Consider the following 44,661-nt stretch of genomic DNA (forward strand, 5'->3'; position numbering starts at 1 on the left):
TCACTGACCTCGGGGAGCGCCTGCGGCCCAGGACAGGATCGACATCCACAGTGCCGCGTAGTGCTCCCACTCCACGAACTCCGGCGGGGCCCAGTGCGGGGCGAGGTCGGAGGTGAAGGCCACCGAGCGGCCCCGGCCGTACTCCCCCACCACCAGCAGCGGGTCGTCACCGCTGCGCGCGACCACGGTGGAGCCCTGCTTGGGGAAGGTCCGGTTGTAGCCCAGCAGCATCGGCCACTCGGCCGGCGTGCCGCCCAGCACCGGGTGGGCCGGGTCGCACACGTCGACCTTCAGCCCGTCGGAGATCTCGACCCGGTCGTCGGTGGGCATCAGCTCCACCGGCAGCACGTCGGCCAGCGGGCTCATCCCGTAGCGCGCCTTGCCGTCGATCCCGGTGAACGACAGGTACCCCCCGATCATCACCAGCCCACCGCCACGGCCCACGTAGTCCGCGACCAGACCGAGCTTGTTCGGCGACTTCTCCGAACGCAGGAACGTCTCATCCGGCAACAGGAACGAGTTCGACCCGATGTCGGAGATGACCACGACGTCGAACGCATCCAGCGCCTCCGCCGTCCTGGGGAACAACGAGGAGATCTCATGACCGCGCACGTAGGTCAGCTCGTGACCCGCCGCCCGCACGCAGTCCAGGAAGACCCCCGCGCCCTCCTCGTACTCGGTGTTGTGGAACTGGTCGAAACCCTTCATGTGGATCGTGTGCTTGATCCAGGACTCACCTGCGACCAGGACGCGCAGCGGGGGCGTGCTCAGGGTGTCGGGCACCTGCCCCTCCTCTCGGCTTGGAGTTGACTTAAACGATTCTTGTTGCGGGCTGATGACGTCCGCCTCAGCGGGTCACGCGTCGGCCGGTGGCCGCCTCATAAGCTCACTCCCGAGAGCACGAGCAGCCGCGATTCGGTGTAGTCCTCCATCGCGGCCCGCACTCCTTCGCGTCCGATACCGGACTCCTTGACCCCTCCGTACGGCATCTGCTCGGCCCGGAAGGTCGGGATGTCGCCGACGATGACGCCTCCGACCTCCAGCTCCCGATGTGCGCGGAACGCCGTCTGGATGTCGTGGGTGAAGATCCCGGCCTGCAGGCCGAAGCGCGAGTCGTCCAGTGCCCGCAGGCCCTCGTCCACGCCGTCCACCGCCGCGACGGTGAGCACCGGACCGAACGCCTCGTCCTGGCAGACCTGCGCGTCGGCCGGGGCGTCGACCAGCACGGTGGGAGAGACCAGCGCGTCGGTGACCGTCCCGCCGGTCAGAACCCGGGCCCCGCCCGCGACGGCGGCGGTGACCCACTCCCCGATCCGCTGTGCAGCTGCTCGGTTGATCAACGGCCCGACGGTGGTCGCCGGCGACCAGGGGTCACCCACGACGAGCTGCTCGACCTCCTCCACCAGCACCGGCAGGAACCGTTCGTACACCGTCCTGTCGACGAGGACGCGCTGCACCGAGATGCAGGACTGGCCGCCCTGGGCGTTTGCGCCGGTCGCGATCCGCCGGGCCGCCTGCCGCAGGTCGGCATCCGAACTCCAGTCCGGACAGATCAGCACCCCGGCGTTGCCGCCGAGCTCCAGAGTGACGTGCTTGCGGGGCACCGCGTTCCGGATGGCCCAGCCGACCGGTCCGGACCCGGTGAAGGACACCACGGGCATCCGCGGGTCGGCGACGAGACCGGCAGCGACCTCGTCGTCGACCGTGAGCACCGAGAACGCGCCCGCCGGTAGCCCGCAGTCGGTCAGGATCTCGCCCAGCAACAGGGCGCTGAGCGGCGTCTTCGGCGCGGGTTTGAGCACGATGGGCGCGCCCACCGCCAGGGCGGGCGCGATCTTGTGGGCGGCCAGGTTCACCGGGAAGTTGAAGGGTGTGATGCCCAGGACCGGACCCCGGGGGAACCGGCGCTGCAGGGCCAGGCGCCCGTCTCCGCCCGGCTCGCTGTCCAGTCGCTGGAGCTCACCCGACCACCGCACCGCCTCCTCCGCCCCCCACCGGAAGGTCAGGGCGGCGCGCTGCACCTCGGCTCGCGACCATGTGATCGGCTTGCCGCTCTCCCTGGTGATCGTGGCGGCGACCTCGTCCATGCGCTCGAGCAGACCCGTGGCCGCCTGTCGGAGAGCGTCCGCGCGGCGGTGGGCGGGAACCGCGAGCAGGCTGCCGGCCGCCTCGTGGGCCAGCTGCAGCGCCTGCTCCACGTGCTCGGGGTCGGCGAGGGCGACCTCGGCCACGAGCTCGTCCGTCCAGGGGTCCCGGACCGGCAACGTTGCGGAACCGGACACCGGCTGCCCGGCGATCCAGGCCCCCGCCCGCCGGACGGTCGTGGTGCCGGTCATGGTGCCGCCCACCCGGCGTCACGGGTGCTGGCGAGGGCGGCGAGGGCGGTGGTGTCCTGTGGTCGGCTGAAGCGGACGAAGACGTCGTTCACGGGGCTTCCGATCAAGCGTGGGAGGGGGCGGGACGAGGACTCTGCGGGTGCGCTACGCGCTGCCACCCGGCTTCTCCTCGAGGACCATCGTCTTGTTCTCCAGGTAGGGCAGCAGCCCTGCGACGCCGCCTTCACGGCCGATGCCGGACTGTTTGAACCCGCCGAAGCCGATGCCGAAGTCTGCGCGGTTGTCGTTGTGGCCGACGGTGCCCGCCCGGAGCTGCCGCCCGACCGCCAGCGCCTTGTCCACGTCTCGGGTGAACACCGAGGCGTTGAGGCCGTAGATGGAGTCGTTGGCGATGCGGATGGCATCCTGCTCGTCCTTCGCAGGAATCACCGTCAGCACGGGACCGAAGATCTCCTCCTGCGCGATCCGCCACGAGTTGTCCACGTTCCCGAAGACGGTCGGTTGGACGAACCATCCGCGGTCGAGGCCGGCCGGTCGTCCACCTCCGGCCGCGAGCTTCGCTCCCTCGCTGAGCCCGATCTCGACGTAACCCTCGACGCGTTCCCGCTGCCGTTCCGTGGCCAGCGGACCCATCTGCACGGCCGGATCGAAGGGGTCCCCGACCCTCACCTGCGAGAACGCTTCGGCGAGACCCTCCACCATCTCGTCATGCCGATGGCGGGGCACGATGATCCGGGTCAGGGAGCCGCAGATCTGGCCGGTGAGGAAACACTCCGCCCCGGCCAGGACCCGGGCGGCCTCGGCGATGTCGGCATCGTCCAGGACTACGGCCGCGGACTTGCCGCCGAGCTCGAGCGTGAAACGGCCGACCCGCTCGGTCATGATGCCGGCGATGGCCTTGCCCGCGGCGGTCGATCCGGTGAACGTGATCTTGTCCACCCGAGGGTCTCGGACGAGGGTCTCGGAGACCTCACGATCGGCGGTGACCACGTTCAGCACGCCCGCGGGCAGCCCGACCTGCTCAGCGATCTCGGCCATGATCAGCGCTGCGCCCGGCGCCTCGGGGGAGGCCTTGAGGACCACGGTGCAGCCGGCCAGCAGGGCGGGGGCGAGCTTGTAGGCGATCAGCGTCATCGGCACGTTCCACGGGATGATCGCGCCCACGACGCCGACCGGCTCCCGCACGATCATCCCGTATCCGCCACCGCCGGACGGGGTGGCGGGCTCCTCGAAGGGGAACGACGCCGCGAGCTCGGCGTAGTAGGAGTACGCGCCGGTGACCTCCCCCATCACCGCGCGTGCCGCGCCGGCGAGGATCCCCGACTCTCGCGGCCAGATCTGCGCGACGTCCTCGACGCGGTCCTCGACCGCGGAGCTGATCGCCCGGAGGTACTCGGCGCGCTGCCCGTGCGTCATGCGCGGCCAGGGGCCGTCGTCGAACGCCGCCCGTGCCGCACCGACCGCGGCGGCGATGTCGGCGTTCCGCGCCTCCGCGACGCTGAAGTACACCTGCTCGGTGGCGGAGTCGACGACGTCGATCGTGTCCGAGGACGTCGGGGCGACCCATCGGCCACCGATGTAGAACTCGTCCGGCCGGTGGAGGGGTACAGCCCCGGCGGTCGTGATGTCCACTCGCTATCTCTTTCCTTCTCCGTCGGTGCCCGTCGTGGACGCCGTCAGGTGCGGGGTACGGGTCAGGATCCGGACTCGGTCGGGGGGACGTAGAACGACACCTTGCGGATGGTCTCGATCGTCCGCCAGGTGTCCGTGTCCCCGGCGAACAGGCGGACGACGTCGCCCGGCCCGATCATGATCGTCTCTCCGGTGCGGTGGAAGGTGACCTCCGCCTTACCCTCGAGCACCACAAAGATCTCGTCGGCCGTGACGCCCTCGTACTCCCCGACCTCGGCTCCCCAGACGTCCACGGCAGTGTCCGCGGTGAGGCCGCCCAGGTTGCGGGCGCCGGTGCGCAATGTCGGCGTCTTCGGCTTCCAGTCGAGCTCGGCCGAGAAGGCGTTTCCCAGAAGCTGGCTCACAGTTCTCCTCACAGATGTACAGGCTCTCGTTCCGAGAGGTCAGTGGTCGGCGTGCGCGCCGCGGGCCGCCGTGAACAGGCGCCGGGGGTTGGCGGTGAGCAGGCTCGCGGTCACCTCGCCCGGGACGCCGTGGCGTTCCAGCCGGGGCAGGAAGTAACGAGGCACGTAGCCGAAGCCGTTGCCGCCGTTGCGGGTCCACATCGCCTTCGACGCCATGTCGTGGCTGAGCAGGAGCCGCTCGGCATAGCCCGCTCGGACCAGGGCGGCGACGGCGGCCGCGGTCTGCTCCGGCGCCGGACACTGCCCCTCGCCCGGGTAGAAGAACGGCATGCCGATCATGTCGAACTCCAGCCAGACGCCGCGCTCAGCGACCGCCCGCTGGTAGTCCCGGTCCTCCCCGGAGGGGTCCATGTGGCACAGGACGACGGACTCGGGGCGGGCCCCCTCCTCCTCGAGCACGATGTCGAGGACTTCGTGGGCGCGCCGCTGCCAGCCCGGCAGGTGGACGAACAGCGGGACGCCGAGCTCCCGCTGGGCGCGGGCGGCCGCACGCAGGTGCGTCCGTTCGGCCTCGGTGAACTGCGGGGAGACCCCGATCTCGCCGATGATCCCGGGCCGGATGCCCGTGTCCCCGACACCGTCCGCGAACTCGGCGAGGATCTCCGCCACCAGGTCGTCCACGGTGGTCTCGGCGCGGCGGGCGGAATGGAAGATGTGCACGTACCAGCCAGAGCCCATGACGACGTTGAGCCCGGTCCGGTCTGCGATGTCCCGGAGCGCGGCGGGGGAACGACCCACGTCCCCGTTCGTGCAGTCGACGACGGTGCGGCCCCCCGCCTCGACGAAGTTCGCCAGCTCCGCGACCGTGGCGTCCGGGTCGTCCTGCCGGGTGTTGTCCAGGCAGCAGCGGGGGTCCTCCCGCAGCAGCCACTGCATCGACGGGCCCACCGGGGCGTGGAACACCGCGCGCTCCGCCGGGTCCTCGGGTTCGGCGCGGCGGCGACCGGACCAGTCGCTGAGCAGGTGCTCGTGGGTGAGCGTCATCCCGAGGGCGTCCACCGGAACCGGGCCGCGCACAGTAGTGACCAGCACGGTCGGGTCATCCATCGGGTCAACCTCTTCGTTCGCATGGGGTCCCGGTGCCCCCGCCCGGGAAGGTGCGGGCGGGGGCACCGGGTGGACGATGTCAGGCCGAGACGGCCATCTCCGAGGAGACGGTGCGCATCTGACCGACGTGGTCGATGTAGTAGGACTCGGGGACCTCCTTCTCGCTGTTCGCGATCAGCTCGGTGAAGTCCCACTTCTTGAGCAGCTTGCCGTTACGGAAGACCGGCTGCAGCACGTTCTCCGACTCGGGGATCGAGCCCTTCAGCACCGTCGTGTACTCGCCGTTCTCGTGCTTGAGCGCGAGCCGGCCCTTCTTCGACACCTTGAACGAGGCGCCCGTCGGCGACTTGGCGATGTCCCGCCACTCGCCGTCGACGCAGACCGCGGACGCCTTCTGGCCGAAGTTCATCGTGTCGCGGTTCCAGTGCTGCAGCAACCCGCCGCCCATGCCGAACACGGCGTTCTCGGCGGAGAACCCGCGGCGCTCGAGCTCCATGTAGACCTGCGGCAGCGAGTGGTAGTTCACCCCGTCGCCCTGCACCACCCGGACGAACGGGGGCAGCACCTTGAAGCCCTTGGAGTTCACGGTGTAGCCGAAGATGTCCATCAGCCAGCCGGTGGTGTCGGCGGTGACCTGGACGATGTCGCCCGAGTCGGGACGGATCCCGACGAGGCCCGGGAAGTTCTGGATCTGCTCCTTGAGCTCGCCGCCGATGATGTTCTTGACGCAGTTCTCGTGGTCGTAGGTGTCGGTGAGCAGCAGCGCGCAGCCCTCGGGAGCCATGGTCTCCAGCATGTTGCGCATCGCCGCGGCCTCGCCGTCGCGGCCCCAGGCGCAGAACCCGGCGTGCTCGGAGTTCGGGCCGGAGTTCGAGACCTTTCCCGCGTTGTAGAAGCGCTTCGCGGCAAGGATGCCCGGCACCGTGTCGGACTGGTCGAAGTTGACCAGGTGCGCCAGACCGCCCAGTGCGGCGGACTGCTGGGAGCTGACGCCGCGGGCGCCGTAGTCGTGCAGCATGTTCCGCAGCCCGGCCGACGAGTCGGCGGTGCGGTCCAGCGCCTCCTTGATGACCATCTTGGACAGCCAGCTGACCGTACCGATGGTGCACGGGTACCAGACCGCGCGCAGCAGCGCGGTCTCGAAGAAGCTGGTGGCCCAGTAGTACTTCGGGTCGGTGTTGATCACCTGGACGAGCACGTTCCGTGCCGGGAGCACGGTGCCCTCGGGGACCGCCTCGATCTCGACGGGCAGGTAGCCGCCGTGGTCGTTGAGGATGCCCATCCAGTTCTCGCGGTTGAAGTGCATGCCCTGCTCGCGTGCCACGAACTCGGCCTCGTCGATGTCCTCGAGCGTGATCGGCTTCATCAGCCTCTCGCGCAGGTAGACCTGGAGACCGACGAACATCGTCACCGGGAACAGCCCGCCGCGGGACTCGATGTAGCTGGACACGTACTCCGTGCCCTTCGGGTACAGCGGGTAGTGGCAGTGCTTGTAGTTGTCTACGTCGAGGATCAGGTTGTCGAGATAGCCCATCGATCCGCCTTCGTGAGAGTCGTTTCTACTGGAGGACTTCGTGCGCGTTTTTGGGCCGGTTTCGCACCGGCCGGCCGTGAGCGTCGCTCAGATCGGACGCCCCGTTCACACCCCGGAGAGCCTGGCTCACCGAGCCCGTCGAAGCTAGGGGTCGCAACCGGAGTAACACGATCGTAACGTTTCCACTCTGGCCGCATATAGCTGACCTGGGGCGATTCCGGCACGCCGCGACACCGGACGGCCTTTCGGGTAACCCGGCGACCGCCCGTCGCGCGGTGCTGTCGGACCTACCCGCGACCAGCACTGGCCGGGGACCCGGGCCGCCGAGCCACCCACCAGCCACGCGACGACCGAGAGGGTGGGATGGACTCGATTCTTCAGTGGGCACAGCTCGCCCCGTCCAGGACGCGCGGACTCGTTGGGCGAGTACTCCAGCACCTGGACGGCGTCCGGCACCCGGTTGCGCGCGCCGGCGTGACCGGTCCGGAGTCGTTGAGCGCACAGGACACCGTGCTCGCCGACACCCGGGGCATGCTGGGCCACGTCCTTCATAGTCGGCGGCTCGCGCCTGCGGTCGGACTGCGTCACGTCGCGCTGCCTCCGACCCGTTTCACCGAGGCCTGCACGCGTGCCGCTCAGGACGGTATCGAGGTCTACAGGACGGCGTAGTGCGACCACCCGACGAACTCCGGCAGCGCCCGCTGCGGAGCGAGGGCGGAGGGCGAAGGAGGCTACGCGATCGACGTCCGCGGTGGTCGCCGAGTGCGACCGTCCCGATCGGCTTCGCGGTCGACGGGTCGAGCACGTCCAGGGGGCCGAGCTCAACGGCGCGATCCACTCGCCAGCGGGGCGAAGAAACGATCCGACTTCACCTTTACCTCCCTTCCACCGCCGAAAACTGCACTCAAGGCGACCATGAAGCGGGTGTACGGCTTCTGTCGGCCAGGCATTGATTAGAAACGATTCTAAGATTCTGGGTACCGTAGGTTACCCCGCCCTGACAGGTCAAGCAACGGGCACGGGCAAATCCTTCGTCCGGGAGTCGCGCCCGCGCGGAGAGAGGAACCTCGATGACAGCGACCCGGACGAAGCGGACGCCCCGATCAAAGCCGTGCCTCGACGCGGCCTCAACCACCTTGTGTGCCACAGCCCGGCCCCATTGCCGACGCGCACAACCGCCGAGCGCGATGTCGGACCCAGCCCGCTGGGGCGGGAGGCGGTGCTGTCGTTCCGCGCACGACGAGCTGCGGACCGAGGGCTGTGTCGTTGGGTTCGCGCTCGGCGAGGTTGAGCCGCTCGAGCGGCACCCGATACCGCAACAGCGGTGTGATCAGTCCGGTGGTCGTTCGACGCGGCGCCGGTCATGGCTGTCGCGGGCCTGCTGCTGGCGTTCGCGTCGCCAGGTCGACGGTGCATGACGTGGTCGACGCGGGCTTGCGGGGCGAGGACGAGCGCGGCGAGGAGGCGGCGGGTCTCGTTGCCGACAGCGGGATCAGCCGACGATGGCCGCTCGTGGGCCCCCCTTTTCGCCTCGCGTCCGTGTTCGGTGGCGCGGGTGACGGCGAGGCGCGCGGTGCACGCCGACGGCACGGGCGGCTTCGCCGGCGCCTGTCCGTGGATCGTCACGACGACCGGGGTGGGTCAACCACTTCTACGTCTACGCCGCCGGCGCAGACTTCGGCACGTTCTTCGTCAAGTTCTGCTCCTACTTCCCCTACAACGCCAGGCGGCCTTCCCCTACAACGCCAGGCGGCGAAGGCGGGCCTGGGGTTCACCGCCCTGCACAACGGCTTCGCCCCCTGCGCCGACGCGGAGGCGGTGCAAGCGATCTGCGATCGGCTCGGGGCCAAGCAGATCGACACGCTGCTGCGCACGTGGCCGGCGCGCCTGCCGCACCCGTTCACCGGCGCGCACCGGGCTGCCGGCCACCGCTATGACCTTCCGGTGCTGCAGGCGGAGTTCTCCCTGACCCAGGTACTGGATCGGCCCATCTGTGGCCGGGTGTTCCTCGAGCAGGTCATCCGGGACAGCCTCAACGTCGGACGCCCCGACCAGGTCGGCCCGGTCTTCGACCGGCGCATCCACCGCGGCCGCCGCCAGCACACCCCGGGCCGGTTCCGCACTCACGTGCGGCCCCTCCGCCCACCGGCGCCAGCTCGGCGTCCAACGGCTCAGCCATAACCCGATCCGCGCCGCCGAGGCCTTCACCGCCGTCCACCAGCCGATCCGCACCCGCGACGGGCACCGCATCGCCGGACTGCGCCTGAGTGATCACCGCTCGCCGAGCTGCTCGGCCTCGCCCCCACCGGGCCATCGGCCGGGCAGGTCGGCTACGACCTGCGCCGACTTCGCACCCACGGCCTCATCGCGGGCCCCGGCAGCCACCGCTACCGGGTCACCGACACCGGGCCGGCCCACGCCGAACTGATCACCGACATCCACACCCGCCTCCCCGAGCCCGGGCCGGTCCAGCTCACCGACCCGACCCCGACCCACCCGCACCCAGCGCCCTGCGCGCCGCCGCCCGCAGCTACCAGCACGCCTCGACCACTTCACCCAGCAGGCCCGCTTCGCCGCATGACACCCAGACCTTGACTCGATCACGCCGACTTCGTCGGTCCTGGCCGAGCTAGGCGCCACACTCGGTTAGCGCGAGTCCGCACGTATGGATCGATGACTCGTCCTCCGCCCGCTCATGGCGCAATAATGAGGGCTCACTGTTTCAGGCAGTCGTCGAGAATTCGGTGAAATCGCTCACTGTCGGCATGAACAGCGAAACGTGCGTTACCCACCGTTCCGCTGCCCTCGTGCAGGTAATCAATGGTTGTCCGACCGTAATTCTGGGGGCTCACCGTTTCGACGTCGACTATGACCTCCGTCAGCTCGAGAACGGCCGGGTCAATAGCGTAAGCAACGCAGAGCGCGTCGTGGAGAGGGGCAGAAAGAAGAGCCCCTATACCGTAAGGTTCGGTTACCTGGTAGCTGTGGATGTAGTACTCCGTGACAGCCGAGACGAGTTGAGCGGCGCTGGTCTGAAGCTCTTGGTAGCGCCGCAGGTCGTCACGACTCACGAGCACCTCGTGCGTAGCGTCGAGAGGCGCGACGGTGAGGCGCTCGATGCCGGCTCTAAAGACGACATCGGCCGCCACGGGGTCGGCGTGGATGTTGAACTCCGCTGCCGGTGTCCGGTTTCCGGACTTCTTCCATGCGCCGCCCATGAGGATGACCTCGTCGACCGAGTCGAGGATGTCGGGTGCCACCGTCAACGCGGCTGCGAGGTTGGTCAGCGGGGCGACCTGGATCAGGGTGATCGGATCAGTCGCGCGGCGCAACGTTTCGATCAGCCATTCCACGCCACGCCAGCTGTGTGGTGTGAGCCCCGCCACCCCGACCGGCAGCGTGTCCTGGTGGAACATTCCTTCCGCCGGGTTGGGTGCGGACGGGTAAGGACTCGGTGCGAAGCGGCGGGCCAGGCCGGCGTGGACCTCGACCTCGCTCTTGCCGATCGCGTGCAGGACACGCAGCGTGTTGTCGGTGGCTTGATCCAGCGTCAGGTTCCCGACCACCGTCGTGCACCCGACCAGTTCGATATCCGGGTGCAGGGCGGCCATCGTGAGCGCGACTGCGTCGTCGTTGCCGGTATCGACGTCCAGGATCACTCGCCGGGGCATCTGCTGTCCGCCTCTCGCATCGGGGCCGACCAGGCCGGGGGCGCCGGCCGGCGCTCGCAGCGGGATGACCACGTCATGAGCCCGACTCTGACCAGATGGACACCTTCCGAAGCCGCTCGATGGTCCGCCACGTATTACGCTGGCCCTTATTGAGGCGGACGACGTCGCCGGGCCCGATCTGGATCGTTTCCTTTGTGTCGTCGAACGTGACCTCGGCACGTCCTTCCAGGACCACGAAGACCTCGTCGTCGGTCACGCCCCTGATGAGTCCTGGCTCCGCCTCCCACACGCCGATCTCCGCCCCCTCGACAGTGCCGATATGGTAAGTACCGGTCGGCACCGTGACGCTGGGGTCCTCCAGTGATTCGTACCCTTCAGGCTGGAGCTGGTAGCGGAACACGTTTCCGAGATGCTGCGTCATTCTATGTACTTCCTTTCGCGGTATTCGCACTTCTTTGGTGCAGTCCCGAACGCCCATCCGGGGCCGGGACCACCGACCCAGGCTCATGGCTCATCGCGGGTGGCTTCGCCCAGTTCTGCTACGGGCTGACCGATGCGTCGGTCGAGGCTTCCCCGGAGCGCAGGGCGCCGCGCTTGATCTTGCCGGTCGCGGTCTCCGGGACGTCGTCGAGGATGTGGCTCCGCCGGGGGTACTCGTACGCCGCGAGTCGCCCTCGTGCGACGCCTTGTCGCTCACTTGTGGACATCGACGACGACACGCCCGTGTACCCGGCCTGCCACGACATCCTGCGACACGCTCGCCGCGTCCTCGAGCCCCACGACCGAAGTGATCGAGTCGAGCAGCTCGTGGTCCACGTTCGCCAGCCGGTCCCATGCTCGCCGCCGTCGGTACTCGGAGGCGTAGACGGAGTCGATACCGACCAACGAGATCCCTCGCAGGATGAACGGCAGCACCGTCGACGGGAGATCGATCCCTTGTGCGAGACCGACCGCGGCGACCACGCCTCCGTAGCGGGTGGCGGCCAGAGCCGAGGCGAGGGTCGTACTGCCGACGGAGTCGAGCACCGCGCTCCAAGTGGGAGTCGCCAACCCGTCGCCGGCCTCGGCCGGCAGTCGGCCGATGATCTCGCGCGCCCCCAGCCGGAGCAGCGAATCCCGCAGCTGGTCTGCCCGTCCGGTGGAGGCCACGACATCGAAGCCGGCCTGGGCCAGCACGGCGATGGCGATCGTTCCGACACCGCCACCCGCGCCGGTGACCAGAACCGGCCCGTTCGAGGGCCTCACACCAGCCTCGAGGATCGCCTCGACGGCCAGCCCGGCGGTGTACCCCGCAGTCCCGATCGCGGCGGCGCGCCGCTGATCGAGCCGCGAAGGTAGTGCCCGCAGGAAGGCCCCCGGAACGCGTGTCCGCTGCGTCAGCCCCCCGTCACGATCGGTCCCGAGACCGAAGCCATTCGCGACCACCTCATCGCCGACCGCGAACAGCGGATTCGAAGAATGGGTCACCGTTCCCACGAAGTCGATACCGGGAACGATGGGAAGGTGCTGCGGGATAGGCGAGCCCGCCTCCATCACCTTTCCATCCTTGAAATTGAGATCCGAGTAGGAGACGTCGACCTCGACATCACCCCAGGGCAGGTCGTCGTCGGTCAGCTTGTCGACCGAGACCCGGGTCGAGTCGCCGACCGGATGGATCCGTACCGCTAGGAACTCGCGCCCATCACTGCTGCTCACTTCTTATCCAGATCACCGAACGCACTCGCGTCGACCAGTCGCCGCCTCATCGACTGCACCAATGGGCCCTCCGCCTCGCTCGCGCGAAACACGGCGATCCACTCCGGGTCACGGATGAACTCGCCCCACTTGCGCTCCATGTCTGCGGCATCTGCGAACCGGAGCGTGTAGACGACCTCGTTGAACGAGTGATCGCCCACCGAGGTGACGCCGATCTGAACGAGGTCCATCTGGTGTTTGTCGAACAGGCGGAATGTGTGCTCCTTGAATCTCGTGATGAGCGCCTCAAGGCGGCCGGGCGTGGCGACGTACTCTCGGACCTCGTACAGCATTCTCTATCCTTCTCTATCGATTGCACTGTGATTCGACCGCCACCGGAACTCGCACCGGCACGTGCGGCAGCGACCGCCGCGTTCGTTCCCGTGCCACCGCCGTAGCGCTCCGCGCCGGCGCCGACGACGGCTCTGTCCCGGCCCGGGAAGTTCGTCGGTCGAGACGACGACGTCGACATTGACCGCGCCGACGACGAGCACCCGGGCAGTCATGTTCCCTCCGCCGGAGGGCACACCGATTCGCGCAGCTGCACGGTCGCCGGCAGCACACCGAGTGCTTCGGACTCGTCGTTCTCGAGCAGATCGAACAGTGCCGACGCCGCGCGGGACCCCATCTCGTGCGCGGGCTGGCGAACGGTGGTCAGCCTGGGCGTGAGCAGCGCGGAGACGGGGAGATCGTCGAACCCGACGATGCTCACGTCCTCGGGGACCCGCAGACCGACTCGTCTGCAGTACTCCATGGCGCCGATCGCCATGAGGTCGTTCGTGCAGAGCAGTACCGTCGGCCGTGGGCGGGACGCCAGCGCTTTCGCCGCAAGTTTCTCGCCCGTGGCCTGTCGGTAGTCGCCGGGGAAGACCGGCACCGAATCTGGGTCGAGTCCTGCTCCCGCAAACGCCTCTCGGTAGCCCGCGAGCCGCTGCTGGGACGTCCAGAGCGACGGTGGACCGCCAATCACGGCCACCCGCCGGTGCCCCTGCTCCAGGGCGTGCGCGGCAACCTCGCGAGCTCCCTTCCGGGAGTCGCAGACCACCGCAGGCAGATCCATACCGGAGAGCTGCTCATCGACCAGCACGACGGGGCCGGAGCGAGCCAGCCGGTAGAGCGACGCCGGCATCGACCCGGTCCCCGACAAGTAGACGACGCCGTCGATCCGCTGGCTCCGCAGGAGCTCCGCCTGCTTCTCCTCGGGCTGTTGCGTCGCATCGGGCACGACCAGCACGACGAGTACGTTGCGCTCTGACGCCACCTTCTGTACGCCTTCGGCGACCATCGCGAAGAACGGATTGGTCAGCTCCGGCACCACCATCCCGATCGTCGAGGTGCTGCGCAGCTTGAGGTTGCGGGCGGACTCGTTCGGCGTGTACTCCAGGACTCGAACCGCATCGAGCACCCGACTGCGCCGCTCGGGCGCAACTGGACCCGAGTCGTTGAGCACGTAGCTGACCGTGCTCACCGACACACCCGCATGCTGGGCGACATCCTTCATGGTGGGCCGCTTACGCGCACGGTCGGACCGCGTCATGACCACGCCCTCCGGCACCATGTCACGTGCGCGCACTCATACGAATCGGCCCTTTGGGTAGGGGGGACGGGTTCGACTGTGGCGATCTCTCGAGGCTTCCCAGCTGATCATTATGTCCGACTCCGGCGGGTTGCCGTGTCGCCGGGCGGCCGGGCCGGGCTCGACTCCCGGGTTCGTGGTCCTCCCCGACCGGCCCGTGTCGACCCAGCACCTGCCCTATGGCCTGCGGCCTCGATCAGTGAGTATCGAACGCCGGGGCCAGCCGGCGGGCCTGCGCTACTCATCAGCCACTCTGCCTTTCTCTGGCTCTCCACAGGCAACCATAAACGATTCTGTCCGGTGTGGAGACGGCCGGCTGAGTGATCCTGGTCAGGGGGTGTCGACGCAAGTGAGCGACAGCAGGCGACGGCCGATCGAATATGCCTCTCTCAGGTCGGTGCCGACGTAGTTTGCCGACGCCAGCTGGGCGACGGCCGGGCTCGGGTTCACCCCGACGGCGCGCGGCAGCCAGGCGAACAGGTCGAGATCCGACGACGAGTCGCCGTAGGCGACACACGCCTGCGCCGTCAGGTGATGTCGGGTCAGAGCATCCTGGGTGATCTTGACCTTCGCCTCCGGTGACAGGGTGGCCCCATCCGGCAGCGGCCGGCCGACCTCGACATCCGAGCCGTAGGTCTCATGTGCGCCCCAACGCTGCAGCCTGCGGGCAAAGAAGGCCGGGGACTGCGTGATGACGATCGCGATCTCACCTCGGGCGCGGATATCGGTGAACACGTCGGCGACGCCTGTCATCCAGCAGGCGCCCTCGAACGCAGCGTCGAGATCAGCTTCGGTCGCCTCGGCGCAAATATCGAGCAGAATCTCCCAGAATGCTCGGTCCGAGATGGAGCCGGCGAGCCACCGAGACTCGATGTCCTGACCGACGGTGAGCTTCCCGAAGTGTCGGGCTAGCTCGATCGTTGCGGCACCTCGGAGGAGGGTTCCGTCCATGTCGAAGACATGCAGACGTCGACCATGGTCCGACATGTCGGCACCTGGGCTCTGCGGCATGAGCTCTCTTTTCAGGGAAGGCCACACGGGACGATGCCCGCGGGACGCGTACAAGGGTTATCGGGCCAGGCGTCACTCGGTAGGGACGAATCACCGAACGTCGGGGCCGTGGGAACGAAGACCCTTCCGGATCAGGACAACGTCTCGAGGGGGACGACACCCGGCGCCGGGAAGGCGCGATCCAGGACCTCGAGTTCCTCGTCGGTGAGCTCGAGGTCCAGTGCTGCCGCGTTCTCCTTGACATGGGCGAGCCGGACGGCCTTCGGAACGGCGACGACGCCCCCGCTACGGATCGACCAGGCCAGCGCGACCTGCGCCGAGGTGGCTCCACGCTCCGCCGCCACGCGGCGGAGGTCGGGATGATCGAGCAACGCGCCCTTCTCGATGGGCGAGTAGGCCATGATCGCGGCGCCCACGCGCTCACACCAGGGGAACAGATTCGCCTCCGGACCGCGACGGGTGAGGTTGTAGAGGATCTGATTGCAGGCGGGGACGGCGCCCTCCGGCAAGTCCTCCAGGTCGTGCAGGTCGAAGTTGCTGACCCCCCAGGCCCGGATCGAACCCTCCTCGCGCAGCTTCTCGAGCCCGGCCACCGTTTCCACGAGGGGAACCTCCCGGCGCCAGTGCAGCAGGTAGAGATCCAGCCGATCGGTCCCCAGGCGCGTGAGGCTCGCATGGCATGCGGCGACCGTGCCCTCGGTGGTCGCATTCTGCGGGAGCACCTTGCTGACCAGAAAGACCTCGTCGCGACGGCCGCGCACCGCCTGACCGACGACCTCTTCTGCGGCCCCGTCGGCGTAGAGCTCGGCCGTGTCGATCACGGTCATCCCGAGGTCGATACCGGTCCGCAAGGCGGTGATCTCAGCCGAGCGGTCCGCACCCATACGCCAGGTGCCCTGGCCGATCGGTGGAACATCCGCTCCGGCCAGCCGAACTGTATTCAGGGTCATATCAGACGGTCCAATATCGTAGCTTCCTTAACCGAGAACATCGCAACCACGACAACGTCCTCCGCGGGTCTTCGTCCGAATGGGAGTCGGAGGTCGCTCGCAGCTCTACCGACCCGGCCATCCCCGGGCACGCCCCGGCGCGCGGGACCGTGATGGAGCGGTCGGCCGCGCACCTGGTGGGCGGGCTGGGTCGCACGGGGGCGGGACCGACCCAGGGGAGCACGGGTCGGTCCCGCAGGGGCCGGCCTCAGTGCACGCCGGCGACCCCCTGTACGACGCCCGAGTAGTAGCTCTCCGGAGTCGGCCGCTCGCTCCGCTCGATGAGCTCGGTGAAGTCCCACTCGCGCAGAATCTTGCCGTCGCGGAAGACCGGCACGAGCTGGTTCTCCTCCGCCGGGATGGAGTCGCGGCGGACGGTGGAGTACGTGCCGTCGGCGTAGCGGAGGGCGAGCCGGCCCCCCTTCGACCGCTTCATCGCGCTGCCGGTCGGGGCCTTCACGGTCTCTCGCCACTCGCCGTTGATGCGCATAGCGCTGGCCTTGAACCCGAAGTTGAGCGTGTCCCGGTTGACCTGCTGCAGCAGGCCGCCACCCATCCCGCAGAGCACGTTGTCCGCGGCCAGGCCCCGCGCCTCCAGTTCGGCGTAGAGCGCGGCGTAGGTGTCGAGGGTGAGCCCGTCGCCCTGGATCACCCGGATGTTCGGGGGCAGGACCTTGAACCCCTTGCCGTTGGTCTCGTACCCGAAGCTGTCCATCAGCGACTCGACGGTGTCGACCGGCACCTTGACCGTATGGCCCGAGTCGCACCGCACCGCGACGAGGCCCTGGAACTGGCTGATCTCGTCGTGCATCTCCTTGCCGAGGATCTCCTTGACCGCCCGGTCGTGGTCGAACGTGTCGACCAGAAGGCCGGCCACGACGACCCCGGGGAACTTCAGAAGCCTGCGGAACGTGTCCGCCTCGCCGTCCCGGCCGGCGGCCGCCACGTTGGCATGCTCCTGGAAGACGGCGCTGCCGTTCGGGGCTGCCGCGTTGTACCACTGCCGGGCGGCGATGTACGCGGGAACCGTGTCGGTCTGGTCGAAGTTGACCAGGTGCGCCATTCCGCCGAGACCGGCCGACTCCAGCGAGCTGACGCCGCGGTTGCCGTAGTCGTGCAGGTACATGCGGATTGCCTCGGGGTGATCGGAGGTGCGCTCCAGGAACCCCTTCACCAGCTGCTTGGCCGTCCAGCTCAGGGTGCCGACGGTGGTCGGGTACCAGACGGCCCGGAGCAGGGCGGTCTCGACGAAGCTGGTGATCCACGGATAACGCGGATCGGTGTTGATCAGCTGCACCAGGACGTTGCCGGTCGGGACAACGGTGCCCTCCGGGACCGCCTCGATCTCGATCGGGAGGTAGCCGTCGTGGTCGTTGACCAGGTCGACCCAGATCTGTCGGTTGAACGGAATGCCCATCGGCCGGTGCACGGCCTCGGCCTCGTTGATGTCGTCGATGGTGATCTGCCGAGTGAGGTACTCGCGCAGGAAGGCCTGGAGCCCGACGAACAGTGTCGCGGGGAAGCGGCCGCCACGTGATTCGACGTAGCTGGAGACGTACTCGGTGCCGTCGGGGTACATCCCGTAGTGGGCGTTCTTGTAACTATCGACGTTCACGATGATGTTGCGCCACAGGGACGATTCGCCCATGTCAACTCTCCTGATCGTATGCCTGCAGGTAGGGGGCCTGGTCAGCGGCGAACCGGACCAAGCCGAGGACTGTGCTCGTTGACTCACCCCGCCCGCGCCGCCTCCGGTGGTCATGAAGCGGATGGTGGTAAGCCGCTCAACTGGTGGTAAGCGGCCCACCCCTGTGGTCGTCGGGGCCATGGAGGCGGTCGCTCGATCCGAGCAGGCCGGCCTCGATGAAGGAATCAGGTTCCGTTCACCACGTGGTCAGGGAAGCGAAGGCGTTCCTGGATCGGAGGCTGAGGCAGCTCACGCACATCTCAACCATCGACGCGCTCGGAGATGATCCGGTACCAACGCCGCGCCGCTACCGCACCCGCACTGAAGTAGTACTCGAGGTGCGGGTGACCGACGTGGAAGTACTTTTCAGCCACCAGATCCGGGAGCTGCTCGACGAGCTCCGGATCGTCAACCTGATGGGCTGTCCCTTCGAGCTGGACCGCACGCACGTTGGAAATCTCGTCCCTTCGTCGATCACCGCGGACACCCGGCCACCCGCATCGATGACCTCCATGTGGCGGGCGTCAGGGGTCGTGCTCCGTCCCGGATCACCAAGGGTCGGCTCGAGAGGCACGTAGACGGTCTCGTCTACGACGAACAACGCCGGCGAGACATTGATCGCCCCGTTTGGAAGGGCAGACGCGAGCCCAAGCCGCAGAGCCCTTCCACGAAGGGCCGGCGCTTGACGCCTTCGAGGGGAGCAAGCTCCCCGAGGGAGGTAGCCATGTGGTCGTCCTCTCCGTCCAGGGCAGCGAGTGCTGGCACGCCGAATGACATGTCGCCGTCTGACCCAGACGGCGGACGCCGTCCGCATGTCGATCTCCACTGCGCCCCGGGCTTGAACAGCCGAGTGCTCGCCGACCGCGGTCTAGAGCGAGTGGTCGAGGCGATGTCGCGTTCTGTGGTCCCGTCCCGAAGCCGCCCGGCAAGCGAGCGGCGGGAATCGTTTCTACTCCTCGGACACAGATTTACCTCCGTAGCGTCGGGCACTGCGGGGTGACGATAGCGACGTAGGCTGCATCACAGCAAGACTCAGAACGTTTCCATCGTGTTAGATGCCGAACCTATAGCCCTCCCCCACCACCGGAGACGCCGTGATCGACAGCTCAGTCCTGAACCGGTCGGGCGCCGGCGGCGGGCGTCTGACGAGCACACAGCTCGGCGTTGCCAGCCGCGGGCTGTGGGTTCGCGAACCCCGGCCGTGCGCCGCGGCCGAACCGCGCGTAGCCCTAGCTGCAGGTGTTCACATGCGCAGACCTGGAGGTTGACGGCACGGTCAGGCGGACGCAGGCCGCCGCGGGACGGTAGTGGGCAACGGCCGCACCGCCCAGGCGTCAGCGACACGTACGGCACAAGCTCCCCCGGATCGACGATGGCGCGGCATCCAGTCCGGGCCGGCGCCCGGCCCGATCCCGACACAAAGGAGAACCCAGATGGCTTCAGCGGTAGCCGGCCAGGCCGTGCAGGTGAACACGGTTCGAGGCCCCGTATCGGTTGACGCGCTGGGTATGACCTTGACCCACGAGCACCTCATCTTCGACTTCACGAAGCGGTTCACGCCGCCCGAGGGCGCCGCTGAACGCAAGCTGTATGGCACCCCCGTGGGTCCGTCGATGAACTGGCTACTTGCCGACCGTCCGTTCTGCTGCTTCGACAACGGGTGCCAGGACGACCCGCTCGCCACAGCCGCCGAACTCGGGAACTTCAGCGAGGCAGGCGGACGGACAGTCATTGATTGCACAAACGGAGACTTCGGGCGGGACCCTTTAGCGCTCAGAGAGATCTCCGACAGGTCAGGAATCAACGTCGTGATGGGCTCCGGCTGGTATGTCCACGGGTTTCACGACAGCAGGACCGCCTCCGCCAGCGCCGACCAGCTCACCGAGGAGCTCCTGGCCGAGTTCACCGACGGCGTCGGCGACACGGGACTTGCGCCCGGAGTCATCGGGGAGATCGGGGTCTCGCCTGACTTCACTGACGCGGAGAAGCTCCGGCTGCGCGCTGCATCTCGTGCCCAACGCCAGCTCGGAGTTCCGCTCATGATCCACCTGCCGGGCTGGCAACGTCGAGCCTTCGAGGTACTCGACATCGTGCTGGGCGAGGAGGGAGTTACCCCTGCGGCGGTCGTCATGTGCCACATGGATCCGTCTGGCCATGACGTGGAGTACCAGCGCGCCGTTGCCGATCATGGCGTCTGGCTCGAGTTCGACATGATCGGGATGCCGTTCTATTACCCTGGGGAAGGTCAGTCTCCCGCCCCTGAACAGACCGCAGCCGCGGTCGCCGGCCTCATTCGGGACGGGTACTCCGAACAAATACTATTGAGCCACGATGTGGCCGCCAAGAGCATGTTGACCCGCAATGGCGGGAACGGATTCGGCTACATCCCAAAGCTTTTCTTGCCTCGCCTGGAACGTCATGGAGTGACGCCCGACGTGGCGGCAGAGCTGATGACCGCGAACCCCGGACGCCTATTTACGGCCTCGCGCACCTAGTAGGGCTTTGTTAGGTCGGGTCTGGGTAGGGGCGTTTGCAGGTGTGGCAGGCGCCGGTCCAGAGGCCGAGGAGGGTCTGGAGTTCGCGGAGGACGGCGTAGAGGGTCAGGCCGGCGCAGGGGCTTTTGGGTCGTAGCGCAGGGATGTGCAGAACGCCTGGGCCAGGGCGGTGAGGGTGACGTGGCGGTGCCAGCCGAGGTAGCTACGGCCTTCGAAGTGGTCGAGGCCGAGGCCGTCTTTGAGTTCGCGGTAGTCGTGCTCGATGCGCCAGCGGATCTTCGCGAGCCGGACCAGCTCTCGTAGTGGGGTGTCGGTGGGCAGGGTGGAGAGCCAGTAGTCGGTGGGCTCGGCCTTGCCGGGCGGCCATTCGGCGATCAGCCAGCACTCGGGCAGGGTGCCGTCGGTGGCTCGGGGGATATCGCGGTTGGCCGGGCGGACTCGCAGGGCGAGGAAGCGGGAGGTCATCGCCGCGGTCGGGTTCCCGGCAGTCTTGCGGGTGCCGTGGCGCCAGGTGACCCGGCGCAGCGCGCGCCGGCCCGCGGCGAGGGCGAGCGCGGCGAGGGTGGATGGGGCGTCGGGGTAGCGCGGGACCGGTGGTCTGCCGCGACCGGTGTAGGGCGGGGTCACTGGCTCGACATCGGCGGAATGGACGCTGGTCGTGGCCTTGACCGCCAGGACGTAAGGCATGCCGCGTCGCTCGAGTGCGAGGCGGAACTCGGTGCAGTCGCCGTAGCCGGCATCCGCGACCACGGGCCGCGGGTCCAGGCCCCAGGCGCCCGCCTGCTCATCACCGGTGATCTCGTCGAGCATGTCCAGGGCTTGACGCCACTTCTCCCGGTGCCGCACCTCATTCGGGATCTTGCTGCGGGCGCGACGTGCTCGGATCTCGCCCGCGGCCTCGGGGTCGTCGGTGTGATCGATCGCGAGGTCGTCCCAGGAGCGCGGCAGGTACAGCCGCCAGTCGATCGCGGCGGAGGCCCAGTCGGTGACCGCGTGCACGCTGACCCCGACCTGGCAGTTCCCGACCTTGCCCAGCGACCCGGAGTACATCCGCGCCACCCCGGGCGAGTCCACGCCGTCCTTCGGGAAACCGGTGTCGTCGATGACGAACGCGCGTGGGTCGATGAACTCGCCCGCCCACCGCGCCAGCCGACCCCGAACCTCGACGTAGTCCCAGGTCGAGGACGTGACGAACTGCTGCAGCTGCTGATGATCGACACCGAGGCGGTCGGCCATCGGCTGCATCGACTTGCGTTTGCCGTCCAGCAACAACCCGCGCACATACAGCTCGCCCTTGGCTCGCTGATCCGACCGGGCCAGACCACCGAGCATCCCGGCCGCGAACGCCTCCAGCCGCGGGCGGACCTGCGCCATCTCCTCCGGAGTCACGACCCGAACGAGATCACAGGCAGCGCCGGATCAGTGGGAACGACACACCTAACAAAGCCCTACTAGGTCAGTGGCTTGTCACGCAGCCTTGGCCGGGTAATCGGTCCAGGACAGACCCCCGTCAGGGGTCCCGTACGCGGGGGTCCGGGGGTGTCGGGTCAGTGGCGTCGGCGGGTGTTGAGCCGGGCGGCCTGGCGGGTCAGGTGGTCGCGCTCGGCGAGGTTGGGGGCCTTGTGGGCCGCCTCGGTGTACAGCCGTGCCGCCGTCGCCAGGTCGCCGGCGCGCTCGTGGAGGTACGCCGTGACCGCCGCGTGGCGGGGCAGTGAGTCGTCCAGCGCCGCGAGCGCCGCCAGCCCGGCGCGCGGTCCGTCGGCCTCACCGACGGCCACCGCGCGGTTGAGCCGGACGACCGGGCTGTCGGTCAGGCGCGCGAGCTCGTCGTACCACTCGACGATCTGCACCCAGTCGGTCTGCTCGGCGGTGGGCGCGTCGGCGTGCAGTGCCGCGATGGCGGCCTGGGCCTGGAACTCGCCCAGCCGGTCACGGGCGAGGGCCGCCTGCAGGATCGCGACGCCCTCGGTGATCGACTCGGTGTCCCATCGGCCGCGGTCCTGCTCGGCCAGCGGCACCAGACTGCCGTCGGGCGCGGTCCGGGTGGCGCGGCGGGCGTGGTGGAGCAGCATGAGGGCGAGCAGCCCCGCCACCTCGGGGTGGTCGATCACGGCCGCGAGCTGCCGGGTGAGCCGGATGGCCTCGGCGGCGAGGTCGACGTCGCCGGAGTAGCCCTCGTTGAAGACCAGGTAGAGGACGCGCAGCACGGTGGCGACGTCGCCGGGCCGGTCCAACCGCACGCCGGCCACGGTGCGCTTGGCCCGGCTGATGCGCTGCGCCATGGTCGCCTCGGGCACCAGGTAGGCCCGGGCGATCTGGCGGGTGGTCAGCCCGCCGACGGCGCGCAGGGTGAGCGCGACCGCGGACGACGGCGTCAGCGACGGGTGGGCGCACAGGAAGTAGAGCAGGAGCGTGTCGTCCACCGCGGGCGCGGGCCCGGGCGCCGGTTCCGCGTCGAGGTGGTCCTCACGCCGGCGGCGGGCGGTGTCCGCCCGGGCCGCGTCGAGGAACCGGCGCCAGGCCACGGTGACCAGCCAGCCCTTCGCATCCCGCGGCGGGTCGGCCGGCCAGACGCGGACCGCCTCGACCAGCGCGTCCTGCACGGCGTCCTCGGCCGCGGCGAAGTCGGCCCCGCGGCGGACCAGGATCGCCAGCACGCGCGGTGTGAGGCTGCGGAGCAGGACCTCGTCGACCTGAGAGGTCACTGCGCGATGGTCGGCGGCGCGGCCAGGAACGGGCGCAGCTCGAGCCATTCGTGGATCGGCTTCCCGCCCGCCCCGGGGGCGGCCGACAGTTCCCCGGCCAGCTCCAGGGCGCGCTCGTAGCTGTCGACGTCGATCACCATCCAGCCGGCGATGAGGTCCTTGGTCTCGGCGAACGGGCCGTCGGTGACCGGCGGGCGCCCCTCGCCGTCGTAGCGGACGAACGTCCCCTCGGGGGCGAGCGCCTGAGCGTCGACGAACTCGCCGGTCCCCTCCAGCCGGGCCGCGAAGTCGTTCATGTACTGCACGTGCGCCGAGATCTCCTGCGGCGTCCACCGGTCCATGGGCACGTCGTTGACCGAAGCCGGAGCGCCGCGGTAGTGCTTGAGCAGCAAGTACTTGGCCATCGTGTTTCTCCTCGGTGCTGGTGCCACCCATTGTGGTCACCTCCACCACGGGGACGGAGCCAGTCACGAGCTCTCGACACCACCGCCGAAACCAAACAACCGAAAGCCGAGCTCGCGACCGCGGCCCGCGCGGGGTGGGCTGCTCAGCAGCACGAGCCTGTCCTCGCGCGCGACCGCTGAACACAGTCTGTGCGATCACCCGAGGACGGGAAGAGCGAACCGCACCCAGCGCGGTGCGCCGAAGGGGACCGCGGCACGCGACGCGGCGAGCCGAGGTACGTCGAACCTGCCCTGGAGGCCTGGGCCCGGGGATGCCCGAACCCGACTCGGTTACCGCACCCGCCCAGGGGTACCTGCAGCCGTCTGCTTCGGCGATGGGCTTGGAGGAGTGCCGGGATGGCTGCCGGGGAAACGGGTTTCAGCGACGTCGTCTATGACTTGGTCTCAGTGGAGTACCACGCCCTCAAGGGCGGGTACGTCTATGGGCAGTATGCCCGCGACGCCGAGGACGAGGGGCACGAGGAAATTGCGGAGTTCTTCCGCCAGGTGATGAGGGAGGACTCGGCGCGGGCCGAGAAGTGTCATCGCTTCCTTGTCCAGCTCTCCGGCACGAGGGCGGAATGAACCGCGTCAGCTCATCCCGTCTCGCGCCGGCGCCGCTCACTGCCACGGTGGGCGGGTCGTGGCCGCGGGGGAAAGGGATCCCGGGACGGTGTCGCGAACCAACGGCGCCCTCGAGGTGATCGCCCTCGGCCAGATCGCGCGGGATCTCGCCGTCCTGGTCGACGACCTGCCCGGGCCGCACGGGACGACGCCCGTGCGCGAGCGGCGAGAACTGCTGGGCGGAAAGGGGGCCAACCAGGCCATCGCGATGGCCCAGCTGGGGCTACGGCCCGGGCTGGTCGGCGTGACGGGGGATGATGCGGTCGCCGACCGGCTGCTCGAGCAGCTGGCGGGCGACGGTGTGGACCCGACATGGGTGGTCCGCCGGCCCGGTACGGCCACCGGCCTTGTCGTCGACGTGGTGGACCGGTGTGGAGGTTGGCACTACCTGGAGGACCTACCGCCCGAGGTGCTGCTCTGCGTCACCGACCTCGCGGACGCTGCGAGCGCGCTGGCCGAAGCGGAGACGGTCGTGATCCAGCTGCAGCAGCCGACCGAGGTTGCCCTGACGGCGGCCCGGATGGCGCGTAGAGGTGTGGCCAGGGTCGTGCTGGACGGCGCGCCGCAGGACGGCGCGCACCGCGCGCCGCTGCTGGCCGAGGCCGATGTACTGCGCGCGGATCACCACGAGGCCGAGCTGCTGATCGGCCGTCCCCTCGACGGCGTGGGAGACACCGTGCGCGCTGCGAAGGAGTTGCTGAAATGCGGCCCCGGCCTGGTGGTGCTCGATGCCGGCCAGGACGGCAACGTGCTGGCCTGGGACGGCGGCGAGGTCGTCGTGCCGCTGGCCGACGTCGTCGTGGTGGACACCACCGGCGCCGGTGACGCATTCGTCGCGGGCCTGGTCGCCGGGCTCGCGCGCGGCGCCGGGCCGGAGCGGGCCGGCCGGCTGGCCACCGCGGCCGCAGCGTTGACGGTCGGTCGGCTCGGCGGCCGCCCGCACCTGACCGTCCTCGGGCTGGTCGAGCAGATGGCCCGCCTGGACGGACGCGGCTGGGAAACGTGAACAGAAGTCTCAGGACCCGGCGATCACCGGCGCGGGGAGCTGCTAAGACCTGGTCTCAAAACTCGGCGTGTCGCTAGGTGGACCAACGGCCCGCCCCTGGCTCCGCACCGCCCGCCTGTGGGCCCGGCCTGACGGACCGCGAGGTCTGTCAGAGAGACTGGGGGCCAGTGCCCGCCCTCTCGACCTGGAGCCTTTGATGCCGCAGGGGACCGTCCGTTGGTTCGACGCCGAACGGGGTTTCGGCTTCCTCGCGCCCGAGGACGGCTCGCCGGACGTGTTCGTGCACGCCTCCGAGATCGTCGGGGACGGCGGCGCGAAAGTGCTCCGCGAGGGTCAGGCCGTCGTGTTCGAGGTCGGCGAGAACGACCGCGGGCCCCAGGCGCTGCGCGTTCGCGTCACCGCCGATGCGGCCACCGGCAGCGCCGTGGGCCTGCTCGGCACCGTCAACTGGTACGAGCCGGGCAAGGGGTACGGCTTCGTGTCGCCGGACGGCGGCGGCGCCGACATCTTCGTGCACAGCTCCGCCATCGTGACCGGCGGCGTGGTCACCGAGGGGCAGCGGGTGGCCTTCCTGATCGTCGAAGGCGAGCGCGGCCCGCAGGCCGGGCACGTGATCCCGCTGGGAGCGGGGGCCGGCCCACCCGCTGCGGCTGGCATCGCGGACGGTGCCGACGGCACGGTGGCCTGGTACGACGAGGACAAGGGCTTCGGCTTCATCAACCCCGACTCCGGCGCCGGGGACGTCTTCGTTCACGCCCGGGCCCTGGCCGAGGGGCTGACGTGGCTCGCGGAGGGCGACCGCGTCGCCTACGAGGTGGCTAGTGGAGACAAGGGCCCGCAGGCCCGCGACGTGCACCTGGTCCGGGGCGCCGAGCCCCAGACGGCGCCGCGGCGGTCGGCACCTGCCGCGGCCGCAGGGCCGGCGGCGCGGGGCGTGCCCGTACGAGGCGGCGAGGGCGTCGTCGCGCGCTACGACGGCGACCGCGGCTTCGGCTTCATCACCCCGGACGCAGGCGGCGACGATCTCTTCGCCCACGTGTCCGTGATCATGGGGTCGGAGCCGCTGCAGAAGGGTGACCGGGTCCGGTACGCGGTGCGTCAGAGCGACCGGGGCCCGCAGGCCGACCGCATCGAACGCCTCTGAAGAGGCGGCCCCACCGATGGCTGATCACTTCCCGACGAGAGTGCTCGTTCCTCCCCGTCGATGGTGCCGTCAGCAACGCGGCTGCAGCCTCCTCCAGGAGATCGATCTCCCTCGTGGTGACGGGGGTCCCGTGCCGACCCGAGGACCTGCTCCGCGCTCAGAAGCTCACCAGTCACCCCCACCCAACGACACAGAGCTACCGATGTATCCCAAACGAGTGAATGGATGCGTTAGACCTGATCGCAGAGCTCGATCTTTATGAGCCGGCGGACGTTGATCACGGTGCAGGCCAGCGTGAGTAGCGCCAGCGTGGTGTGCAGCTTGTCCGGTCGGCATCGTGGCCCGGCCCGCCCGGCCGTGGTGGCCGCGCACGGTCGGGTTCGTGTCCAGCAGCGGCTCAAACAGCATGCTGTCGTGGGTGTTTGCCGCCGATAACATGACGTGCAGCGGTAGCCCGTTCGCGTCGCACAGAACGTGGTACTTGGAGCCGGCTGTTACTGGGCATTCCCGGGCCGCGCGGGCTGGAGTACGTCGGCAAGGTCGGCACCGGTTTCACCCGGGAGATGCTCGGCGACCTGCTCGCCAAGCTGCGCCCGCTGACTGCGGAGTGCAGGAGAATCACCGCGGGCGCCACCCCACCACGAGCCTTTCTCCCTGCAGTGCATCGTCCGGGTCCGACCACGTCGGCTGCCCGACGCACACCACACGAGGGAGCAATGCGGGAAGATAGGCGGGCTGGTTTCGGGCGGGCCACTTGCCGATCTCCAAGACAGTTCCTCGTCGACCGATGAGCTCCGTGTGGCGGCTGTGGCTCAGTGTTGGTCGTAGTGGTCCTCGTGGGCGGCGTGCCGCTGCCCGTCATGCAGGTAGTCGACGTGGTCGCCGTGCGGCACCGAGGTGTGTTCGCAGCCGTGACCGTGCTGGTGTTCGTGGCTCTCCACAGGCGTGTGCGTGGAGACCTCGCACTCGCGCCACTGCCCCTCCTGCTGACGGTGCACGTGACCGTCATGGGCGTAGTCGACGTGATCACCGTGCTGGAACGAGACGTGTCCGCAGGCGTCGCCGTGCTCGTGGCCGTGATCGCTGTGGGTCTGCTGAGCGGTAGTCATCGGGTACTCCAGAGATGCGGGCGTCGTGTGCGCGGATCGGTGCCTCTGGGAGGACGCCGGCCATGACGTGCCAGGAAAGAACGCCACCGATGTCGTGGCGGCACCGGATTGGCCGGACGCCGGATGCGGCCGGTCCTTCGTGTCGGTCACCTGCGTCGGACGCCGGATCAAGTGCCGGCGCGGTTCCCCGGGAGTGTCCAGGCCGACCGCGACGATGACCACGTGGTCCTTCGGGCCATGGATCGGGTAGGCGAACGGCCCCGGGGTGGCGTAGTCCGCCTCGTGTTCCGCGGTTCTGCTGGTCGAGGACGCGTCGCCACTGGCTGTGGCCGACCTCCGGGCCCGGCTGGATCATTTCCCTTTCTGCCGGTGCGCCAGGCCGCACCGCCGTCGGCCCGGTCGCGGGTGCGCGCTCACTCATCCTCGCCTAGCGTGTGCCACCTTCGGTGGCGCTCGCCGTGACCTGCTGTGACTCCTGGTCGCTGGCCCGGAGCTCGATCCGCCGGGGCTTGGCCTTCTCCGAGACCGGGATGGTCAGGCACAGCTCGCCGCGCGCGTAGTCCGCGGTCATATTGTCCAGGTCCAGGCTGTCGCCGAGGAACACCTGCCGGGTGAAGATCCCGTAGGGGCGCTCGTCGACGATCACCTCGTCGCCCTCCTGGTGGGCGGGACGCCGTTGCGCGCGGATCGTGACGACGTTGCGCTCGACGGTGATGTCGACGTCCTCAGGATTGACCCCCGGCAGATCGAAGTAGGCGAGGACCTGATCACCCCGACGGAAGGCCGCCATCGGGATCGGCCGGGGTCCCTGCCTCTCCCCCATCATCTGCTGCGCCAACCGCTCGAAACCCGCAAGCGGATCGAACCTCATCAATGACATCGGTGTCCTCCTCCACGCACTGCTCGCTCACCGCCGGCTTGGTCGCTGTTGTGGTCTGCCTGCGCACCGGTTCCCAGTGACGCCCGCAGGTTGCCGGGATCCGTCGAGATCCCCGCCGGACCCGCCCACCGATATGTGTTGGCGTCCTGGCCGTTGCAGGCCCGCCAGCCACGCAGATGCGATTGTTCAGAAGGGTCCTTCTCCAAGCCTGGTCCCCGGGGCGTGAGACGGGACCGCACGACCCGACCTGTCAGGACCACCGACCCCGTGTGGCGGGCTCGCGCTCGTGGCCGGGATCAGCCACGTGGGCCCCGAGTGCATACCGAGCTGCCTCCCGCGGTGTTGGTCCTCGGCTCGCTCACCGTGATGGCGGTGGGCCCGCGCCCGCGGCGCTGCGGCAGCTCGACGGGCGAACCGATCCGAGCACCTGCACGTCGCCCCGTCGACCGGATACGCGGCACGTGGGTCATCCGCCGCGAATGCGGCCAGGACAAGCCGGTATTCACCCCGGCCGGCGGCTGGTCGAGCGCACTGCGCGCTCATCGATGAACCGTACCCGTGCCGGTCCGCGAAGGTTTCGCCTCGGCGTGGGCAGATCAAGGTGCCGGTGTGCGGATGCGTCGTTGTTGGCGGGTTGCGAGTCCTCCGCGCGCGATTCTTCGGGTGATGGTGTTGATCGCGGCCCAGCGGATCATCGCCTCGGTCGAGCTCGGCGCCCACCGTGTCGGCCTCACGACCCGCATCGTCCAGCGCGAGCGACCACCGCACCGACGCCAACCGTCGTTCCGTTAACCGCGCCGCGGTCCGTCGATGAGATCATCAGCCGTCTACCCTGGCTGGCGAGGAGGCGGCGTGCGAGCAAACGCGTCGGCGCTGGCAGCCGGGAGGCGTCATTCGGTCGGTCGCCGCCGGGACGGGACTGTTGTCGCCGTGGGGAACGATGCAGCTGGCGAGTGCCGCGTCGGGCAGTGGGAAGACGTCGTCGCCGTGGCAGCGGGCAATGTCCATACCGCGGCCAACACGGGACGGTCTCACACGGTCGGACTCCGCTCCGACGGTACCGTCCTGGCGACCGGGTGGAATGGCGACGGCCAATGCGATGTAGCCGCGTGGCGAGATGTCACAGCCGTGGCCGCTGGCTGGCGCCGCACGCTCGGACTCCTTGCCAACGGCACCGTGCTGACAGCCGGTCGAAACTCAGAAGGACAGTGCGACCTGCAGTCCTGGCGCGAGATAGTGGCCCTCACTTGTGGCGACTGGCATTCAGTGGGAGTCCGGGCGGACGGTTCAGCACTGGCCGCGGGCAACAACCGCCGGGGGCAGTGCGCCGTCGACGACTGGCGCGGCCTCAGCGCCGTCGCGGCCGGGTGTCTGCACACCGTCGCCCTCAGGGGCGACGGGCGGATCCTCGCGGCCGGAGACAACAGCTGTGGGCAGTGCGACGTCGGTGAGTGGGAAGACGCGGTGGTGCTGGCCGCGGGCAGCTACCACACTGTCGCAGTCACGGCGTCCGGACGGGTCCTCGCGGCCGGAGACAACAGCTGTGGGCAGTGCGCGGTCGGCGATTGGCAGGACGTCGTCGCGGTGGCGGCGGGTTCCACTCACACCCTCGGCCTGCGCGCCGATGGTACGGTCCTCAGCGCAGGAAACAATGCCGACTATCAGTGCGACGTCGGCTCCTGGTCGGGAATCGGGATTCCGAGCGTCAGAGCCTGAGCAGCGCGTTCCGTCGTGGTCGGTCGCTTCTGGGCCATTGTCCTCGCCCTCGCCGTCAATCGCGCACACGTCAATTGCGCGTCTGAGTAAGTGAGCCTTTCCCGGTAGCGCCTTGAAGGTCGTGAGCAGGGCGTTGCCGCGTTTCGCAAAGGGCGTGGGTGGCGGAGTGCAGCAGGTTGCGGGTGCGCTGGTCCTCGGCGAGGCCGCGGTGGTTCTTGTGCGGGCAGACCAGAACACCGGATTCGGGACTGTCAGCAAGATCGTGTGTCAGGCGGAAAGGGCTGCGGCGAAGTCGGGCGGGGCTGCCACGACGATCAGCTCGGCGGGGTCAGGGCCCGGGTTGTCGAGGCTGACGCGCTCGCCGATGCCGATGTGGGTCACGCTTCCAGGGCCCAGGTCGTGGTCGTTGCCGTCGTGATGCAGCTGGACCTGCCCCTGCAGTGGGACCAGCACGACGTGGGAGGGCCCATGGTCGTGTTCGGGCAGGCGACCGCCGGCGGGCAGAGTCACATGCAGAACACCGACGGGGGTCCCGTTGTCCGCGCCGAGAAGGGGCCGCACCGTCGGCCCATCGGGTATGGGGGCCCGGCGGGCGGGTGCGGTGGCAACGTCGACGATGTTCATGACGGCCTCTCAGTGGTCGGGACTCGGCGTGAGGTGGGCCAGGCACGCGGTGGTCTCGGCGAAGGGCTCCAGCGCGGTGACCATGACCGGCGCGCGGAGTTCGGTCAGCGCGCCCTGCATCAGACCCAGGTGCAGGGGGCAAACGAGGTCGCGATGCGGTTCAGCGAGTTCGAGGAACGGACAATGCCGCAGCCGGACCCGGTCGGGCGGGCCGTGTTTGTCGGCGACGGGTTCGGGTGCGAAGTCCAGGTCGTCGAGCATCGCCGTCAGCCGGTCGACCGCTTCGTCGCGGGTGATCTCGTGGAACGGCGCGGGCCGGGGGACCAGGTGCGCGCCCCACGTCCGACCGGCGGCGGTCGCGGCGGCGGCCGGGTCGTCGCTCGTGACGGACAGGTGACTGAGCAGGATCTCGGCGAGCACCCGGTAGCGGCGTGCGCCGCCGCGCGCCAGTCCGGGCCGCGCCCGGTAGCCGACTCGTGGGCGTCCCGGGCCCGAGGGCGTGTCTGGTACCCGCTCGACGATGCCGTCGCCGACCAGGGCCTCGAGGTGGAAGCGGGCCGTGTTGGGGTGGACACCGAGGTGGTCGGCGATCTCGGCCACACCCACCGGTTCCGCGGCTTGTTGGATCGCGTCGAGCACCCGCTCGCGACGCTCACTCATCGTCCTGGCCTTCCATCGGGTGCGGTGGCAGGCCGGCCACCAGCGGGCTGTCGGCTGGTATCGCCCCGAGTTTGGCCGCGCCGCCCGGGCTGCCCAGCGTGGCATCGAGACCGGGCAAGGTTTCGGTGAAGAAGCGGGCGTTGTCCTCGATGTGGACGGCCCACCTCTCCGGCACGTCGTCCTCGTAGTAGATCGCCTCGACCGGGCAGACCGGCTCGCAGGCGCCGCAGTCGACGCACTCGTCGGGGTGGATGTACAGCGAGCGACCACCCTCGTAGATGCAGTCGACCGGGCATTCCTCCACACAGGCCCGGTCCTTGACATCCACACAGGGCAACGCGATCACGTAGGTCACAGGCTCCTCCTCGCGGTGCGGCCCAGCGTAACCAGTTAACACGATAAGTACTTGTGAAAATAGAGGGAATCTGCTGGACTCCGTGTGGCACCAGTGGGTGCCGCGATAGGCGGGAGGACATGTCGTGACGTCGCAGATCTACATCCAGGGCACCGCCACCGACCCCACCCAACAGGCGCAGCACATGCTGCGGGACCGCGGCGACGAGCTGCTCGCCGAGCTCGCGGCGAAGGTCGCGCTGGCCACCGAGCTGCAGCTCCGGTTGGTCGACCGGGAGGAGGCGCGGGAGACGCTGATCGATTTCTGCACCCACCGGGTGGTCCGCCACCTCCTGGCGACCGACCGGGTGCTCTACTCGGTCGCGGCCGGAGCGGCAGAGACCCGGCTGCTGGTGCGCGCGCTGCGGGCCCAGCACGACCTCGTCGCGGCCCGGATCGCCGACCTGAAGCGGGCGGACAGCTCCGCCGAAATCGCAGCCTCGGCGCACGCACTCGTCGGGTTGCTCGAGGTCTGCCACCACGTCGAGCAGGAGGTGCTGCTCCCCGCGTTGGCGGTATTGCCGGGGGTGGATCTTTCAGCGCTGGTCGACGACGTCGAGACCCTGCTCGCCGGCGGCGCACTGGACACCCCCGAGGTGCTCGACGTTCGTGAGATCCCACACGGCCGCCGGCACCCGCGCATCTTCGGCATCTACGCGCGGCTGGCGCCCGGGGAATCCTTCGTCCTGGTCAACAACCACGACCCGAAGCCGCTGCGACGCGAGTTCCAGGCCACCTATCCCGACCAGTTCGGGTGGGACTATCTCGAGGCGGGCCCGGACCGGTGGCAGGTTCGGATCGGCCGGCTCCCGGTGGAGGCGTGAGGCCGCGATGACGGTTGGCCAGTCCGAGGAGAGCCACGACGCCCCCCGCGTGCTGTACGACATGCAGCCACTCATCGCCGACAATCGGGCGGCGTCCGCGGGTGTGGTGTGGCGGCTGGCCGGGTCCGGCCGGCAGCTCGACGCCAACGTGCTGAACCTACCCGCCGGGCAGCGCATCGACACCCACACCGAACCGGACCTCGACGTACTGGTAGTGGTGCTCGCCGGCAGCGGAACGCTGACCACCACCGACGGCCTGCTGCCGCTCACCCCGGGCATGCTGGTGTGGCTTCCCCACGGCTCCACCCGAAGCCTGGACGCCGGCGCGCAAGGCCTGTCCTACCTGACGACACACCGACGGCGGCCGGGCATGCAGATCCGCCCCCACCGCCCGCAAGCCCACCGTCCACCCGCGCCAAGCGCGGGAAGCGCGCCGTGAGCGTGGGAGTCGCCGCGCTGGCCCAGGTCGCGATCCCGTTCATCTGGCTGGGCGCGGTGCTGGGCATCTCGTTCCTGGAAGCGCCACTGAAGTTCCGCGCTCCCGGCATCACCGTCGCGCTCGGCCTCGGCATCGGCCGGCTGGTCTTTCGAGCCCTCAACGTGGCGGAGCTCGTCCTCGCCGCGGCGCTCACTGCGGCTGTGCTCACCGGCGCTCGTGACATCGGAGCCGATCTCGCGACACTGGTGCTGATCATGCTGTGGGTGCTGCTGGCCGTCCAGGTCGCAGCGCTCCGTCCCCGACTGAACGCCCGGACCCGCCTCATCCTGGCCGGTGCCACCCCGCCGCGGTCGCACCTGCATCTGGCCTACATCACCCTGGAGGCGGTCAAGGTTGTGCTTCTGCCCCTGCTCGGGGTCCTCCTCGCCCTGCGGGTCGCGGCATGACCGGCGCGGACCGACGACGAGACATCGCCGACCGCGACGACATCACGGCCCTGGTGACCGCGTTCTACCGGCGGGCATTCGCCGACGACGTCCTCGGCCCGATCTTCGTCGACGTCGCCCGGATGGATCTTCCCGTGCACCTGCCGGTGATGTGCGACTTCTGGGAAACCGTGCTCCTGCACGCCGGTCGCTACCGCCGCAACGCGCTGCGCCCCCACCTCGCCCTCAATGCCAAGGTCGAGCTCACCGAGGTCCATTTCGCGCGATGGCTCGACCTGTGGACGGCCACCGTGGATGAGCGGCACCGCGGCGACGTCACGGAACTCGCCAAGGTCCAGGCCGCCCGGATCGCCGGCTCGATCGCCCGCCGGCTGCGGGGGAACAGGCTCGCGAGCCCCTCACCATCCAGGGTCGGCCAGCAGATCAAAGGTAGCCATGACCGGCATCCCGCGCCCGGAGCTGATCACCTCGCGCCCGGATCCGGGACGTCGCTCATCCCAGGGGTCGGTGGCTGAGGTCATCCCCTGCTGGTGGTCACGACCTCTTCTTCTCCGGCACGCGGCCGACCTCGGGTGTCGGCTCTCGCTCCTCCGGCGGGCGGGCGAGCCGGGCGGCGAGGACGCCGCCGATGAAGAGGTCGTAGACCACGATCCCGACTACCCCGCCGATCAGAGGACCGACGATCGGGATCCACCAGTAGTTGTCGAACCACGGCCCGGCGCCGGGGAACGCCAGGTCTCCCCATCCCGCGATCCAGGTGAAGAAGCGGGGCCCGAGGTCGCGGGCCGGGTTGATGGCGTATCCGGCGTTCGTGCCGATGCTGAGCCCGATGGCCGTCACGACCAGGCCGATAAGGAACGGGGCCAGGTTCGAGAGGGGGGCCTGGTTGCGGTTGTCGATCAGCGCCGCGACGAGGCCGACGAGGGCCGCCGTGCCGACGATCTGGTCGAGCAGCGGACCCCACCAGCCACCGTTGAAGTACTCCGCGGGGAAGGTGGCGAAGATCGCGTACGTGGGCACGGACTGGTCGCGGGATGCGATGTTGTTCGCGGCGTTGAAGGCATCGATCGCGGGTGCGTAGAGGGCGTAGACCAGCGCCGCAGCGACGAACGCCCCGAGCAGCTGGGCGACCCAGTAGGGCCCCACCTTGGGCCAGGGGAAACCGCGCCGGGCCGCGAAGGCCAAGGTGACGGCCGGGTTGAGGTGCGCGCCGCTCACCCCGCCCGCGACGTAGACACCGAAGACGACCGCCAGCCCCCAACCGAACGCGATGATCAACCAGTTGCCGGCGTCGAAGGGCGTTTCCTGGCGGCCGGATCCGGGCAGCCCTGCCACCGCCACGGCGACCGAACCGCAACCGAACAGGATGAGGACGAACGTGCCGAGGAACTCGGACAGCAGCTCGCCCCCGAGTCCGGCGCGAAACTGGCCTCCGCCACGCATTGCTGTCATTGCCACGCCTCCTCGCGTAGCCGGCACGCGACACGTTGCAGGGTCCCCCCAGGTGCGCGCTTCAGCAACCCCGATCCCCAACCTGGAGTAGGGGCCAGGCTCCATCGGAGTCACGCCGGTGGTGCTGGGCGGTCAGCGCTGTCACCGCTACCCGACTCGCTCGCGCCCGGTCTCATCTGTCACCGCGGAGTGCCGCAGCCATGAGGAGGATCAGCGGCGGGTACACCCCGAGCACGCACAATCCGCCAGCCAGCAGAGCGGAGTCGTCGAGGATCAGACCAGCGCCCAGCAGGATCATCGACAGCACGAAGAACGACCACGCGAATCGAGCGAGCACCCGCGCTCGCGTGGCGGGAGCCGGGGGCTCACGCAGCAGGCGGGCCAGCTCCGGGTCCTCGACCAGGAGAGCCTGTTCGATGGCGCGGAACACGCGCCGTTCCTTCGGCGTGAGCGACATCGCCGGTCACCAATCCGCCTCGCCCGAGCCGCGAGGGGGCGCGCCACCGGAGGCGGCCGACATCGCCACCTCTACCCACAGATCAGATTTGTCGGTAGCAGCTATCAGCCCAGTGGGCGGTTCAAGGCGAACCCCATCACCTGGTTCCGCCCAGCCTACTCTCCGCATCCCGGGCACGCTGCGCTTCGCGCGCGTCCATATCCCGGGCACGCTGCGCTTCGCGCGCGTCCATATCCCGGGCACGCTGCGCTTCGCGCGCGTCCATGAGTTCTCGCGCAGGAGCCGCTGCGGGGGGTCTCTACGGGGTTGTCGAGCGGCTGCGGCCGCCGGAAACGGCGTGGGGATGCTCGGTCGGAGGTCGGGCGTGCGGTCGCGGAGCATGGCGTAGATGACGTCGACGATGACGTCGACGATGACGTCGACGCGGCGCGGGCCAGGCAGATGAGCGCGGCGTTGTGCCGCTTGCCCTGGTCGCGTTTGCGGTCGTAGTAGGCGCGGCTGGTCGGGTCGGCGAGACTGGCGAAAGCCGACAAGCACAGCGCCGCTTCCCGGACGGGTCCAGGGCGCAGCGTGATGGGTGGACCTGACCACGTCCAGGCCGCAGAACACCGCCAAGCCGTGATCGGGAATCTTGTCGGGTTCCGACAAGGACGTCTCCTCGCGGTCCTGGCGCTGCGGTGAGGGTGGCAAGCAGATCCGGCAACGCCAGCGGGGTGGGCCGGGTCCTCGAGGGTGATGATCGAGGACGGGAGGACCACGGTGGCGGCCTCGCGGTGCTACGTGGGGGAACCCAGGACGTCCAGCACGATGGTGGCGCGCCGGGCCGGTTTCGGCAGCGGGAAGTAGTAGCTGTCGTCGGGGTTCCAGCTGATGATCTCGCCGAGCCAGGCGGCCACGGCCAGCGGCCACGTCGGGTTCTGCGCCGCACCGATGATCACGGCCTGGGCGGCGTGGGGTGACAGGCCCGCGCGGGCGAGGGTGCTCAGCAGCGCTGCCGTCATCGCGATCGCGGTGGTCTGCCGGTCGGTGATGACCGGGGCGGCGCCCCGCAGTGCAAGCTGTGCCTCTTTGGTTCGCGCCGGCTCGGTGCGCATGAGGTGGATCGCGGCGAAGTCTCGCGCCAGGGCCACCAGCTCGGCGATCAGCCCGGCAGAGCTGTCGACGGCCACGAGAACGGCGGCGGCATCGATGCCGGCGCTGTCGCGCAGCGACGCGGCCGCGAGCAGGCCAGATGGGGCCATGTTCGTCTCCGCGACGGCCCCGGCGACCCGCTGCCGTCGCCGACGACCGCCAGCGGCCGCCGCAGCGCCGCGGTCGAGCTCACCCCTCGACCAGGGTCAGCGGCGGCAGCTGCGATCGATCCACCCACGTATCCACATCGACACCGCAGCTGCCAGCCGCGTCCATCAGGTCCTCCAGGCGCACCCGATGCAGGTATGCCTCGTAGGGAAGCCCCGCGGCTCGGGCCGTCGTCAGCTTCTGCAGGACCGACTTGACCTGACTGTGCAGCTCCGCGATCAAGTTGCCTCCCTCGACGCTCACCAGCACGACATCTAGAATATATCGCGACTTGCAAAATATTGCAAGTTCGAAAGTGCGTCTTTTACGCCTAGGCTTCCGTGAGGACGTTGCCACGGGCTCCGACCGACGGTTCGCTCCGCCGCCGCGTGGCGGTGCCGGTGACTGCGGCTCAGAGCTGGGACGGTGGACAGGATTCGAAGGAGGAGGGGTTCGTATGTATGTCCGAATCAATACGATCTACGGTGAGAAGGGCAGGACCGACGCCGCGATCGACTACATCGAAGGGTCGGATCGGGCCGTCGTCGAGGCCGCGGCCGGCAACAGCGGTCTGGCCACCTTCGTCGACCGGGACGCCGGGCTGATCGTGGCCGCGTCGTACTGGGATGAGCCCCTGCACTCCTCCGAGGCCGCGCTGACCAAGGTCCGGGAGGGCGCCGCCGCCGTTGCCGGTGGTGATCTCGCCACCGAGACCTACGAGGTCGCGGCCGCGGTGCAGCCGGCGGCGACACATCCTGGGGCCCCGGTGCGCGTCGCGCGCGTACAGATCGAGCTGGCCAGGATCGCCGACGCGATCGGGTTCGTCAACGACGAGGTGCTGCCCGGGCTCACCTCGCACAGCGGCCTGTGCAGCGCGCAGCTGCTGATCGACCGCTCCTCGGGGGCCGGCCTCGTCGTCACCGCCTGGAGAGATGACGCTGCCGCCGAGGCCGCCCGGGCCGTCCTCGACCAGCTTCGAGATCGGGCCGCCGATCAGGCCGGGGCCAAGTTCCTCCGCGTCGAGACCTACACGATGATCCGCACCTCGGCGCGGCTCGGCGCGGTACAGCTCGGCTGACTCGAGCCGGCCCGGCCCGAGCGTCCCTCGCAACGGGAACCACCTCACGCCGTGGCGGGCCCTGCGTTCGCGGGTGTTCGCGGGTCACGGGCCGCCGGTGGCGGGGTGGGTGGCTCGGGTCGGAAGCTGTTGCGTTCGTCGAGGCGCCCGTCGATCCAGCGCCGCAACCGCGTCGCCGCCTCGGTCTCGTGACGGGAGCGGGCGTCGCGGAGTTGCCGGCCCAGACAGCCGAGCGTGTCGTCGATTTCGGCGACGGGCTCACCGGTGACGAGCATGTCCAGCCGGTCGTCGATGAGCAGGGCGCGCTCGCCCGCCGGCCCGGTGCTGTCGGCGCCCGATGGAGGCGATGGCGTGACCATGTGATGGCTCCGAGGTGGCGGAGGGGCGTGCCAGAGGCGAGGGGCAGCCCGGGAGGGGATCCGACCGGCGACCGCACCACGCCGGCGACCGGCCGGATTCCCTCCCTCGAGGGGACTCAGCCCAGCCGCAGCCGGAGGTCCTCGAGCTCGTCGCGCAGCGCGCTGGGCACCTTGTCGCCGATCTTGGCGAACCACTCCTCGATCAACGGCAGCTCGGCCTTCCATTCCCGGGGCTCGACGGCCAGCGCGGCCTGCAGGTCCCCGGCGGGAAGCTCCAGGCCCTCAAGGTCGAGCGCGTCGGGGGTCGGCACGTATCCGATCGGGGTGTCCACGGCGGCGGCGGTGCCCTCGATCCGGTCGATCGCCCACTTCAGGACCCGGGAGTTCTCGCCGAACCCCGGCCACAGGAACCGGCCGTCCTCGCCGCGACGGAACCAGTTCACGTAGAAGATCTTGGGCAGCTGCGCGGTATCGGCGCGCTTGCCGGTGTCGATCCAGTGCTGCAGGTAGTCCCCGGCGTGGTAGCCGAGGAAGGGCAGCATGGCCATCGGGTCGCGGCGGACCACACCGACCTTGCCGGTGGCGGCGGCGGTGGTCTCCGAGGACAGGGTGGCGCCGAGGAAGGTGCCGTGCTGCCAGCTGCGGGACTCGGTGACCAGCGGGACGGTGCTGGCGCGCCGGCCCCCGAAGAAGATCGCCGAGATCGGCACACCTTCGGGGTTGTCCCACTCCGGGGCGGTGATCGGGCACTGGGAGATCGGGGTGCAGTAGCGGGAGTTGGGGTGGGAGGTCAGATCATCGCTGGCGAGGGTCCAGTCCTGCTGGCGCCAGGTGGTCAGGTGCTCGGGCGGGGCCTCGGAGTAGCCCTCCCACCACACGTCCCCATCGTCGGTGAGCGCCACGTTGGTGAAGATCGAGTTGCCCTGGTGGAGGGTGCGCATGGCGTTCGGGTTGGTCTTCCACCCGGTGCCTGGGGCGACCCCGAAGAAGCCGAACTCCGGGTTCACCGCATACAGCCGGCCGTCGTCGCCGAACCGCATCCAGGCGATGTCGTCGCCCAGGGTCTCGACCTTCCAGCCCGGGATGGTGGGCTGCAGCATCGCCAGGTTGGTCTTGCCGCAGGAGCTGGGGAACGCCCCGGTGATGTAGTGGACCTTCCCGGCCGGGGAGGTGAGCTTGAGGATCAGCATGTGCTCGGCGAGCCAGCCCTCGTCGCGGGCCATCACCGAGGCGATGCGCAGCGAGTAGCACTTCTTGCCCAGCAGCGCGTTGCCGCCGTAGCCCGAGCCGTAGCTCCAGATCTCGCGGGTCTCGGGGAAGTGGCTGATGTACTTGGTGTCGTTGCACGGCCACGTCACGTCGTCCTGCCCGGGCTGCAGCGGGGCCCCGACCGAATGCAGGGCCGGCACGAACGCGCCGTCGTCACCGAGGCGGGCCAGCGCGCCCGCCCCCGCGCGGGTCATGATGTGCATCGACGCCACGACGTACTCGGAGTCGGTGATCTCTACGCCCAGCTTCGGGTTCTCCGCGGTCAGGGGCCCCATGCAGAACGGGATGACATACATGGTCCGGCCCCGCATGCAGCCCCGATAGAGCTCGGTCATGGTCGACTTCATGACCTGCGGGTCCATCCAGTTGTTGGTCGGGCCCGCGTCCTCGGGATCCTGCGAGCAGATGAAGGTGCGGTCCTCGACCCGAGCCACATCCGCGGGGTCAGACGCGCACCAGAACGAGTTGGGCTTCTTCTCCAGGCGCACGAAGGTGCCCGCCGCGACGAGCTGGTCGGTCAGGCGGGCCCATTCCTCGGGTGAGCCATCGCACCACACCACCCGGTCGGGAGTGGTCAGCTGGGCCGTCTCGCGCACCCACGCCAGCAGCCGCTGGTGGGTGGTGGGGGCGCTGTCGAGACCCGGGATGGTGGGGGTCGATGCGGTCATGTGTCCTCTCCTTGCGGAATTGCTCTGCGCTACCGGTGGAGTGCTGTGAACCTGGGCCCCGGTCTCGGTGCCCGTCCCCGGCCCGCCGGCCACCTGCGGTGTCATCGCTGCTCCGGGCGGTCGCGTTGTCGCCGGGACGGAAACAACCGCCACGAGCGCCCGAACGGCGGGGGAACCGGGTTGAACACCTGCGATGCCGCGGCGGCGACCTCGTAGGTGAGATCGGGGCTGCGCAGGCTCGGCAGCAACCGGTGCGGCGGAGCGGCGGCCATCAGCCCCCGCGCGCAGGCGGCGTAGGCCTCGATGTCCACGAGCGGCCCCGGGGAGCCGGCGATGGCCCGGAACAGCCCCGGCAGGGCGAGCAGGTGGTCGGTGTCGCCGTCGAGACCGATCACCGAGCCGCAGGGACGGTCCAGAGCCACCCGTGCCAGCTCCGGGTCCGGGCCCAGCAGGTTGATCACCGCGTCGGCGTCGCGGGCGACCCTGGCCAGCGCAGCGCACCTGGCGTCCTGGGGGTTCCACAGGGTGATGTCGAAGATCCCGGCGCTCAGCAGCATCGGGCACATCAGTGGAAGCGACGCCGCCCCGGCGATCATGACCCGGCTCGTGGGCAACGGCCGGTGCAAGCGCGTCAGATACGTCAGCAGGGCGGCGGTCAACGTGATGGCCCTGGCGTCGTCATCGATCACCAGCGGCCGCCCGCCGAGCTCGGTGAGCAGCTGCTGCGTCTCGCGCGCCCGGGCCAGGTCGGTGCGGGTCAGAAAGATCGCCCCGATGTCGAGCGGAAGACGGTGCAGCGTCGTGGCCAGATGCGCGGCGTCGCGGCTGACCATCGACAGCGGGACGGCGCGAACACCGGACAGGTCCGCGATCACCGCAGCGTCCTCGTGCAACCCCGGCCCGGTCGCGGCGCGGGGCTCGCGCGGGGCGGCGGCGTCGTTGACCACCGCAATCGTCCACGAGGCCGCCGGCAGCGGGGGCATCGCGCCAGGGATGAACGGCCCGACCGGCAGATCCCAGGCCTCGCCGGCGCTCACGCCGCCCATTTCATGCTCGGGCGCTGCGTTGCTCGGTCCGCCCTCGTCTGCGCCGGTCGGCCAGGGACAAGCCCCCCGCCAGCCCGCAGACGCGCCGAGCTGACCGGGGCCGCCGGAGGTTCGGCGGGGCCAGCCTCGCCGGCGCTCATGAGGCCCGCTGCAGCTGCAACTCGGCCGGCCGTTCGTCCTGGCCGGCCGCGCGATGGTTCAGCACACCTCGGGCGGCCCGGGTCGCGCACCGATCCCGGCTCGCCGACCAGGAACTCCAGGCCACGGACCCGCACCGGATGACCGAGGGCACGAAACGGCTCCGAGGTCGCAAGCAGCTCCGAGGTCGCCTCCGCCAACGGCATCGAGGAGGACCGAGGAGAGGACGGGGACGGGGAGGACACCGGGGTCACGCACCCTCACCCGTCGAGATCGGCACCGAGGCCAGCACCGACGGCTCCACCCAGCCGGTGGTGTCGATGTCGTAGGCCCGGGCGCGGTCGAGCAGGTCCAGCAGTCGCGCTGCGTGCTGGTGCTCCTCGAGCGATTGCTCATCGCGCTGAGCGAGTTGCAGGGCGTGTTGGGCGCGGTCGATCGATTCGCGCAGGACCGTCTCGAACACGTCCACCGCCACCACGTCCCCTCAGTGTCCCCTCAGCGTCCCCGGCGCCCCGGCAACTCGCTCGGAGGCGTTCATGTTCTTTGCACTTAAGGAATATTGCAAGTGTTTGACCGCAGAAGTTGGCACACGTCACCCCTGCGGTCACCGGCCGGCAGACCCGGCGCTGTGCCTGCTCGTCCTGCTCGTCCTGTCGGCCCGTTGCAAGTACGTGCCGCGGCCCTACAGGTCGTTGCCGGCGTAGGAGAGGTTGAAGCTCTTGTTGACCAGCGGAAAGTCCGGGACGATCGTGTCGGCCAACGCGACCGGCAGGGCCGGCCAGTTGAAGAAGCTCGGGTCGACGATCTTCACCCGGCTCAGCAGACCGTCGGGGGCGAGCTCCACCCGGTGCACGATGGTGCCCCGCCAGCCCTCCACGACGCCCACCCCCGAGCGGTGGGCGGCGGGCGTGCCGCACGCGGCCGGCGCCTCGGTCGCGCCCAGCCGCCCGTCCAGGCGCTCCACCAGCGCGGTGATGATCTCGACGGAGGCGGTGATCTCCTCGGCGCGTACGACGAACCGGGCGAGTACGTCACCGGCGGTGTGGGCGTGGGTGCGGGCGGCCTGCGAGACCAGCACCGGATGGTCGTGGCGCGCGTCGGTGATCAGTCCGCTGGCGCGGGCGACGTAGCCCAGGACGCCCAGGTCGAGGGCCTGCTGGCGGGTCAGCACGGCGGTGCCGGTGAACCGGTCGCGCACCACGCTGTGGCCTAGGGCCAGCGCCACCACCTCGGCCACGTCCGCGGCGATCGCGCGCAGCCGCGCGAGATCGGGTAGCTGGTGGATGGTGGCGCCGCCGGGATGGATCGCCCCGCGCAGCAGCCGATGGCCCGTGACGTGGTCGTTGAGGCGCAGCAACTGTTCGCGGATGCGCTGGGCGTGGGCGTTGAGGATGCCGTGGCCGACGTCGTTGCACAGCGCCCCGAGGTCGGTGACGTGGTTGTAGAGCCGTTCGAGCTCCAGCAGGACCGCCCGGACCCGCTGGGCGTCCTCGCCGACGATCAGCCCCTGGGCGTCTTCGACGGCCTGGCAGAAGGCCAGGGCGTGCCCGACGGAGGTGTCGCCGCTGACCCGTTCGGCCAGCTCCAGGCCGCCGGCGGCGGGCCGGCCCTGGAACAGCTTTTCGATTCCGCGGTGAACGAACCACAGTCGGGCCTTGAGGTTGAGGATGGTCTCGCCGACCACGGAGAACCGGAAATGTCCGGGCTCGATCATCCCGGCGTGCACCGGGCCGACCGGGATCTCATAGACCCCGGGGCCTTCGACGCTGCGGAACGGGTAGGGCCCGTCCGTGTCGCCGAAGGCCGGCGGGTCCCCGGCGTCGTCGAGCATCGGGTACCAACCCTTGGGCCAGTGGAAATGCCGCACCAGGCGGCGGGACAACGGGTGGCCGTCGGGGACGATGCCGAACAGGTCGCGCATCTCGCGTTCGAACCGGCCGGCCGGGAACGAGATCCCGGCCAGGCTGGGCACCCGGGGCCGCACGGGGTCGAGCGGGACGTGCAGTTCGACGCGGCGGTCCGGGGCGGCCGCGGTGAACAGATACACCGCCCGCAGCGCCTCGCCGTCGTCGTGCCCGGCGATCGAAGCGACCCGGAAACCGGCGCCCAGCAGCGCGTCGGCGTGGGCGGGCAGCTCGTCGGGGGCGACGGTCACCGCGGTGCGGCAGTGGCCGACCGGTTCCCCCACGCGGTGCGGCTCAAGGAGCGTCATGGTGTTCCCGTCAGGACGTCGGCGGCCAGGTGCAGCAGGGTGGACAGCGGTCCCGCACTGATGCCGACGGCCGCGCACACGCCCAGCGCGCCCACCAGCGTGACCGCCGCGGTGCCCGGCAGCGGGCGCGGTGCAGCGGCGGCGCCGGGGCCGTCCGGAGACCGCCCCAGCAGCATCCGGCCGGTGTGGCCAACCAGCGCGGCGGCGATGACGAGGACGAGCGCGAATGCGGCGGCGGTGATCCAGCCCAGCCCGGTGGCGAACCCCGCCCGGGCGATCCCGAACTCGCTGGCGAACACGCTGAACGGGGGAAACCCGATCAGCGCCAGCATCCCGGCGGCGAAACACCCGGCGGCCATCGGGGCGCGGGCGGCCAACCCACGGACCTCGCTGATCCGACTGGTGCCGGTGGTCTGCAGGATGTGCCCGGCGCCCAGGAACAGGGTGCTCTTGGCCAGGCCGTGGCCCAGCATGTGCAGCAGTACCGCGGCCATCGCCAGCGGGCCGCCTGCGGCGGCGCCCAGGGCGAGCAGCCCCATGTGCTCGATGCTGGAGTAGGCCAGCATCCGCTTGTAGTCGCGCTGCGCCAGCAGCACGGTCGCGGCCACCAGCAGGGAGGCGAGCGCGACCACGGCCAGCAGGGCGCGGCTGAACCCGCCGCCCAGCGCCGCGTCGGCGATCACCTTGACCCGCAGGATCGCGTAGAACGCGACCGAGAGCAGCACCCCCGACATCAGCGCCGACACCGGGGCGGGGGCCTGGCTGTGCGCGTCGGGCAACCACGCGTGCAGCGGTGCCAACCCGGCCTTGGTGCCGAACCCGAGTATCAGCAGCACCACCGCGATCTGGGTGACGCCGGGATCCAGGCGGGCGGCGCCGGCGGCCAGCGCGACCCAGTCCAGGCCGGCCCCGGCGCCGGCGTGCAGGGCGGCGTAGTTCAGCAGCAACGTCCCCAGCAGCGCCAGCGCGATCCCGGTCGAGCAGATCACCACGTACTTCCACGCCGCCTCCACCGCCGCGCGGGTGCGGCGCTGCCCGACCAGGAACGCGGTGACGATCGTGGTGGCCTCCACCGCGACCCATAACAGACCCAGGTTGGCGGCCAGCACCGCCAGCGCCATCGTCGCCAGGAACACCTGGACCTGCACGCTGTGCCGGGTCGCGGTGCGCACACTGACCCTGCCGGCGCGGATCTCGCCGTGCAGGTGCGCCGGGGTGGCCACACAGGCCACCAGCGCGACCGCGGCGACAACCAACAGCATGAACGCGCTCAGCGCGTCCGCGCGCAGCAGCCCGCCCACCGCGGTGCGGGCCCCGGCGGCGGTCACCTCGACCGCGAGCGCCACCACCGCGGCCAGCACGGCGGCCGCGCTCGCCGCGCTGAGCCATGCCGTCGACCGGCGCCAGCCCGCCGCCAGGTAGGCCACCGCGGTCAGCGCCGGCAGCAGCACCGGGGCCAGGAGCAAGACGGTGGCCAGCAATCCGGTCGACATCAGGGTGGGGGGCATCGGGGTG

Annotated in this window: 47 protein-coding genes, 2 pseudogenes and 1 riboswitch; of the genes and pseudogenes, 12 read left to right on the forward strand and 37 right to left on the reverse strand. The window is 69.7% G+C overall.

Annotated elements, in window-relative coordinates; translation table 11 throughout:
* The 6 genes from HF519_RS12335 to HF519_RS12360 form a co-directional block, all read right to left on the reverse strand.
* Positions 1-783, reverse strand: coding sequence for a glutamine amidotransferase (locus HF519_RS12335; protein ID WP_214371418.1), 783 nt, complete (start codon positions 781-783; stop codon positions 1-3).
* A 95-nt stretch (positions 784-878) separates the two neighbouring features.
* On the reverse strand, positions 879-2,336 hold the full coding sequence (locus HF519_RS12340) for an aldehyde dehydrogenase family protein (protein ID WP_013674314.1): 1,458 nt from the start codon (positions 2,334-2,336) through the stop codon (positions 879-881).
* 144 nt (positions 2,337-2,480) lie between these two features.
* Positions 2,481-3,968 carry an aldehyde dehydrogenase gene (locus HF519_RS12345; RefSeq protein ID WP_169413057.1) on the reverse strand — a complete coding sequence of 496 codons (1,488 nt, stop codon included), beginning with the start codon at positions 3,966-3,968 and terminating at the stop codon, positions 2,481-2,483.
* A 62-nt stretch (positions 3,969-4,030) separates the two neighbouring features.
* Positions 4,031-4,372 carry a cupin domain-containing protein gene (locus HF519_RS12350; RefSeq protein ID WP_169413058.1) on the reverse strand — a complete coding sequence of 114 codons (342 nt, stop codon included), beginning with the start codon at positions 4,370-4,372 and terminating at the stop codon, positions 4,031-4,033.
* A 39-nt stretch (positions 4,373-4,411) separates the two neighbouring features.
* Positions 4,412-5,479 (reverse strand): phosphotriesterase family protein, encoded by a 1,068-nt coding sequence (locus HF519_RS12355; RefSeq protein WP_211169922.1) that lies wholly within the window; start codon positions 5,477-5,479, stop codon positions 4,412-4,414.
* A 79-nt stretch (positions 5,480-5,558) separates the two neighbouring features.
* Positions 5,559-7,013 carry a nicotinate phosphoribosyltransferase gene (locus HF519_RS12360; protein WP_169413059.1) on the reverse strand — a complete coding sequence of 485 codons (1,455 nt, stop codon included), beginning with the start codon at positions 7,011-7,013 and terminating at the stop codon, positions 5,559-5,561.
* A 492-nt stretch (positions 7,014-7,505) separates the two neighbouring features.
* On the opposite strand from HF519_RS12360, the gene HF519_RS12365 reads away from it, so the two are divergent.
* On the forward strand, positions 7,506-7,682 hold the full coding sequence (locus HF519_RS12365; RefSeq protein WP_211169923.1) for a hypothetical protein: 177 nt from the start codon (positions 7,506-7,508) through the stop codon (positions 7,680-7,682).
* Positions 7,683-8,750: 1,068 nt separating this feature from the next.
* On the opposite strand, the gene HF519_RS12370 is transcribed toward HF519_RS12365, so the two are convergent.
* The 11 genes from HF519_RS12370 to HF519_RS30425 form a co-directional block, all read right to left on the reverse strand.
* Entirely contained in the window at positions 8,751-9,140 is a 390-nt protein-coding gene (locus HF519_RS12370) for a hypothetical protein (protein ID WP_169413061.1), read from the reverse strand.
* Positions 9,141-9,284: 144 nt separating this feature from the next.
* A complete protein-coding gene (locus HF519_RS12375) occupies positions 9,285-9,455 on the reverse strand; it encodes a hypothetical protein (protein ID WP_169413062.1) in 171 nt (56 codons plus the stop codon).
* A 272-nt stretch (positions 9,456-9,727) separates the two neighbouring features.
* Positions 9,728-10,756, reverse strand: a complete 1,029-nt coding sequence (locus tag HF519_RS12380) for a nucleoside hydrolase (RefSeq protein ID WP_312860065.1) — start codon at positions 10,754-10,756, stop codon at positions 9,728-9,730.
* Between the two features lies 1 nt (position 10,757).
* A complete protein-coding gene (locus HF519_RS12385) occupies positions 10,758-11,105 on the reverse strand; it encodes a cupin domain-containing protein (RefSeq protein WP_169413063.1) in 348 nt (115 codons plus the stop codon).
* A 272-nt stretch (positions 11,106-11,377) separates the two neighbouring features.
* The gene (locus tag HF519_RS12390) at positions 11,378-12,379 is read right to left on the reverse strand and encodes an acrylyl-CoA reductase family protein (protein WP_312860066.1); all 1,002 of its coding nucleotides are present in this window, start codon (positions 12,377-12,379) and stop codon (positions 11,378-11,380) included.
* Positions 12,376-12,711, reverse strand: a complete 336-nt coding sequence (locus tag HF519_RS12395; protein WP_169413064.1) for an NIPSNAP family protein — start codon at positions 12,709-12,711, stop codon at positions 12,376-12,378. Before HF519_RS12395 ends, HF519_RS12390 begins: the two co-directional genes overlap by 4 nt.
* Positions 12,712-12,920: 209 nt before the next feature.
* The gene (locus HF519_RS12405) at positions 12,921-13,919 is read right to left on the reverse strand and encodes a LacI family DNA-binding transcriptional regulator (RefSeq protein WP_246243323.1); all 999 of its coding nucleotides are present in this window, start codon (positions 13,917-13,919) and stop codon (positions 12,921-12,923) included.
* A 405-nt stretch (positions 13,920-14,324) separates the two neighbouring features.
* Positions 14,325-14,981 carry an HAD family hydrolase gene (locus tag HF519_RS12410; protein WP_246243325.1) on the reverse strand — a complete coding sequence of 219 codons (657 nt, stop codon included), beginning with the start codon at positions 14,979-14,981 and terminating at the stop codon, positions 14,325-14,327.
* Positions 14,982-15,136: 155 nt separating this feature from the next.
* Positions 15,137-15,955 (reverse strand): aldo/keto reductase, encoded by an 819-nt coding sequence (locus tag HF519_RS12415; protein ID WP_169413066.1) that lies wholly within the window; start codon positions 15,953-15,955, stop codon positions 15,137-15,139.
* Positions 15,956-16,202: 247 nt separating this feature from the next.
* A complete protein-coding gene (locus tag HF519_RS12420; RefSeq protein ID WP_169413067.1) occupies positions 16,203-17,642 on the reverse strand; it encodes a nicotinate phosphoribosyltransferase in 1,440 nt (479 codons plus the stop codon).
* 299 nt (positions 17,643-17,941) lie between these two features.
* Positions 17,942-18,130, reverse strand: a complete 189-nt coding sequence (locus HF519_RS30425) for a hypothetical protein (RefSeq protein ID WP_211169924.1) — start codon at positions 18,128-18,130, stop codon at positions 17,942-17,944.
* 984 nt (positions 18,131-19,114) lie between these two features.
* Between HF519_RS30425 and HF519_RS12430 the strand changes: the two genes are divergently transcribed.
* The gene (locus HF519_RS12430) at positions 19,115-20,176 is read left to right on the forward strand and encodes a phosphotriesterase family protein (protein WP_169413068.1); all 1,062 of its coding nucleotides are present in this window, start codon (positions 19,115-19,117) and stop codon (positions 20,174-20,176) included.
* 105 nt (positions 20,177-20,281) lie between these two features.
* Here HF519_RS12430 and HF519_RS12435 read toward each other — a convergent pair whose 3' ends face one another.
* From HF519_RS12435 to HF519_RS12445, 3 genes are all read right to left on the reverse strand, one after another.
* A complete protein-coding gene (locus tag HF519_RS12435) occupies positions 20,282-21,565 on the reverse strand; it encodes an IS701 family transposase (RefSeq protein ID WP_312860067.1) in 1,284 nt (427 codons plus the stop codon).
* 158 nt (positions 21,566-21,723) lie between these two features.
* Entirely contained in the window at positions 21,724-22,881 is a 1,158-nt protein-coding gene (locus tag HF519_RS12440) for an RNA polymerase sigma factor (protein ID WP_312860068.1), read from the reverse strand.
* On the reverse strand, positions 22,878-23,285 hold the full coding sequence (locus HF519_RS12445) for a YciI family protein (RefSeq protein ID WP_169413070.1): 408 nt from the start codon (positions 23,283-23,285) through the stop codon (positions 22,878-22,880). Before HF519_RS12445 ends, HF519_RS12440 begins: the two co-directional genes overlap by 4 nt.
* A 396-nt stretch (positions 23,286-23,681) precedes the next feature.
* Here HF519_RS12445 and HF519_RS12450 point away from each other — a divergent pair, with 396 nt between their 5' ends.
* The 3 genes from HF519_RS12450 (at position 23,682) to HF519_RS33280 (ending at position 26,098) form a co-directional block, all read left to right on the forward strand.
* On the forward strand, positions 23,682-23,909 hold the full coding sequence (locus HF519_RS12450) for an acyl carrier protein (RefSeq protein ID WP_169413071.1): 228 nt from the start codon (positions 23,682-23,684) through the stop codon (positions 23,907-23,909).
* A gap of 88 nt (positions 23,910-23,997) precedes the next feature.
* Complete coding sequence (locus HF519_RS12455; RefSeq protein WP_169413072.1) at positions 23,998-24,954, forward strand: PfkB family carbohydrate kinase; 957 nt, start codon at positions 23,998-24,000, stop codon at positions 24,952-24,954.
* A 196-nt stretch (positions 24,955-25,150) separates the two neighbouring features.
* Positions 25,151-26,098, forward strand: a complete 948-nt coding sequence (locus HF519_RS33280) for a cold-shock protein (RefSeq protein ID WP_169413073.1) — start codon at positions 25,151-25,153, stop codon at positions 26,096-26,098.
* Positions 26,099-26,412: 314 nt separating this feature from the next.
* Here HF519_RS33280 and HF519_RS33540 read toward each other — a convergent pair.
* A pseudogene (locus HF519_RS33540) lies at positions 26,413-26,590 on the reverse strand (transposase); the annotation flags it as partial.
* A gap of 29 nt (positions 26,591-26,619) precedes the next feature.
* On the opposite strand from HF519_RS33540, the gene HF519_RS12470 reads away from it, so the two are divergent.
* A complete protein-coding gene (locus HF519_RS12470) occupies positions 26,620-26,889 on the forward strand; it encodes a hypothetical protein (RefSeq protein ID WP_246243346.1) in 270 nt (89 codons plus the stop codon).
* A gap of 21 nt (positions 26,890-26,910) precedes the next feature.
* Here HF519_RS12470 and HF519_RS12475 read toward each other — a convergent pair whose 3' ends face one another.
* Both HF519_RS12475 and HF519_RS12480 read right to left on the reverse strand, forming a co-directional pair.
* Complete coding sequence (locus HF519_RS12475) at positions 26,911-27,207, reverse strand: hypothetical protein (RefSeq protein WP_169413074.1); 297 nt, start codon at positions 27,205-27,207, stop codon at positions 26,911-26,913.
* 427 nt (positions 27,208-27,634) lie between these two features.
* A complete protein-coding gene (locus tag HF519_RS12480; RefSeq protein ID WP_169413075.1) occupies positions 27,635-28,087 on the reverse strand; it encodes an Hsp20/alpha crystallin family protein in 453 nt (150 codons plus the stop codon).
* Positions 28,088-29,017: 930 nt separating this feature from the next.
* Between HF519_RS12480 and HF519_RS12485 the strand changes: the two genes are divergently transcribed.
* The gene (locus tag HF519_RS12485; protein WP_312860069.1) at positions 29,018-29,803 is read left to right on the forward strand and encodes an RCC1 domain-containing protein; all 786 of its coding nucleotides are present in this window, start codon (positions 29,018-29,020) and stop codon (positions 29,801-29,803) included.
* 267 nt (positions 29,804-30,070) lie between these two features.
* On the opposite strand, the gene HF519_RS12490 is transcribed toward HF519_RS12485, so the two are convergent.
* The 3 genes from HF519_RS12490 to fdxA are packed head-to-tail and all read right to left on the reverse strand — an operon-like array spanning position 30,071 to position 31,442.
* The gene (locus HF519_RS12490; protein WP_169413077.1) at positions 30,071-30,427 is read right to left on the reverse strand and encodes a cupin domain-containing protein; all 357 of its coding nucleotides are present in this window, start codon (positions 30,425-30,427) and stop codon (positions 30,071-30,073) included.
* 9 nt (positions 30,428-30,436) lie between these two features.
* Positions 30,437-31,087, reverse strand: a complete 651-nt coding sequence (locus HF519_RS12495) for a helix-turn-helix transcriptional regulator (RefSeq protein WP_169413078.1) — start codon at positions 31,085-31,087, stop codon at positions 30,437-30,439.
* Positions 31,080-31,442: a ferredoxin gene (gene fdxA, locus HF519_RS12500; protein ID WP_169413079.1), complete on the reverse strand. Its 363-nt coding sequence runs from the start codon at positions 31,440-31,442 to the stop codon at positions 31,080-31,082. The genes HF519_RS12495 and fdxA overlap by 8 nt, the downstream gene beginning before the upstream one ends.
* Before the next feature lie 124 nt (positions 31,443-31,566).
* On the opposite strand from fdxA, the gene HF519_RS12505 reads away from it, so the two are divergent.
* From HF519_RS12505 to HF519_RS12520, 4 genes are read left to right on the forward strand one after another with little or no spacing between them, the layout of a single operon-like run.
* A complete protein-coding gene (locus tag HF519_RS12505; protein WP_312860070.1) occupies positions 31,567-32,304 on the forward strand; it encodes a DUF2249 domain-containing protein in 738 nt (245 codons plus the stop codon).
* 7 nt (positions 32,305-32,311) lie between these two features.
* Positions 32,312-32,743, forward strand: a complete 432-nt coding sequence (locus HF519_RS12510; RefSeq protein ID WP_169413080.1) for a cupin domain-containing protein — start codon at positions 32,312-32,314, stop codon at positions 32,741-32,743.
* Positions 32,740-33,189: a hypothetical protein gene (locus HF519_RS12515; RefSeq protein WP_312860071.1), complete on the forward strand. Its 450-nt coding sequence runs from the start codon at positions 32,740-32,742 to the stop codon at positions 33,187-33,189. Before HF519_RS12510 ends, HF519_RS12515 begins: the two co-directional genes overlap by 4 nt.
* Positions 33,186-33,704: a group III truncated hemoglobin gene (locus HF519_RS12520; protein WP_211169926.1), complete on the forward strand. Its 519-nt coding sequence runs from the start codon at positions 33,186-33,188 to the stop codon at positions 33,702-33,704. The genes HF519_RS12515 and HF519_RS12520 overlap by 4 nt, the downstream gene beginning before the upstream one ends.
* A 19-nt stretch (positions 33,705-33,723) precedes the next feature.
* Here the strand turns inward: HF519_RS12520 and HF519_RS12525 are convergent, their stop codons facing one another.
* The 5 genes and pseudogenes from HF519_RS12525 to HF519_RS12540 form a co-directional block, all read right to left on the reverse strand.
* Entirely contained in the window at positions 33,724-34,641 is a 918-nt protein-coding gene (locus tag HF519_RS12525) for an MIP/aquaporin family protein (protein WP_169413081.1), read from the reverse strand.
* 172 nt (positions 34,642-34,813) lie between these two features.
* Positions 34,814-35,098 carry a DUF3040 domain-containing protein gene (locus tag HF519_RS12530; RefSeq protein WP_246243327.1) on the reverse strand — a complete coding sequence of 95 codons (285 nt, stop codon included), beginning with the start codon at positions 35,096-35,098 and terminating at the stop codon, positions 34,814-34,816.
* Between the two features lie 88 nt (positions 35,099-35,186).
* Positions 35,187-35,248: riboswitch (Fluoride riboswitch) on the reverse strand.
* 266 nt (positions 35,249-35,514) lie between these two features.
* Positions 35,515-35,640: pseudogene (locus HF519_RS33545) on the reverse strand (IS110 family transposase); the annotation flags it as partial.
* 234 nt (positions 35,641-35,874) lie between these two features.
* Entirely contained in the window at positions 35,875-36,339 is a 465-nt protein-coding gene (locus tag HF519_RS12535; protein WP_169413085.1) for a hypothetical protein, read from the reverse strand.
* 79 nt (positions 36,340-36,418) lie between these two features.
* Positions 36,419-36,646 (reverse strand): hypothetical protein, encoded by a 228-nt coding sequence (locus tag HF519_RS12540; RefSeq protein WP_169413086.1) that lies wholly within the window; start codon positions 36,644-36,646, stop codon positions 36,419-36,421.
* 187 nt (positions 36,647-36,833) lie between these two features.
* Here HF519_RS12540 and HF519_RS12545 point away from each other — a divergent pair, with 187 nt between their 5' ends.
* A complete protein-coding gene (locus tag HF519_RS12545) occupies positions 36,834-37,454 on the forward strand; it encodes a hypothetical protein (protein ID WP_169413087.1) in 621 nt (206 codons plus the stop codon).
* Between the two features lie 44 nt (positions 37,455-37,498).
* Here the strand turns inward: HF519_RS12545 and HF519_RS12550 are convergent, their stop codons facing one another.
* The 6 genes from HF519_RS12550 to HF519_RS12575 all read right to left on the reverse strand — a co-directional run.
* A complete protein-coding gene (locus tag HF519_RS12550; protein WP_169413088.1) occupies positions 37,499-37,813 on the reverse strand; it encodes a hypothetical protein in 315 nt (104 codons plus the stop codon).
* A 116-nt stretch (positions 37,814-37,929) separates the two neighbouring features.
* Positions 37,930-39,750, reverse strand: a complete 1,821-nt coding sequence (locus HF519_RS12555; RefSeq protein ID WP_169413089.1) for a phosphoenolpyruvate carboxykinase (GTP) — start codon at positions 39,748-39,750, stop codon at positions 37,930-37,932.
* A gap of 101 nt (positions 39,751-39,851) precedes the next feature.
* Positions 39,852-40,787 carry a hypothetical protein gene (locus HF519_RS12560; RefSeq protein ID WP_169413090.1) on the reverse strand — a complete coding sequence of 312 codons (936 nt, stop codon included), beginning with the start codon at positions 40,785-40,787 and terminating at the stop codon, positions 39,852-39,854.
* Between the two features lie 397 nt (positions 40,788-41,184).
* Positions 41,185-41,412, reverse strand: coding sequence for a hypothetical protein (locus HF519_RS12565; protein WP_169413091.1), 228 nt, complete (start codon positions 41,410-41,412; stop codon positions 41,185-41,187).
* Between the two features lie 204 nt (positions 41,413-41,616).
* The gene (locus HF519_RS12570) at positions 41,617-43,146 is read right to left on the reverse strand and encodes a hydrogenase large subunit (RefSeq protein ID WP_169413092.1); all 1,530 of its coding nucleotides are present in this window, start codon (positions 43,144-43,146) and stop codon (positions 41,617-41,619) included.
* On the reverse strand, positions 43,143-44,661 hold a 1,519-nt coding region (locus HF519_RS12575), incomplete at its 5' end, for a proton-conducting transporter transmembrane domain-containing protein (protein ID WP_312860072.1). The genes HF519_RS12570 and HF519_RS12575, both read right to left, overlap by 4 nt.

Origin of the sequence: Pseudonocardia bannensis (assembly GCF_012911875.1) — a bacterium.
GTDB lineage: Bacteria > Actinomycetota > Actinomycetes > Mycobacteriales > Pseudonocardiaceae > Pseudonocardia > Pseudonocardia bannensis.

Excerpts from the sequence above, each read along its gene's own strand:
- HF519_RS12340 (WP_013674314.1), bottom strand. The coding sequence starts at position 2,336 with ATGACCGGCACCACGACCGTCCGGCGGGCGGGGGCCTGGATCGCCGGG.
- HF519_RS12355 (WP_211169922.1), bottom strand. The coding sequence starts at position 5,479 with ATGGATGACCCGACCGTGCTGGTCACTACTGTGCGCGGCCCGGTTCCG.
- HF519_RS12360 (WP_169413059.1), bottom strand. The coding sequence starts at position 7,013 with ATGGGCTATCTCGACAACCTGATCCTCGACGTAGACAACTACAAGCAC.
- HF519_RS12385 (WP_169413063.1), bottom strand. The coding sequence starts at position 11,105 with ATGACGCAGCATCTCGGAAACGTGTTCCGCTACCAGCTCCAGCCTGAA.
- HF519_RS12395 (WP_169413064.1), bottom strand. The coding sequence starts at position 12,711 with ATGCTGTACGAGGTCCGAGAGTACGTCGCCACGCCCGGCCGCCTTGAG.
- HF519_RS12405 (WP_246243323.1), bottom strand. The coding sequence starts at position 13,919 with ATGAAGGATGTCGCCCAGCATGCGGGTGTGTCGGTGAGCACGGTCAGC.
- HF519_RS12410 (WP_246243325.1), bottom strand. The coding sequence starts at position 14,981 with ATGTCGGACCATGGTCGACGTCTGCATGTCTTCGACATGGACGGAACC.
- HF519_RS12415 (WP_169413066.1), bottom strand. The coding sequence starts at position 15,955 with ATGACCCTGAATACAGTTCGGCTGGCCGGAGCGGATGTTCCACCGATC.
- HF519_RS12420 (WP_169413067.1), bottom strand. The coding sequence starts at position 17,642 with ATGGGCGAATCGTCCCTGTGGCGCAACATCATCGTGAACGTCGATAGT.
- HF519_RS12430 (WP_169413068.1), top strand. The coding sequence starts at position 19,115 with ATGGCTTCAGCGGTAGCCGGCCAGGCCGTGCAGGTGAACACGGTTCGA.
- HF519_RS12445 (WP_169413070.1), bottom strand. The coding sequence starts at position 23,285 with ATGGCCAAGTACTTGCTGCTCAAGCACTACCGCGGCGCTCCGGCTTCG.
- HF519_RS12450 (WP_169413071.1), top strand. The coding sequence starts at position 23,682 with ATGGCTGCCGGGGAAACGGGTTTCAGCGACGTCGTCTATGACTTGGTC.
- HF519_RS33280 (WP_169413073.1), top strand. The coding sequence starts at position 25,151 with ATGCCGCAGGGGACCGTCCGTTGGTTCGACGCCGAACGGGGTTTCGGC.
- HF519_RS12475 (WP_169413074.1), bottom strand. The coding sequence starts at position 27,207 with ATGACTACCGCTCAGCAGACCCACAGCGATCACGGCCACGAGCACGGC.
- HF519_RS12480 (WP_169413075.1), bottom strand. The coding sequence starts at position 28,087 with ATGTCATTGATGAGGTTCGATCCGCTTGCGGGTTTCGAGCGGTTGGCG.
- HF519_RS12490 (WP_169413077.1), bottom strand. The coding sequence starts at position 30,427 with ATGAACATCGTCGACGTTGCCACCGCACCCGCCCGCCGGGCCCCCATA.
- HF519_RS12495 (WP_169413078.1), bottom strand. The coding sequence starts at position 31,087 with ATGAGTGAGCGTCGCGAGCGGGTGCTCGACGCGATCCAACAAGCCGCG.
- HF519_RS12510 (WP_169413080.1), top strand. The coding sequence starts at position 32,312 with ATGACGGTTGGCCAGTCCGAGGAGAGCCACGACGCCCCCCGCGTGCTG.
- HF519_RS12520 (WP_211169926.1), top strand. The coding sequence starts at position 33,186 with ATGACCGGCGCGGACCGACGACGAGACATCGCCGACCGCGACGACATC.
- HF519_RS12525 (WP_169413081.1), bottom strand. The coding sequence starts at position 34,641 with ATGACAGCAATGCGTGGCGGAGGCCAGTTTCGCGCCGGACTCGGGGGC.
- HF519_RS12530 (WP_246243327.1), bottom strand. The coding sequence starts at position 35,098 with ATGTCGCTCACGCCGAAGGAACGGCGCGTGTTCCGCGCCATCGAACAG.
- HF519_RS12535 (WP_169413085.1), bottom strand. The coding sequence starts at position 36,339 with ATGGCCCCATCTGGCCTGCTCGCGGCCGCGTCGCTGCGCGACAGCGCC.
- HF519_RS12545 (WP_169413087.1), top strand. The coding sequence starts at position 36,834 with ATGTATGTCCGAATCAATACGATCTACGGTGAGAAGGGCAGGACCGAC.
- HF519_RS12550 (WP_169413088.1), bottom strand. The coding sequence starts at position 37,813 with ATGGTCACGCCATCGCCTCCATCGGGCGCCGACAGCACCGGGCCGGCG.
- HF519_RS12555 (WP_169413089.1), bottom strand. The coding sequence starts at position 39,750 with ATGACCGCATCGACCCCCACCATCCCGGGTCTCGACAGCGCCCCCACC.
- HF519_RS12570 (WP_169413092.1), bottom strand. The coding sequence starts at position 43,146 with ATGACGCTCCTTGAGCCGCACCGCGTGGGGGAACCGGTCGGCCACTGC.